The sequence below is a fragment of the Streptomyces sp. P9-2B-2 genome (assembly GCF_030406865.1).
Taxonomy (GTDB): Bacteria; Actinomycetota; Actinomycetes; order Streptomycetales; family Streptomycetaceae; genus Streptomyces; species Streptomyces platensis.
In genome coordinates this window covers 975,827-1,032,387 of record NZ_CP129126.1, presented here as the reverse complement: position 1 = coordinate 1,032,387, position 56,561 = coordinate 975,827, and the positions used below count along the sequence as shown (strand labels likewise).

Here is a 56,561-nt window from a genome sequence, read left to right as displayed (position 1 = left end):
GCGTTGCCGGCGGTCCGGAGCTCGAAGAGTTCACCGGGCTGCGCGCCGGTGATCAGGGACGGTACGACCCGGGAGTCGGAGCAGGTGATGAACAGGGCGAGGGGCGACTGGCCGGCCGCGAGGCGGCCGTACGTCTCTTGTTCGTCGCGGCCCTCGGCGATACGGGCCATCAGGCCCCGGGCATGCTGGATGAAGGTCTCCACGAGGAGGTCTCCTGCTGATGAGGGTTGCCACTGTGGGGTGGTGGCGGGAAAGTACGAGGCGCGGCTGGTGGGGCAGGCCACCACGGCGCCCTCAGCAGCGGAAGACGCAGTGGAGAAGCGGGATTTCGGCTGGTCTGGATGCGGCCTTGGTGGTGCTGCCGGCCGTGGGGTGACCCGATGCCGGGAGGGTGTGCGGCGCCGCGATGCCGCTGAGCGGCGGCAGCGGACGGCCGGTGTGGTGCGGGACGCCGGCGGCGGTCCGGACGGTGCGCCGGGGCTGGCCGCGCTCGGCCGCGCGCTTGGACTTTTCCTCGGTGGTGTCGTAGCTCGGCTTGACGGCCGGCAGGGCGCTCGCGGAATGCGAGGCGGGCGCTCCGGAGAACGTCGCCCGGTCCATGTCGGGATCCGCCGTGCTGCCCAGCAGGAAGGTCAGGATCACCATGAGGGCGAGCAGCGGCGTGCGGAACCGACGCAGCACCGTTGTGCCCTGCATGCAGGTGTCCTTCCGCATCGTTGCCCCCCGTGGCTCGTTCACACGGTCACCCTGCCTCTACAGTGCAGCATTTAGGTTTCCGGCGTGATAACGAGAAATGACGCCAAGTTTCAAGATGTCCCGAATCTCGATTCGGGCACATCTGTGTGACGAACGGACGTTCATTCAGGTTCCCGCTCCGCGGGGGAAGTTGCCGGAACGCAGTCGGTGTGCCCAGGCCGGCGGACCGCCCACGCGACCACGGGCACGACCGCCAGCGCGAGCACCGCACCCGCCAGCGTCAGGGTCGGATAGCCGCCCAGGACGACGACCAGACCCGAGGACATGCCCCCGGCCGCGCCCGCGAGCGCGATACCGACATCCACCAGCCCCTGGGCCGACGCGCGACGGGCGGGCGGCAGCGCGTCGGTGACGATGGCGGTGCCGCTGACCAGCCCGAAGTTCCAGCCGAGGCCGAGCAGTACGAGTGCCGTGGCGAGCGCGGGAACGGAGTGCGGCGAGGCCACGGCGGCCAGGATCCCGGCGGCGGCCAGGGTCAGACCGGAGGCACCGGCGATCCACAGCCGGCCGATGCGGTCGACCAGCAGCCCGGTGAGCGGGGAGGGCAGGAACATCGCCCCGACGTGCAGGGCGATGACCAGCCCGGCCGCCTGGGTGTCATGGCCGTGCGCCTTCATATGGACCGGCGTCATCGTCATGATCGCGATCATCACGAGCTGAGTGAGGATCATGACCGTGGTGCCGATGACCACCTCGCGCCGTCGCGGCTGCGCGTCCGGCTGGTCGCCGGTGTCCTCGGCGGAGCGCTCGCCGGACTCCGCGGCCTGAGCCGCCGCCAACTTCTCGGCCAGCCGCAGCGGATCGGGCCGCAGCAGCGCGGCCAGGGCCACCGACGCCGACCCGAACGCGGCGACGGCCAGCAGGAACGGCCCGGCGAGACGGGGGATGCCCCAGGAGTACGCGACCTCTCCCGTGAAGGTCACCAGGTTGGGGCCGACCACAGCGCCGAGCGTGGTGGCGAACAGCACCATGCTCACCGCCCGGCCGCGCCGCTCGGGCGAGGCCAGATCCGCCCCGGCGTAGCGCGCCATCAGGTTCGTTGCGGTGCCCGCCCCATAGACCAGCAGGGACGCGAACAGCAGCAGGGCACTGCCGACGGTGGCCGCCACGACGACTCCGAGGCTGCCGAGCGCCCCGACGGCGTACCCGAGCGCCAGCCCGGGGCGGCGGCCGTATCGCCGGCAGAGCTGGCCGATGCCGAGGGCACCCAGCGCGGCCCCGGCGGTGAACAGCGCACTGGGCACCCCGGCCAGCCCGGTCGAGCCGAGCATCTCCTCGGCGAGCAGCGCTCCGACGGTGATTCCGGCGGCGAGGCCCGCGCCGCTGAGGATCTGCGAGAACACCAGGACGGACAGAATCCGCCGCTGTTCGGGTATTTCGTGGCCGACCGTGCTGTCGTTCCGGTCCGTCATGATTCCTCTCGGTTCCCGCAGGGTGCGGGAGGCTAGGGGGTCGCTGCCATCGGTTCGAGTGCCGCGATGGCCGCGAGCGACAGGCCCATCTGCTCGTGGAGGAAGCGCACGATCGTCCAGTGCGGCAGTGCACCCTCGTCGAACGGGCCGAACTCCTGGCAGTACAGCGGAATCCAGCGCAGGGCCTCTTCGAGGGCCTGCTCGCGGCCCGGCTCCTGCTGGTAGTCCTCATAGGCGATGCTGCGGTGCTCGATGAAGAACTGCCCCGGCAGCCGTTCCTCACACAGCGCCCGGTATTCGCGGGTCTGCAGGATGAGGTAGTGCCAGATTTCGTCGATGTCCTGCTCGACCGGCAGGAAGAGACCACTGAGCCGGTCGTGGTGGCGGGAGACGAGATAGAGATAGCGCAGACACTCGGTGACCTGGCGCTCCACGAACTCCCGCGGCGCGGCGGTCTTCTCGTCGAAATACGTCAGCACTTCGGCGTGCAGCGCCGCACCGAGCAGTTCCTTGAGGTCATCGGCGGATATCCGCGGCTGGCTGGTCATGCTTCTCCTGTCCGAGGGGCGCGGACGTCCGGGAACGCGGACGTCCGGTGGGTCAGCTGCCGGTGGTGAGCCAGGCGTACTTTCCTGACTTCCCGATGGGGAGGTGCGTGCGGTGGGCGAGCCGGCAGCGCCGCCCGGTCAGTTCGCCGACGCCCTGTTCCAGGGCCGAGGCCTGCGGGAGTTCGACGGGCGCGCCGTGGAAGGTCGTGTACACCAGCTGCGCTTCGGCATCGCCGGTCAGCTGCAACTGGTACAGGAAGATGTCCGGGGACGTCTCACCGATGCACCGGTCGAGGTCGCCCTGGGCGACCGGCCCGTGCGGAGTGCTGAGCAATTCCTTTTCCCGGCCGCAGAATTGGGCGATCTTTCCCGGATCGGGCGAACCGTCCAGGGTCCGTACGCAGTCGCCGGAGCGGTAGCGGATCAGCGGCATATAGGGATTGCGCACGCTCGACACGATGAGCTGGTGGATGGTGCTTCCGGTGGCGACCGGCTGGAGCTCGACGCTCATCTTGTCGAGGTGCGGCCAGTAGGTGCCGCGGCGGTCGCTGTAGTAGAGGTATCCGAGTTCGGTGCTGCCGAAGAGGTCGATGACCGGGCAGTCGAAGTGCTGGTGCAGAAAGCGCCGGACGTTCTCCGGGGTGTATTCGTAGGCGTGGATGATGCTCGCGGGCGGCGGGAAGTCGTCCCACAGCCCCCATTCGCCGACCTTTCGCACCAGATGCGCCAGGTGATAGCCGGAGCAGTCGAGGTGGTACCAGCCGCGCGGATGCGCCTGCCGGGCGGCCTGGATCTCGGCGAGCATCCGCACCACCTCGTCCCGCTCCCACAGCGCCGGGTCCAGCCGCAGATTGACGTAGCAGGTGCGCTCGTCGAGCCGGCGGTCATCGAGGGAGGGGACCGGATCCGGCGTGGTGCCGCGCCGGGTGGCATTGACCCGGGCCACATGTTCCGTCGCCAGCACCGTGGTCAGGGAAACCCGTCGGCAGCCGGCTTCCCAGGTCTCGGCGATATCGGGGTGCTCGCTCCAGAGCTGGTAGTAGGAGCGCAGCAGGAAATACGGGGGCCGGATGATCTGCATCCGGGCGTGGTGGGTGCCGGTGGAGAGGACGAACTCCGCCTCTCCGGACTCCAGCGCCGCGGCCAGCCGGGGCGTCATCCAGTTGTCGGGAAAGCCGCGCGCGATCTCCGGCTTGTCGAGTAGGGGGAAGTAGCCCTTCGCCAGCGACTCACGGTAGATCGGTATGTCGCGGATCTGCTCGATGACCTCGGCGGTCGGCTGACCATCCATGGAAATCCTCGTCGTTGCTCGGGATGCGGTGCACACGGGGAATTCGGGGCCGAGGGACTGTCTTCAAACTCCCGTCTGCCTGGCCCTACGGGCGAACGACGGGACTTTGAAGACAGTCCCTAGGCCCGGGAGCGGGCGGGCGGCGGCAGGGTTGCTCACCGCCGCCGGACCACTCCCGGGCTTCTGGGTGGCGCGAGGGTCAGGAGATACAGCCGGCCTTGGGCGCGGCGCTGATGCAGCCCGCCTTCGGGGCGGCGCTGATGCAGCCGTTCTTCGCCGCCTGCTGAGCGGAGTTGGCGGCGATCCAGTTCTGCCAGACGTTGTCCTGGGCCATCTTCTTGATGAGCTGCTCCATGGGAACCTCCGAGAAAGAGTGCGGAAGGCGGACGACGGGCACACGGCGCTGACCTGCGCCGATGCCACACAATGAAAGTAAAAGTATGACCAAGCGGATGTCAATTAAAGGCAATGTTCTGGGCGGCGGTTGGGTGACTGGTGCGCCAACTTTGGCGGGATCCTGACGAGATGATCACTGACCGAACTAGTTGATGACCTGTCAGCTGACGGCCGTGCCACTGCGCCGGCGCCGCGGTGGTCCCGGCGCCGCATTGCGCCGCACGGCGGCCGTCGATCGGGTGACCCGTAGCGCGGCTCCGGAGCCCGGCGGCCACCGGTGCGGGACGATCCAGCCGTCCGCCCATCGGTCCCAGCTCCAGGGGAGTCTGCTGTGCGCATTCTGCTCATCGCCGGCGCGTTCAACAGTCTGACGCAGCGCGTGTACGCCGAGCTCGGTGACCATGGACACCAGGTGAGCGTGGAGCTGGTGACACGGGACACACCGCTCCCCGAGGTCGTCCGCCGCCATGCGCCGGAGCTGATCGTGGCGCCGATGCTCAAGACGGCCATCCCCCGGGAGGTGTGGTCCACCCACACCTGTCTGATCGTGCACCCCGGGCCGGTCGGTGACCGGGGCCCCTCCTCCGTGGACTGGGCGGTGCATCTGGGCGCGGACCGGTGGGGCGTCACGGTGCTTCAGGCCAACGACGAGATGGACGGCGGCGACATCTGGGCCGCGGCGAGCTGCCCCGTTCCCGGCGTGGGCAAGAGCGACCTCTACCGCAACGAGATCGCCGATGCCGCGGTCGAGGCGGTCCTGGCGGCCGTCGCCCGTGTGGCGTCCGGAACCCACCGCCCGCAACCACAGGCCGCGCTGTCCGACGCCGCGAAACCCGGCCGCCCCCGGCCCCCGTTCCGCCAGGACCAGCGCCGGATCGACTGGCGCTCCGACCCCACCGACACCGTCCTACGCAAGCTGCGCGCCGCCGACTCCCGGCCCGGCGTACGGGACGAACTGCTCGGCGCCACCTGGCATTTGCACGGTGGCCACCCGGAGGACACCCTGACCGGCCCGCCGGGCGAGCTGCTCGCCACCCGATGTGGCGCGATCTGCCGGGCGACGGCCGACGGCGCGGTATGGATTCCGGAGCTGCGGCCGCCCCGTACGCCGGGGGAGCCCGGCACCCTCAAACTGCCCGCCACCCTGGCGCTGGGCGACCGCCTGCCGCCGCTCCCCGAGGTCCCGGCCCCCCTCGAAGACCCCGGCGACGGCCTCCGGACCTGGACCGACATCCGCTACCGCGAGGACGGCCCCACCGGCTTCCTGGAGTTCTCCTTCCCCGGCGGTGCGATGAGCACCGACCACTGCCGGCGGCTGCTCGCCGCCTACCGCCACGCCTGCGCCCGGCCGACCTCCGTGCTGGTCCTCGGCGGCCGCCGGGACTTCTTCTCCAACGGCATCCATCTGCAGGTCATCGAGGCCGCCGCCGACCCCGCCGAGGAGTCCTGGGCCAATATCAACGCCATGGACGATCTGGTGCACGCCGTCCTGACCACCACCGACCGGCTGGTGGTCGCCGCGCTCGGCGGCAATGCCGCGGCCGGCGGGGCGATGCTGGCCCTCGCCGCCGACGAGGTGTGGTGCCGCGCGGCCGTGGTGCTCAACCCCCACTACCGGCTGATGGGGCTCTACGGCTCCGAATACTGGACCTACACCCTGCCGGGCCGGGCGGGTCCCGAGGTGGCCGGGCAGCTCACCGGCCGCGCTCTGCCGATCACCGCCGCGACCGGAGCGCGGCTCGGCCTGGTGGACCGGATCCTCGACTGCCCCGCGCAGGACTTCGCCGCGCAGACCGCGGGGCTCGCCGCCCGGCTGGCCTCGGCGTCGTCGACGCAGGCCCGTATCGCCGCGAAGAAGGCCGACCGGGAACGCGACGAGGCCCACCGTCCGCTCGCCGTCTATCGGGAGCTCGAACTGGCGCAGATGCACCGCATCTTCTTCGATCCGGACCAGCCGTATCACGCCCTGCGCCGGGCCTTCGTCCGCAAGGAACCCGCGGCGGCGGCCCCCTCGCACCTCGGCTCCGCACCTGCCGCGACCTGAGGACGCGCGGCAGCGGGCCGGTGACCGACCGATGTGGGCCGGTCACCGGCCCGCTGCCGGGCGAGCGTCCGTCGCGGTTACCGGCCTACGGGACGGGCTGGTACTTGTATCCGATCCCGAACACCGTGCTGATGGAGTCGCGCAGGCCGGGGCCCAGGCGTCGGCGCAGGCGGGCGATGTGGACATCGACGGTGCGGTTGCTGGACTGGCAGCTGGGCCAGACGGCGGCCATCAGCTGCTCCCGGGTGAAGGCGCGCCGGGGATGCAGCACGAGATGGGCCAGCAGGTCGAATTCCAGGCGTGGCAGATCGAGTTGGCGGCCCCTGACAAAGACGGTCCGGGCCGCGGTGTCGATCCGGACCGGCTCCGGACGCGGCGGGCCGGCCGGTGGTTCCCCGGCCGGTTCCGTGCGCGGGGGCGCCAGGATGATGTGGACCTCGTCCGACGGCAGCCGGTGCACCGATACGGGTTCCAGGTCGTGCAGGGTCAATTGCCACTTGCCGTCAGGAAGCCGGTCGACCGCCAGGGGTGGCCCTTCGCCGGGCCCGGCTGTGGGCGGCCGGCCGAAGTCGGCGTCCGGTCGCAACGCAAGCGGGGTCGTCGAGGAGTTCATTAACATGATCTGGGCCCATTCCTCTTGCAAAGCAGGCGTGTACGGACAGACATGGCGTTGCTCGACGTGCAGGGGCGCTGAGGTGCTGCCGCAGTGTGCACGGCGCGGTCCGGTGTGCGGCGGGTGGCGACCCAGGCACTTGTGGTGCAGGTCCGCCCATCGGGGTCGATCGCTCCGTTCGCGCCGCAAGAACGCTCGCGCCCATGCCCGTAGCCAGCCATGACGTGGTGTGAAGTCACGGCCTCCGGTCCGGATGAACGCTACATGTGATCGCGCGCTTCCGGAAAGTAGCATCCGCTAATTCGGTTGCTCTTGAGCCGAATTTGTGATGCGCGGTCCCAACGCGGTTGACGGCCCGGCGGGTTGGGGTCGGGGGTGCTGCTCCGTTCAACAAGTGGACGGTCCCTGCGGGGGTGTGGGTGGGACCGGCCGAGGGCTCGCCCTCCGGGGCGTCGCGGCCGCCGCCACCCCCTCCGGCTCGCGTGTGCGTGCAGCCATGGAAGTCGGGGATACGGAGGGGTAATCGGCGACGATGCGCACTTGTGGAGGACTTGTAAACCTGTGAATATGCCAAATAAATGGCCTGTGACGAACGGACCGGCAAAGTGGAGGGCTTCTGAAGGGTCGGCCGAGAAGTTGTTTCTTTTTCAATCTCATCGAGACTAAAAGGTGCGGAACCAGATATTCCAGGCGGCTTGTTTTCGCAATGAGTTGAGGATGAGTAGGGTGTGGCCGCTGTCACTTGACCGGTGGCAGGGGCCCAGCTGAATTCGGCGCAGCTGGAATGCCGTGTGGGGGAAGACGCCTTCGTGACCGGGAGGGGACCATGGCGGCCGGCTCTTTCGAGGGGCAGTACGTGTGGAGTCCAGCGGCCGATGACCGGGCCCTGGCGCGCGCGTGTATGGATGTTCGGGCCGGGCGGTACTTGAGCGCACACGAGGTTCTCCGGGAAGCCCGGGAGGATTTCGAGGTGCGGGCCCACCGTTCGCTGGTACTGGCGTCCGTGGCGGCCGATTCGGACCTGGCCGAGCGCTGGCTGGCCGAAGAGCCGGGACCGGATGCGGCGCTGCTCTGGGCCCGGGTGGCGATGCTCCGGGCCCTGCGGATGGCCGACGCCGACGCCGGTGACCGGCGGCAGGGCGCCCTGGCGCGGATAGCGCAGTCGGCGTGCGAGCGGGCCGCCAAGCTGCTCCCCGACGACCCCACTCCATGGGTGGCCCAGCTGGCGCTGACACGCCTCGACCGTCCCCAGGACCCCGCCCCGCAGGGACTGCTGACCGCACCGGCCGGGCCGTGGTACCTCTTCGCGCACATCCTCCGGCTCGACCCCTGGCATCGTGAGGCGCACCACCGCTTTCTGTCGTTCTTCTTCACCCGCTACGGCGGTTCGTCCAGCGCGAGCTGGGACGTGGCCGCGTTCCTGAGCCAGCGGGCCCCGGCCGCCTCACCGCTGCGGCTGCTGCCGCTGGTGGCCCTGGTCGAGGACTACAACCCGTCCGCGCTGCTCGCGGACCACGCATGGGAGCAACCCCAGTGGATCAGCGCGGCGTTGAGCATCTACCACCAGTGGTTCCCACGGGTGGCCGATTACCGCTTCACCCCGGTGCTGGATCTGGCGTATCTGGCACATGCGCTGTTCATGGCGAAACATGAATTCGAGGCGCGGGAAGTCTTCACCGCCATGGGGCCCTATGCCTCACGTATGCCCTGGAGTGCATTCGGTGATCCCGAGGAGCAATTGACGAAAGCCAGGCGCTCGTGCGGGCTCCCCGTTCCGCACGGCGGCTGATTCACCGGTGCGCAGGTTGTGGTGTGAGTTCTTTGCCGTAATGGGCGCCCCGTTCCGCACCACCCGTTCGAACAATTCAGCCCGATCCATTCACACCCCCGTTTCCCCCCAGAAAGGTTTCGGTTGTGTCCGAGCGTATGTCTCCAGCTCGCTCGCAAAACCCCCACACGGCAGACTCCGTCACCCTTGACGACGATGCCACGCTGCATGCCATGGGCTACCCGCGGAAACTCACCCGCAGATTCCGCGCGTTCGACAACTTCGCCATTTCTTTCACCATCATCAACATTATTTCCGGCATCTTCTCCTCCTTCGGGTTCGGGATGAACGCCGGCGGCCCGCGGGTCCTGATCTTCGGCTGGATCGGCGTATCGATCATGGTGCTGTTCGTCGGCGCCGCGATGGGCGAGATCGCCTCCGCCTACCCGACCAGCGGCGCGCTGTACTTCTCGGCCGGCAAGCTGGCCAAGCGCCACCAGGGCGCCTGGTCCTGGTACACGGGCTGGCTGAACTTCGTCGGGCAGGTCGGCGGCACCGCCGCCACCAACTTCGCCGCCGCCACCTTCATCCAGGCGTTCATCACCATGCAGTGGCCGTCCTACGAGGCGACACCGCAGCAGACGGTCGGCATCACCGCGGCCATCCTTCTCCTCCAGGCGCTGGCCAACACGTATACGGTGCGCCTGGTCGCGGTGGTGAACCGGATTTCCGTGTGGTGGCTGCTGATCGGCATGGTGGTGATCGTCGGAGCGCTGACGCTGATACCCGACCACCACCAGTCGCCCTCGTTCGCGCTGCACTTCGTCAACAACACCGGCTTCACGCAAGCGATTTACGGCGGAATGCTGGGTCTGCTCGTCACCAGCTGGACCTTCACCGGTTTCGACGGCAGTTTCCACATGTCCGAAGAAACCGTGAAGGCAACGGTCAACGCGCCCAAGGGCATCATGCGGGCGATCAGCTGCTCCGCGATCACCGGACTGATCCTCATGCTGGCGCTGGTGTATGCGATCCGTGACTACGGGCATGCGGCGAGTGCCGAGGCGCCGCCGGTGCAGATTCTCGTCGACGCGCTCGGCCAAAGCACCGCCAAGTTCCTGCTGTTGATCGTTATCGGCGCCATGCTGTTCTGCGGCCTTGCCAACATGACCAGCAATACCCGGCAGATCTTTGCCTTCTCCCGGGACGGTGCGATGCCCGGCTCCCGTTGGTGGCATTCGGTCTCCGCGCGCACCCGTACCCCCGTCAAGGCCGTCTGGCTCGCCGCGGCCTGTCCCCTGGTGCTGGTGCTGCCCGGCTGGTGGTCGCACACCGCCTTCACCGCGGTGGTGAGCGTCAATGTCGTCGGGCTGTTCCTCGCTTACGCCGTGCCCATCTTCCTGCGGCTGCGGCTCAACGACTTCCAGGCCGGGCCGTGGAACCTCGGGCGCTACGGCAAGCCCGTCGCGGCGATCGCGGTGACCTGGATCCTGATCAGCAATGTGCTGTTCATGCTGCCGCAGGCGTACCCCATCACCCCCGCCTCGTTCAACTACGCGCCGATCGCGCTGGCAGTGGTGCTGATCATCGCCACCGTGTGGTGGTTCGCCACCGCCCGGCAGCGCTTCCAGGGGCCGGTCAGCTACGGCCGCCCCGACGAGGTCGCCGCCATGGACCTGATCTGACGCCGTACGGCCTAGGAGGACGGGTCCGGGCCCTCCGGAGGAGTTGCTCCGGCGGGCCCGCCCCGCCCACCACCCGGTACCGGCGCCACACGCTTCCCGTTCACTCGCCCCCTGACCCCACCAGAAGGGACGACCACCCGGCATGCCCACTCTCGGCAACGCTCCGGATCCCCAGCCCGTCACCGGCGAACTCGCCATCGGCAACGCCTCGTTGGACGACTGGCACGAGGTGGCCCAATGGGCCGCCGACGAGGAGTGGAACCCCGGACGCGGTGACACCGCCTGCTTCCATCCCACCGACCCCGCCGGTTTCTTCCTCGGACGCCGCGCCGGACGGACCGTCTCCGCGGTCTCGGTCGTCAACTACTCGGACGCCTACGCCTTCCTGGGCTACTACCTCGTCCACCCCGACCACCGCGGACAGGGCCTGGGCCTCGCCACCTGGCGGGCCGCCTTCCCGCACGCCGGTGCCCGGACCGTGGGTCTCGACGCGGTCCCCGCCCAGCAGGACACCTACCGGCGCGCCGGATTCGCCCCCGCCTACGAGACCGTCCGCTACGCCGGACGCCCCCTCGGACCCGACACCCCCACGCCGGACGTCGTCCCCGTCACCCGGGCGCATCTCGACGCCGTCGCCGACTACGACCGGCGCTGCTTCCCCGCCGACCGCCGTGCCTTCGTCACCCGCTGGCTGACAGCTCCCGGCCACACCGCCCGCGTCTTTCTGTGCGACGGCGCGATCGCGGGCTACGGCGTGCTCCGCCCGGCCCGTACGGGGTACCGCATCGGCCCGCTCTTCGCCGACACCACCGCGGCCGCCGAAGCGCTCTTCGACGCCCTCGCGGCGTCCGCCGGCCCGGCCGACGAGATCTTCCTCGACGTCCCCGGCCCCCGGCTCGCCGCGCACACCCTGGTCACCTCCCGCGGTCTGACCCCGCGGTCGCACACCGTGCGGATGTACACCGGCACGGTGCCTGCGGCGGAGCAGGAGCGCACCTTCGGCGTCACCAGTCTCGAACTCGGCTGAGGGGCCGCGTCCGGCGGATGCGGCGACGGCCGTCACCGGCTCCCACCCGGCACCGGCCGGGTGGGAGCCGGTGTGGTCGGCTCAGGCGCCGACGGTGCCGTCGATGGCCTCGCGGAGGAAGTCGGCGTGGCCGTTGTGGCGGGCGTACTCATGGATCAGGTGCAGCATCACCAGACGCAGCGAGACATGCTCGTCCCAGCGGGGCTGGTAGCCCGTGACGTCGAGCGAGGCGGCTGCCTGCTCGATGCGGCGGGCGTGCGCCACCTCCGTCTGCCAGGCGTCGAACGCCTCCGCGCCGTCGGCCCCGCTCGCGTCGTACGCCGCCTGGAAATCGCCCTCGGCCGACCAGACGAGCGGGATGTCCTCGCCGTTGATCACCCGGCGGAACCAGGTGCGTTCCACCTCGGCCATGTGCCGCACCAGCCCGAGCAGGGAGAGCGTGGAGGGCGGGCTCGACTGACGCCTGAGGTCCTCGTCGGACAGGCCCTCGGTCTTCATGGCGAGCGTGGCCCGGTGGAAGTCGAGAAAGGAGCGCAGGGTCTCCCGCTCGCCGCCGCGCATGGGCGGGGAGAGGCGTTCGGTGGTCACGGAGGGGTCCTTTCCGCGGCGAGTGCCCGGGCGGGCTCGGCCGGTTTGGGGCGGGGCGCTGAGAGGCGTCATGGTCGTGGGAGCCGCTTCGGGCGCCAGGGCCGGAGGAGAGCCGGCGGCCCGTGGAGGGGGAGAGCCCCCTGAAGCCCTCCGGAGCGTGCCGGGAGGCGGCGGTCGCACGTGATCTTCCCGGGCGCCGCAGCGCGCCGCAAGGGGTTTTACGGCGGTCGCGGGCGGCGGACGGCCGTGGCCGCGCAGGGACCGCCCGGCGTCGCGGCTGTCGGCCCCCTGACGTCAGGTCGTCGCGCACGACCGCACCGGACCCCGACCGCACCGCACGGACCGCCCCGCACCATCCCTCAACTCCGCCCGCCGGGCGGCTCGTTACGGCGCAGACCTCGGCAGCCGTACAGACGCGCAGCCCCGGTCCGCGGCGGGCGCGCCCTCGCACACCGCGCGCGGAACGGGCCGTCCTCCGTGCGCCCCGTTCGCTGCTCAGCCGGCGGTGCTCAGGGCAGATAGCGCTCGATGGCGCCGGGTCCCTCCTCAGCGATCAGACGCCTGGCCCATTCCAGGCTCGCGGGGGTGGGTTCACGCCCGGACGCCTTCACCAGGTCCTCCGGGTCATAGGGCCGCTCGCTACCGGTGTACAGCTGAGTCGGCCGCCGCTCGGCCGCCTGCTCCCTGCCATTGGTCGTCACAGGGTCCTCCTCTGTCCGCGCCCGCCGAGTCGCCGGGACCTCGCTTGGTTCCATCATGGGACCCGCTCCGAACACCCGCACGATGTGCGCCGGGCCGGCCCCGGTCACCGCGCCCGCGGCCGGTCACCGGGCCGCCCGCGGAGCCCCGGAATAGTGCGGCGGAAACACCTGCTCCGTCCAGATCGTCTTGCCGTACGGCGTGTAGCGGGTACCCCAGCGCGGCACCAGCTGCGCGACGATGAAGAGCCCCCGCCCGCCCTCGTCGTCGCTGGCGCTGTGCCGGAGGTGGGGCGAGGTATGGGCGGTGTCGGACACCTCGGTCAGCAGGGTCCGGTCGCGCAGCAGCCGCAGATGCAGCGGCCCCGCGGCATGCCGTACGGCATTGGTGAACAGCTCGCTGACCACGAGCTCGGTCGCGTAGGACAGCTCCGCGAGGCCCCACTCCCGCAGCTGCGCGGTGGCCAGCTCACGGGCCTTGGCCACCGCGGCCGGCTCCGCGGGCAGCTCCCAGGCCGCCACCTGCCGGGTATCCAGCTCGCGGGTGCGCACCAGCAGCAGCGCCGAGTCATCGGCGGCCGGACCGTCCGGCAGCAGCTCGGCCAGCGCGTGGTCACACAGCTCGTCCAGCGGGCGGCGGTGCGCGCCCAGCACCCCGCCGAGGATCCGCAGCCCCTCGTCCACGTCCCGGTCCCGGGCCTCGACCAGCCCGTTCGTGAACAGGGCCAGCAGACTGCCGACCGGCAGTTCCAGCTCCAGGGACTCGAACGGCAGGCCCCCCAGGCCCAGGGGCGGGCCCGCCGGCAGATCCGGGAAGGAGACACCGCCCTCCGGGTCGACGACGGCCGGCGGCAGATGCCCGGCCCGCGCCATGGTGCACCACCGCGACACCGGGTCGTACACCGCGTAGAGGCAGGTCACACCGGTCGCCACATCGTCCGTGCCGAGATCCGTGCCGACCGTGGCCGCCTGCTCCTCGGCGGTCTGTTCCACCAGGTCGTCCAGCCGGCTCAGCAGCTCGTCGGGAGCCAGGTCCAGCCGGGCCAGGGCGCGTACGGTCGTCCGCAGCCGCCCCATGGTCGCCGCCGCTTGGAGGCCGTGGCCCACCACGTCCCCGACGACCAGGCCGACCCGGGTACCCGAGAGACCGATGACATCGAACCAGTCGCCGCCGACCCCGGCCCGGTCATCGCTGGGCAGATAGCGGTAGGCCAGGTCGACCGCCGACGGGGACGTCAGATGCTGGGGGAGCAGATCGCGCTGGAGGGTCAGCGCGGCGGTGTGTTCCCGGGTGAAGCGGCGGGCGTTGTCCAGGCACACCGCCGTCCGGGTGACCAGCTCGTCGGCGAGTTCGATCTCCCCTTTGTCGAAGGGCGTCATCGGGGCGCCGCGCCGGAAGGTGACCAGTCCCATCGGGGTGCCGCCGGCCCGCAGCGGCACGACGATGGTGTTCTCCTCGCGCACCATTCCGCCCGAGGAGAGGCTGCGGTACTGGAGCGAGCCGGGCGGGTACTCGACGCGGTGCGGGCTGTACGGGGCGCTGTCCGGCCCCTCATGGGCGGAGCGGGTGGCGACCCGCACCAGCGTGGGCAGCGCACCGCCGGCCGGTTCCGGCTCGTCGCCGTTGAGGACGGACTGCATCAGATCGACGGTGACCGCGGTCGCGAACTCCGGCACCGCCACCTCGCTGACCTCCCGGGCGGTGACGGTCATATCGAGGGTGGTGCCGATCCGGGCGCCGGCCTCCACCAGCAGGTTCAGCCGGCGCTGCGCCTGGTAGCGGCCGGTGATGTCGAAGGCGTCCTCGCACACCCCGAGCACCTGCCCGTGGGTGTCCTGGAGCCGGTAATAGGAGCAGGACCAGACGTGATCGGGCCCCGGGTCGGAGGGCTGCTGGCCGACGAAGTGCAGATCGAGGAACGGTTCGCCGGTGTCGATGACATGGTGCATCACCGCGTCGAGCGTGCGCGGATACCCCTCGGTCACGAACTTGCCGTCCGGATACAGCTCATCGGCCCGGGCCCCGAGGAACTCCCGCAGCGGCAGCCCGACCTCCCGGATATAGGCGCTGTTCGCCCAGGTCAGCCGGAGGTCGGTGTCGTAGATGCCCAAGCCCACCGGGGACCGGGTGGCCAGCCCGTGCAGCATCGCCTGGCGGGACTCCCACAGCCGGTGGGCCTCCAGTTCGGCCACCACCAGCACCCGGGCCGGCCGGTGGCCGGGGCCTTCGGAGACCTTGGCGAGTGGGCAGAACGCGGCCGCCATCCGTACCAATCGGCCGTTCCGGTGCCGCACCGTGAGCTCCCGGCCGCCGCTCAGCGCGTCCTCGGGTGCGTCTCCGGTCCTGACCGCGGGCGGAACCAGCTGCTCCAGGGGCTGTCCGACGATCTCCTCCGGCAGATAGCCGAGGAGCCGCTGGGCCGCCGGGCTCCAGCCGATGATCAGGTCCTGGGCGTCCAGCACCGCGGTGGCCGCCCTGGCGACGTCGAGGGGACCACGGAAGTCGGCGCTCTCCGCCGCGTTCCATGCGTTCATGGCATCAGCCCAGCCCGGTTCGGTATCTACAGCATCGAGCCTGATCAAGACCGGCACAACTGCGCTGCCGCAGGGGGACGCGCCCTTGGTGCGGCCCCGCTCCGTCGCTGGCAGAGTGGGAAGGGGCGCTGAGCAACAGGAGGCAGATGTCATGTCGGCCCATGGGCCCGTCCCCGCGGTACGCGGCGCTCCGTGCTGGGTCAGTCTGATGGCCCGCGACCTGGACGCCGCGCAGGAGTTCTACACCGCGGTGCTGGGGTGGCGGTTCCGCCGGGCCAGCCTCGGTGAGGAGTTCTGTATCGCGCTGGCCGGCGGCCAGCCGGTCGCCAGCATCGGGGCCCTTGCCCAGAGTTTCCAGGTCGCGGTGGCCTGGACCTCTTATTTCGCGGTGGAGAACGCCGACGAGACCGCCGACCGGATCCGCGAGCGCGGGGCGACCGTCGCCGTCGGCCCGCTCAAGCTCGGCCCCGGACGCGCCGCCCTCGCCGCCGACCCCGACGGCGCCACCTTCGGCTTCTGGGAGGGCCAGACCCTGGCCTGGTCGGTCGGACAGGGCAACGCTCCCGCCAGTCTCGAACTGCGCACCCGTGACGCCTTCGCCGCCGCCATCTTCTACGCCGAGGTCCTCGGCTGGGCCTCCGGGGAGCCGGGCGGCTGCGATGTGACCTACGAACACGACCAAGTGATCGTCAGCGACGGTACGCACGCCGTCGCCAGCCTGCGCGGCGGCGGCGTCGAGTCCGCCCCCGATCCGCGGGTGCGTCCCCGCTGGCACGTCCACTTCCCGGTCCGTGAGATCGAGAAGGTGACGGCCACCGCGGTGGCCGCCGGCGGCACCGTCACCCCCGTCACCCCGACCGCGGACGGCGAGGGCTGCCAGGCCGTCATCCGCGACCCGGACGGCGGGCTGTTCACGGTCACCTCGACCTGAGACGGGGGCACCTCGACCTGACACCGACGGCCGGACTCCGACCCGGCACCGGTCGTCCCGGCCCCTTCGCCGCCTCGCCCCCGTCAGCGGTCCTTCTCCGCCTCCAGCGGCGGACACCACGACGACTGTTTCTGCCCGCCGACCCGGCCGCAGAAGCCCGCCTGGGTGGGCTTGCCCGCACCGTCGATGTGCTGCACGGACAGCAGTTTGTCCAACGGGACCTGACGGTCCACATCGCCGCCGAAGCTGATGATGCCGCTCTCCCCGTCGAGCGCCTCGTCCCCGTGCACCCCGCTGATCGCATGCCAGACGGCGGGCGGTGTCAACGGCATCTGCGCGGCGTCCTCGCGCAGTTGCTTGACCGCGTTGATGTAGAGCTTGACGGCGTCGAAACCGAGCGCCGCATCGCCGTCCAGCGAGGAGCTGGCGACCTGGGCGCACTCCTCGGGGAACAGCCGGCCCAGCTCCGCGTACAGCTCGCTGGTGTCATCGCAGCGTGCCGAACCCAGCGTGAAGTCCAGGAAGTCGTACGGAATCCCGGGGTAGTGCTGCCGGCGTTCCGCGTCGGCCGCCAGCCGGGCCACATCGTCGCCGCCGAGGAGTGTGGGCGGATCCGAGTTACAGGACTCGTTGATGCCGCCGAGCAGCGACTCGAAGTCCTCCGAGCGCCCCGCGAAGAACACCACGCCCGGGTAGGAGCAGCTCCGTTGGCCGACCGTCCCGGGGCCGGGGGCATCGGACGAGGGATCCGCGCCCGGCGGCGGGGGAGGGGTGAAGGAGGTCTTCTCGACCGTGAACCCGCGGGCCCGGAAGCGCTGGGCGACATCGTCGCTGAGGGTTCTGCTGTAGGTGTCGCTGGGATCGGCGGAGCTGATGATCCGTACCTGCCGGGACGGCTTCTTCCCGCCGTGGCCCACGACATGGTCGGCGTAGGCCGCGGCGACGGCCGCCTCCCGGGTGTTCTGCGGCGACACCTGGAAATACATGGGCGACTGCCGCACGAGCGAGTCCGCGGACAGCGTGGTGGCCACCATGGGCAGCCCCACCGCGGTCAGCTTCCGGATCGTCCGGTTGGTGGCCTCCCGGCTCTGGTCGAGTCCGGTGACCCCGACGAGCGACGGATCCTGCTGCTGGAGCCCCGCCAGGATCTCCACCACCCGCGTGCCGAAGCGCATCCCCGACCCGGCGTTGGCCGGGAAGATCCGCAGGATCGGCTCCGCCGCGCCGGTGCTGCGCAGCTGCCGGGACTGGGCGCTCGCCGCGCCCTGGAGCGCCTCGCGCCCGTAGGCGAGCTGCCCGGTGGACTTGCCCGAGACGCTGAGCAGCGCCGACAGATGGACGAGGGTGACGAACGGGCGTTCCGGCGCCGCGCGATGGGCCTCCTCGGCACGGGCGTTCTGGGCGTAGATGGTGCGGAGGGTCTTGTTGAGCAGCGGGTCGGGGGAGTGGAAGGTGAAGCCGTTCCGTGCCACCCCGATGCACTCGCCGGTCTCCGCGGTGCGCAGGGTCTCCGCGTCGCCCTCGAAACGGTGCAGCCCGCAGTGCGCCTCCTGGTAGTTGCTCTCCCGGCTCAGCACCAGCCCGCCCGCTCCCAGCAGGGCGACGAGGACACCGCACGCCGCGACCACCGACACCACTCGGCGGGCCCACAGCGGCGGTTCGGGAATCCGCAGCCGGGCGTCCTGGGCGACCTCCAGTCGCCGCGTCAGCTCATAGCTCTCGTCGGACGGCGGCAGCAGCCGCGGAACGGTGACCGGCAGATACCAGGGCGCGCGGTTACGGGCCCGGCCCTGGTGCAGAAAGGTGTCCCGCCAGCCGCCGTAGAGCCGGTCGGCGAGCTCCCACAGTGAGCTGTGGCCCCAGTCCGCACGGATCCCGGTGCCTTCGGCGGGCGGCTCGGCGCCGCAGCTGATGACCAGCAGCGGATCGAAGGCGCCGGTCTCGTTGCGTACGTCGATGATGGTCTGCAACAGCGGATAGCCGCAGTTGCCGGCGTCCGCCCCGTCGAGCAGCGCCACACAGTACGCGGTGCGCCGGGCCGTACGGGGCCGCCAGATGCGGCGGCGGAACGCGACCCGCAGATCCTCCAGGAAGGCGTTGACCATCAACTTGCGTAATTGTTCCGGGTCTTCGACCTGGTGATGCGGTGCGGTCAGCCGCTCGGCGAACCCGATGAAGGTGCCCGGGTCGCGCGGCGCCAGATAGGGCTGGTTGAGCAGCCAGCGGTACTCCCGGCCCAGCCCGCGGCGGACCCGGAACCAGGCGAGCGGGAAGACATGGACGGCGAACAGCCATACCCACCACGGCACGGTGCCGTCCACCGCGAGTTCGGTCTCCGGGGAACGCAGCAGCCCGAACAGCCGACGGCGCCGGAACTCCCGCTCGCGCAGCCCCTGAAGCAGGGTGTGGTCGTTGCCCTCCATACCGCCCGAGTACGGGGCTGCGCCGGTCGCCCCGGCCTGTGTCAGCCAGTTGACCAGGCCGAACCTGCGGAAGCGGACCCGTCCGTCGCTGCCGTGGACGCTGCGGGCGAAGCCCTGCGCCAGCCGCTCCAGCGTGCGGCGCACCGCCTCGACGGATTCCGGGGGCGGTGCGCCGTCCTGGAGGTCGTGCAGACAGTGCGGGACCCGGCGGGGGTCGGCATGGCTGAGGAAGTAGCTGATGCCCTTGGCGAGTTGGGTGTGGTCCTCCCCGCTCACCAGACAGAGCACCGGCAGGCCCTCACGTCCCTGAGCCACTCCGCGGTGCCGCACCGGCTCCGGACACTCCCGGCGCCGTGGCCTGCGCACCAGATCGGCTATCAGACGCAGCAGATGCCCGGCTCCGCGGAAGACGGGGATATTGGAATCGAGTTCGTTCGACGCCATGACGCCCCTGAGGAAGGGTCGGAGTAGGGCCGGTATTCTGACACCGCTCCGCAGGCGGTCGCTATGGTTCCGCCACACTCCGGGGCCGTGACGCTCACCGGCCCCGCTCCCCTTCGTCGTGGAAGGGGGCGGGGCCGGTCGCGCAGCTGGTTCCCGTCCGTCAGTTCAGGGCGTCACCGCCGCCCGCGCCGGGGTCCTGGGCACCCGCTCCCGGGTCCTGCGCGCCGGTACCGGGGTCCTCGGCGCCCGCACCCGGGTCGCCCGCTCCCGCACCGGCGTTGCCGGCTCCGTTTCCGGCCCCCGCGTTGCCGGCACCGTTTCCCGCACCGGCGTTGCCGCCACCCGCGGCCGCGCCGTTGCCGCCGGCCGCACCGTTGTCGCCGCCGCCCGCACCGGCGTCGCCGCCCCCGGCGCCGATCTCCGCACCCGTGGCCTTGAGGGCGTCGGTGACCGGCTGGAAGAAGGTCTCGCCGCCCGCGGTGCAGTCGCCGCTGCCGCCGGAGGTCAGCCCGACCGCCGAGTCGTCGGAGAACATCGCGCCGCCGCTGTCACCGGGCTCCGCGCAGACGTCCGTCTGTATGAGGCCGTTGACGATGTCGCCGTTGCCGTAGTTCACCGTCGCGTCCAGGCCGGTGACGGTGCCGTCGTGCAGACCGGTGGTGCTGCCGGAGCGCTGCACCTTCATGCCGACGGCGGCCTCCGCGGCCTTGGTGATCTCCTGGGTGCTGCCGTTGCCCAGGTCGACCGCGCTCTGCGGCTTCGCGGCCGTGTCGTCGTAGGTGACCAGCGCGAAGTCGGTCTTCGGGAACTTGGAGTCGGCCACCGTGCCGAGCGGCTGGCCGCCGCCCTGGTCCGCGGTCCAGGTCTTGGAGTCGTTGCCGCAGTGACCGGCCGTCAGGAACGCCGGGGCGCCCTTGACCGTGACGTTGAAGCCCAGCGAGCAGCGTGCGTTGCCGCCGAAGATGGCACTGCCGCCGATCGGCCCGGCGGCCTGTCCACCGTCTCCGGCACCACCACCGCCGTCTCCGGCGCCACCGGCCGCGTCTCCCGCGCCGCCCGCCGCGTCTCCGGCACCCCCTGCGGCGTCTCCCGCGCCGCCCGCCGCGTCTCCGGCACCCCCTGCGGCGTCTCCCGCGCCGCCCGCGGCATCTCCGGCACCCCCCGCGGCGTCTCCGGCGCCACCCGCGCCGCCCGCCGCACTTCCCGCGTCCCCGCCGTCGTACCGCTTGAACTCACCCTGCGACCGCTTGACGGTCACCATGCCATCGCCCATGCCGGTCGTGGCCTTGCTGAGGGTGGCCATCTTTGCGCCGGTGACGGTTCTGTCGGCGGTCACCACGATCTTGTTGGTCTTCGGGTCGATCGCCCAGGCGGTGCCGGGCACCGCCGCGGTCTCGCGCAGCGTCTTCGCACCGGACTTCAGCGCGGTCATGCTGTTGTGCACGACCTTGGCGACGGCACCCTTGGCCTTGACGCTCGCGGCGTCGTCCTCCGACAGGACGTTCATGACCAGGTGGCCGTTGGCGCTGTCCAGGTACCAGCCCGCGCTCTGGTCCCCGAGGTCCGCCTTCAGGGACGTCGCCAGCTGCGTGGCCGAGTGGGCGCTGAGCGTCTTGGGGGCCGCCGGCTGGTCCGTGCTCGCGTTGGCGTTGGGGAGCAGGATCGCTGCGGCCGCGACGGCGGCCACACCGGCGGTGGCGATGGCGCCGGTCCGCAGGCGCTTGTTCACATGTCGGTGGCTCAATTCACTGACCTCCAGGGACGCACAGGAACGGGGCACACGGGAGGCCGCGGTGCGTCGCGCCGGCCGCCGTGTGTGGTGCTCACCCAGTCCTACGTAGCCCCGGGCACCCCGGTCTCACGGCCACTCAAGCTGTGATGAATTCCAACGCTTGCGGGGGCGAACCTTTACACTCGCGGGCCCGCTGGAGCCGCGGGGCGGTCCGGGAGACCGTCGGCACCCGCCCTGAGCTGCGCGTCCGGCGGTCGGCCGGACGGGTGTCCTTGCGCGGTATGACCCGTCTCACGTCCCGGGGGAGAGGGGCCCAGAGCCCGGTGCCGACGGGGCGTAAAGGGCAGCTGTGACCGCGCTTAAGAAAACCTCGATGGACCGCGCGGCCCAGGTACGGAAGATTCTTTGACGAAGATCGGGTGGCCGGGGCGGGCCACCCGGCAGGTCACGTACGTACGGGAGCCGCTGCGGTGAAGGCACTGGTCAAGGAGAAGACGGAGCCGGGTCTCTGGCTCATGGACGTGCCGGAGCCGGCCATCGGCCCGGGGGATGTACTGATCAAGGTGCTGCGCACCGGCATCTGCGGCACGGATCTGCACATCCGGGCCTGGGACGGCTGGGCCCAGAAGGCCGTGACCGCCCCGCTGACCCTCGGCCATGAATTCGTCGGCGAGGTCGTGGAGACCGGCCGCGATGTGGCCGACATCAAGGCCGGTGACCTGGTCAGCGGCGAGGGCCACCTGGTCTGCGGCAAGTGCCGCAACTGTCTGGCCGGCCGCCGTCATCTGTGCCGCGCCACGGTCGGCCTCGGCGTCGGCCGGGACGGTGCCTTCGCCGAGTACGTGGCGCTGCCCGCCTCCAATGTCTGGGTGCACCGGGTCCCCGTGGACCTCGATATCGCCGCGGTCTTCGACCCGTTCGGCAACGCCGTGCACACCGCGCTGTCGTTCCCGCTGGTCGGCGAGGACGTGCTGATCACCGGCGCGGGGCCGATCGGCATCATGGCCGCGGCCGTCGCCCGGCACGCCGGCGCCCGCAATGTCATGATCACGGACGTCAGCGAGGAGCGCCTCGCGCTGGCCCGCAAGGTCGGCGTCAGCCTCGCCCTCAATGTCGCCGACGCGACCATCGCCGACGGCCAGCGCGAACTGGGCCTGCGCGAGGGCTTCGACATCGGACTGGAGATGTCCGGCCGGCCCGAGGCGATGCGCGACATGATCACCAACATGACGCACGGCGGCCGGATCGCGATGCTCGGCCTGCCCGCCGAGCAGTTCCCCGTCGACTGGTCCCGGATCGTCACCTCCATGATCACGATCAAGGGCATCTACGGCCGGGAGATGTTCGAGACCTGGTACGCGATGTCCGTGCTGCTCGAAGGCGGTCTCGACCTCTCGCCCGTGATCACCGGGCGCTACTCCTACCAGGACTTCGACGCCGCCTTCGACGACGCCGCCAGCGGCCGCAGCGGCAAGATCATCCTCGACTGGACTGTTTGATTTTTTGGCTCGGTTCGCGTCCCAGGCACGACAGCCTCACTCGCCCACCGCACCCTTAAGGAGACCACCTATGCTCGACTCCGTCCGCAACGAACTGCGCGGCACCCTGGAAGAGATCCGCGCCGCCGGTCTGCACAAGCCCGAGCGCGTCATCGGCACCCCGCAGTCCGCGACGGTCGCGGTCACCGCCGGGGGCAACCCCGGTGAGGTCCTCAACTTCTGCGCCAACAACTACCTCGGTCTCGCCGACCACCCCGAGGTCGTCGCGGCCGCCCACGAAGCGCTCGACCGCTGGGGCTACGGCCTGGCCTCGGTCCGCTTCATCTGCGGCACCCAGGAGGTCCACAAGGAGCTGGAGCAGCGCATCTCCGGCTTCCTGGGCCAGGAGGACACCATCCTCTACTCCTCGTGCTTCGACGCCAACGGCGGTGTCTTCGAGACTCTGCTCGGCCCGGACGACGCGGTGATCTCCGACGCCCTCAACCACGCGTCCATCATCGACGGCATCCGCCTGTGCAAGGCCCGCCGCTACCGCTACGCCAACCGCGATCTGGCCGATCTGGAACGCCAGTTGAAGGAGGCGACCACGGGTGGCGCCGGCCGCACCCTGGTCGTCACCGACGGCGTCTTCTCCATGGACGGCTATGTGGCGCCGCTGCGCGAGATCTGCGACCTGGCCGACCAGTACGGCGCCATGGTGATGGTCGACGACTCGCACGCGGTCGGCTTCGTCGGCCCCGGCGGCCGTGGCACCCCCGAGCTGCACGGCGTCATGGACCGGGTCGACATCATCACCGGCACCCTCGGCAAGGCCCTCGGCGGTGCCTCCGGCGGCTATGTCGCGGCCCGCGCCGAGATCGTCGCCCTGCTGCGCCAGCGCTCGCGCCCGTATCTCTTCTCCAACTCGCTCGCCCCGGTGATCGCGGCCGCCTCGCTGAAGGTGCTCGACCTGCTGGAGTCGGCCGGTGACCTGCGCGAGCGGCTGCGGGCCAACACCGCGCTGTTCCGCTCGCGGATGGCCGAGGAGGGCTTCGACATCCTCCCCGGCGACCACGCCATCGCCCCCGTCATGATCGGTGACGCGGCCGAGGCGGCCCGGATGGCGGAGCTGCTCCTGGAGCGCGGCGTCTACGTCATCGGCTTCTCCTACCCCGTGGTCCCGCAGGGCCAGGCGCGGATCCGCGTCCAGCTCTCCGCCGCCCACTCCACCGAGGACGTCAACCGCGCGGTCGACGCCTTCATCGGCGCGAGGGCCGCGCTCGGGGGCTGACACCGCCCGCGGGCGGCTCCTGCGAGACTGGAAGCATGATCGAAGCACGACGGCTGCACATCCTCCGTGCGGTGGCCGACCACCGTACGGTCACAGCCGCGGCCGCCGCGCTCTATCTCACGCCCTCGGCGGTCTCCCAGCAGCTGGCCGCCCTGGAGCAGGAGACCGGCCACCGTCTGGTGGAGCGCAGCGCCCGCGGCGTCCGGCTGACCGCCGCGGGCGACATCCTGCTCACCCACGCCAACGCCGTCCTGGCACAGCTGGAGCGCGCCGAGTCCGAGCTCGCCGCCTACGGCTCGGGCGAGGCGGGCACGGTGACCGTCGCGGCCTTCGCCACCGGCATCGGCCTGGTCGTCGCGCCCGCGCTCACCGCCCTCGCCCGCACCGCCCCCGGCATCCGGGTCCACGTCCAGGACGCCGAGGGCGACGCCAGCCTGCTGATGGTCCTCGACCGGCAGGTCGATGTGGCGGTGGCCGTCGAATACCGGGGCGCACCGGGCGCCGACGACCCGCGGCTGACCCGGGTCCCGCTCTACGCCGAGCCGTTCGACGCGGTCCTGCCGCCCGGCCACCGCCTCGCCGACACGGACCGGCTGGCGGTCGCCGATCTCGCCGGCGACCCCTGGATCGGCCCCTATCCCGGCAACCCCTGCCACGACGTGGTGGTCCTGGCCTGCGAATACGCCGGTTTCCAGCCGCGCCTGGAGCACACCTCCGACGACTTCCGCGCCGTCGTCGCGCTCGCCTCGGCCGCGGCGGGCGTGGCCCTCGTCCCCCGCTCGGCGCTGCGCGACATGGACCTCACGGGGGTGGTGGTCCGCCCCGTCGACGATGTGGCCCCCACCCGCCGGGTCTTCGCCGCGGTACGCCGCGGAGCCGAGGAGCACCCGCTGTTCCGCCCGGTGCTCGCCGCCCTCCGGGAGGCGGCGGCCTCGCAGGGGTGAGGGCCGTCCCGTCATCAACTGCCGCCACGGAGGGCCGGACCCGCCGTGTGCGCGCCGTGCCCCGCCCGGCCGCGCCCGAGGTGCCGGCCCGGACCGGCCGTGACAGGCTCGTCACCGCGGCGACCCGGGCGGGCGCCGGGGCAGCCCCGGTTCCGAGGAGGCGAGGCGCATGTCGGTCGGCCCGGCCGGCCCGGTGGGCGGAACACCGACCACCGCGCCGCAGGACCCCTACGCGCTGGTGCGCACCCGCGGCTATCTCAAGCTGCTGCTGGTGGCGGGCGCGATCGGCTTCCCGGTCTGCGCCGTCGCGTTCGGCTTTCTCGCGCTGGTCCACGAGCTGGAACCGCTGATCTACCACGACCTGCCGCGGGCCCTCGGCTTCACCGGCACCCCCATCTGGTGGCCGGTCCCGATGCTGCTGATCGCCGGTCTCCTCGTCGGGCTGACCGTCCGTTACCTCCCCGGCGGCGGGGGCCATGAGCCGGCCGACGGGCTGGCGCTCAAGGGCGCGCCCCCGCTCTCCGCGCTCCCCGGTGTGTTCCTCGCGGCCCTGACCTCCCTCAGCTTCGGCGTGGTGCTCGGCCCCGAGGCACCGCTCATCGCCCTCGGCGGCGGGCTGGCCGCGGGCGCCGTACGGCTGCTGAACCGCAACATGCCTGCCCAGGCCGCCGCCGCGGTGGGCGCGGCCGGCAGCTTCGCGGCGATCAGCGCCCTGCTCGGCTCCCCGCTCCTGGGCGCGTTCCTGCTGATGGAAGTGTCGGGGCTGGGCGGCCCGATGCTGGGCATCGTGCTGGTGCCGGGTCTGCTGGCCTCCGGCCTCGGGGCGCTGATCTTCACCGGGCTGGGGGACTGGACCGGGCTCGGCACCTACTCGCTCGCGCTGCACGACATCCCCAGGGCCGCCGGGCCGACGATCCCGGAGTTCGGCTGGGCGCTGGTCATCGGGCTGGCCGCCGGGTTCGCCGCGTCCGGCGTACGGCGCCTGGCGCTGTACCTCAAGGGGCATGTCGTCCGGCACCGGGTACCGGCCACGGTCGTGATGGGCCTCGTGGTGGGCGTACTGGCGATGGCGTTCGCCGCGGCCACCGGCAAGCCCGCCTCCGAGATGCTCTATTCGGGCCAGTCGGCGCTGGGGTCGCTGTTCCGCGACAGCGCGGGCTACACGGTGGGCGCGCTGCTGCTCCTCATCCTGTGCAAGGGCCTGGCGTACTGCGCGTCGCTGAGCGCCTTCCGGGGCGGCCCCATCTTCCCCGCGCTGTTCCTCGGTGCGGCGGGCGGTGTCGTGCTGTCCCACCTGCCCGGTCTGTCGCTCACCGCGGGCTTCGCGATGGGTGTCGGCGCGATGTGTGTGGCCATGCTCCGGCTGCCGATGACCTCGGTGCTGCTGGCCACACTGCTGCTGGGGAAGAGCGGTCTGACGGTGATGCCGCTGGTGATCGTCGCGGTGGTCGTCGCGTACGTGGTGGCGCTGCGCCTCACTCCGGCCACCGCACCTGACCTGCCGTCCACCGCGCCCCACCCCGCCTGACGGCGAGGCCGGAGCCCCGCCCGTCAGAGGGAACGCGCGATACGGAAGCCCACGTCATCGATCCGGAAGGTCGGGTGGCTGCGGCGCCGTACAGACGCCCGGCAGCTCCAGCGCTCGTCGAACCATCCGCCGCCGCGCAGCACCCGGTAGCTGCCGTAGACCTCGGCGTCGTAGACGTCCCAGCACCACTCCCACACATTGCCCAGCATGTCGGACAGGCCCCAGGCGTTGGGCTGCCGGCCGCCGACCTCGTGGATCCGCTCGTGCGAGTTGCCGCGGTGCCAGGCGATGTCGTCGAGCCGCCCGTACCGTGCCGCCGTCGTGCCGGCCCGGCAGGCGTGCTCCCACTCGGCCTCGGTCGGCAGGCGGTAGCCGTCGGCGGCGGTGTCCCACTCGATCCGCTCGGTGTCGGTGTCCAGGCGGTACGCGGGCGCCAACCCCTCCTGCGCGGACAGGGCATTGCAGAACCGGACCGCGTCCCACCACGAGACGCCCTCGACGGGCAGCCGGTCGCCCCGCGCGCTGCTCGGGCGCTCGCCGGTGACCTGTGCGTAGCGTTCCTGGGTGACCGGACACGGCGCGAGCCGGTAGGGCGTCAGCTCGACCGGCCAACTGCGCCGCGTCCGCCGGTCCGACAGCGTCACCCGCCCCGGTGGGACGGCGACCATCTCGTGCTCCGTGCGCGTGTCCATGAGGAGGCGAGCGTACCGCCCCTGCGGGGTGGGAGAGCGGTCAGCGGTGCGGGGTCCGGCCGGTCCGGGTCCAGGTGGCCAACTGGCGCTCCGTCCAGGTGTTGATGACCCGCTCGGGCGGGACGCCGCACTCCTCGGCGCGGGCGCAGCCGTAGATCTGCCAGTCCAGTTGGCCCGGTGCGTGGGCGTCGCTGTCGATGGAGAACAGGGTGCCGGTCTCCAGCGCCAGGCGGAGCAGCCGGCGCGGGGGATCGAAGCGGTCGGGCCGGCAGTTGATCTCCACCGCGGTGTGGTGCTCTGCGCAGGCCGCGAACACCTCTCCGGCGTCGAACTGCGACTCGGGGCGCAGCTTGCCGGTGATCTGCCGCCCGGTGCAGTGACCGAGCACGTCCACCAGCGGATTGCGGACCGCGGCCAGCAGCCGCCGGGTCATCGGGCGCTTGTCCATCCGCAGTTTGGAGTGCACCGAGGCGACCACCACATCGAGCTGCTCCAGCAGCTCCGGCTCCTGGTCGAGTGAGCCGTCGTCGAGGATGTCGCACTCGATCCCGGTCAGCAGCCGGAACGGCGCCAGCCGCTCGTTCACCTCCGCCACCAGCGTCAACTGCTGCCGCAGCCGTTCGGCGGTCAGTCCGCGGGCGACGGTGAGCCGGGGGGAGTGGTCGGTCAGCACACACCAGGTGTGGCCGAGGTCGCGGGCGGCCCGCGCCATCGTCTCGACCGGACTGCCGCCGTCCGACCAGTCCGAGTGCAGATGGCAGTCGCCACGCAGTGCCTGACGGAGCCGCTGCCCCTGGTCCCCCTCGACCAGCGGGCCGCCCGCCTCCTCCTCAAGGTGCGTCAGATACTCCGGCCGCGCGCCCGTGAGGGCCTCCTCGATCACCCGGGTGGTCTTGGGCCCCAGTCCTTTGAGCCGCGCCAGCGAGCCGCTGCGGGCACGGGTGCGCAGCTCGTCGGCGGACAGCGCGCCGATCACCGTCGCGGCCGTACGGAACGCCTGGACGCGGTAGGTCACGGCCCCCTGCCGCTCCAGCAGAAAGGCGATCCGCTCCAGCGCCTCCACGGGCTCCACGTACGGCTCCTTCCCGGGGCGCGGCCCCGCAGCGTCGTTTCTCACGGTGCCCCACCCGGTGGGCGGCTGCCACCGGGCTGCCGGTGCGGTGGTGCCAATCGCCCATTACCGACGGGTCCGACGGTGCTCCGTTATGCGGTTATGTCCGTTGTCCGGTCACTCGATCCGTTCCTGATCCGTTTCCGCAGAAATGGCATACGGATAGCGTCGATGAGTCCATTCCATACGTTCAGCACCGCCAATAAGGCCCATGAACTCCGGGCGAATCGGGCGCACTTAATGCCCCTGCAGCATTCGGCGTGGCTGCGTCACAAGCATGTGCCGGAGTTGTCCGTCCGTATCGCGCCGAGGTGCCGTAAAAATTGGTGGTCTTCAAAGAATCTGCACACCGAATGTGCAGTCGGCACACGCTCTGCCGTGTCACATTCCCACGCTGACCTGCGGCTCAGCGGTTTGGTGACGGAATGTCCAGTTCGCCGAACGGACGCTTGCCGAGGCCCCGGAAAAGAAACCGGAGGAGATGTGAAGAAGCTGCCACCAAGTCATGGACGGGCGTGCACGTCAGGTATTTCGACAGGGTGATATCGCCCGGATCGGCGGCTACCCGATTAGCAGCGCAACGCGCCTGCATGCTTTGATCCTTCGCACTGCGGGAGTCACCCCCCGGTTCCCGATTTCGGGAACCCGACTGCCGCTGCTGCGGCCGGGCCCCCCACCGGACGGTTCGGGCGCAGCTTTTTCGAGATATTCATCCGAAGGGAATCATCATGAACTCCACCCCCCAGGTTCAGACGCAGGAAATCTCCGACAGCGACCTGGACAACGTGTCCGGTGGCCTCGTCGGCGGCGTGGTCGGCACCGCCACCAACACCGTTGACTCCATCGCCCCGGTCTCGGGCGCCGTGGGCACCGCCACCGGCCTGGTCGACGGTGTCGCCGGCACCGACACCGCGGGCGTCGTCGGCACCGCCACGGGCCTGGTCGCCGGTCTCTGAGCCCCTTCTGTGCCGCTGAGCGGCACAGCCGGCTTTGAACGGTGACAACGGCAGGTCGGCGCCCCCTCCTTGCCGACATGCCGGGCCGGCTGCCCAGGTGCCCCGGACTCCATCCGGGCCCCTGGGCGCCGGCCACCACCCGTCCGCACCAGATCGTTGCAGTTGAGGGAAGAGTGTCGTGCAGTTCCGCCAACAGGCCCTTTCCAAACTGCAATCGCCCGAAGAGATCGATCTTCCGGTGCGGTTCGCCCGCCCCCAGGGCTGGCTCGCGCTGACCGTCACGGTCCTCTTCGTGATCGCCGGCTCCGTATGGGCGGTGACCGGCACCGTGTCGTCCACCCTGAACGCACCCGGCATCCTCACCCACGGCCAGGGCAGCTACGTCCTCCAGAGCCCGGTCGCGGGCCAGGTCACCGCCGTCCTCGCGGAAGAGGGCAAGCGAGTGGCCGCCCACACCCCCGTCCTGAGGGTCCGTACCGCCCAGGGCACCACCGTCGTCCGCACGCTCGCCGCCGGCCGGCTGACCACGATGGTCGCCACCATCGGCTCCGTCGTCACGACCGGAGCGGATGTGGCCTCCGTGGAACGCATCGCCCGGACCGACGACCCCCTGATGGCGACGCTGTACGTACCGGCCGGAAGTGGCGCCACCGTCCCCGTCGGCGCGTCCGTCGACCTCACCGTCCAGTCCGTGCCGACCCAGCAGTACGGCGTGCTGCGCGGCCGGGTCAAAGCGGTCGGCAGGACCGCCCAGTCCCGCCAGCGGATCAGCACCTTCCTGGGCAGCAGCCAGCTCGGTGAGGAGTTCTCGCAGCACGGCCAGCCCGTCGCGGTCCTCGTCCAGCTCGACGCCGTCCCGCACAGCAAATCCGGCTACGCCTGGTCGACCTCCGACGGCCCGCCGTACGCCGTCGACTCCATGACGCCGGCCAGTGGCGCCGTCCACCTGGCCGCGCAGCACCCGATCGATTGGCTGCTGCCGTGACCGCCCCGCACGACTCCGCCGCCCCGCAGCAGCAGTTGCCGCCGCCGGTCCGCGGCCGCCGCCGCGCGGAACCCGCGCCCGGCGCCCGCCGCACCCGCCGGGCCGCGCCCGCCCCGAAGCCCAAGAAGACGAAGACCGTCCGCACCCCCACCGTCCTCCAGATGGAGGCCGTGGAGTGCGGCGCCGCCTCGCTGGCCATGGTGCTGGCCCACTACGGACGGCATGTGCCGCTCGAAGAGCTGCGGATCGCCTGCGGTGTCTCCCGCGACGGCTCGCGCGCCAGCAATCTGCTCAAGGCCGCCCGCAGCTACGGACTCCAGGCCAAGGGCATGCAGATGGAGCCGGCCGCGCTCGCCGAGGTGCAGGCGCCCGCCATCCTGTTCTGGGAGTTCAACCACTACGTCGTCTACGACGGCACGGGCCGCCGCATGGGCCGCCGCGGCGTCCACATCAACGACCCCGACAAGGGCCGCCGCTTCGTGGCGACGGAGGACTTCGACACCAGCTTCACCGGTGTCGCCCTGGTCCTCGAACCCGGCGAGTCCTTCCGCAAGGGCGGCCGCAAGCCCGGCGTCCTCGGCGCCGTACCCGCCCGGATGCGCGGTACCACCGGCACCCTGCTGGCCGCGCTGCTCGCCAGCCTGCTGCTGGTCGCGGTCGGCGCGGCGGTGCCCGCGCTCAGCCGGACGTACATCGACATGTTCCTGATCGGCAACCAGACCTCGCTGCTGGGGCCGCTCTTCGCGTCGATGGCCGCCATGGTCGCGCTGACCGCCGTACTGACCGGCCTGCAACAGGCCAACCTGCTGCGCGGCCGCATCATCTCCTCCACCCTCACCAGCGCCCGCTTCCTGCGCCATCTGCTCAGACTCCCGGTCACCTTCTTCGCCCAGCGGAGTCCGGCCGACCTGGTCCAGCGGCTCCAGTCCAACGACGCGGTGGCCGAGACGCTGGCCCGGGACCTCGCCGCCGCGGGCGTGGACGGCATCGTCGTCATCCTCTACGCCTTCCTGCTGTGGACCTACGACCCCCAGCTGACCGTCATCGGCGTGGGCATCGCGCTGCTCAATGTCGTCGCCATGCGGATCGTGATCCGGCTGCGGGCCACCCACACCCAGAAGCTGCGCGCCGACTCCGCGCGGCTGACCAACACCTCCTACACGGGCCTCCAGCTCATCGAGACGATGAAGGCGACCGGCGGCGAGAACGGCTACTTCCGCCGCTGGGCCGGCCAGCACGCCACCACCCTGGAGGAACAGCAGCGGCTGGGCGTGCCGAGCGCCGCGCTGGCCGTGGTCGCCCCCACCCTCGCCACGCTCAACAGCGCGCTGATCCTTTGGATCGGCGGACTGCGGGCGGTCGAGGGCCATATCTCCATCGGTCTGCTCGTCGCCTTCCAGGCGCTGGTCACCCGCTTCACCGCGCCCATCACCCGGCTCAACGGAGTGGCGGGCCGGATCCAGGACTTCGCCGCCGACGTGGCCCGCCTCAAGGACGTCGAGAGCTTCCCCGTCGACACCCTCTACTCGCGCCCCGAGCCGGAGGCCGACAACCGCCGGCTCAAGGGCCATGTGACGCTGGAGGACATCACCTTCGGCTACAGCCCGCTGGACAAACCGCTGCTCACCGGCTTCTCCCTGGCCGTCGGCCCCGGCCGGCAGGTCGCCCTCGTCGGCGGCTCCGGCAGCGGCAAGTCCACCGTCTCCCGGCTGATCTCCGGCCTCTACAGCCCCTGGGAAGGCACCATCCGCATCGACGGACAGCGGCTGGAGGACCTCTCCCGCAGTGCGCTGGCCGCCTCCGTCTCCTTCGTCGACCAGGACATCTTCCTCTTCGAGGGCACGGTCCGCGACAACGTGGCGCTGTGGGACCCGTCCATCCCGGACGACGCGGTGATCGCCGCCCTCCAGGACGCCGCGCTCTACGACGAGGTGATCGCCCCCCGCCCCGACGGCATCCACAGCCGGGTCGAGCAGGACGGCCGTAACTTCTCCGGCGGGCAGCGGCAGCGGCTGGAGATCGCCCGCGCCCTGGTCCGGCGCCCCAGCATCCTGGTCCTCGACGAGGTCACCAGCGCACTGGACGCCCGGACCGAACAGATCATCATGGACAACCTGCGGCGGCGCGGCTGCGCCTGCGTCATCATCGCCCACCGGCTGAGCACGGTCCGCGACAGCGACGAGATCGTCGTCCTCGACCACGGGGTGGTCGTCGAACGCGGCCGGCACGAGGACCTGGTCGCCGCCGGGGGCCCGTACGCCGAGCTGGTCAAGGAGCACTGACGTGTCCGTACCCCCGTCCACGGTCGTGGGACCGGGCGACACCGATGCCGTCACCTATGCGCTGGGCGGCCTCGGCACACCGGTCGACTGCACCGGGCTGCGCAGCGTCCCCCTGGAGGGCCCGCATGTGCTGTGGCTCGTCACGGGCGGCTCGCTCGATCTCTTCGCGGTCGACGCCGCCCAGGAAGGGCACTGGCACTTCCTCGGCCGCCTCGAAGCGGGCACCCTGCTGCTCGGCCCGGTCGCGGGCCCGCAGCACACCCTGCTCGGCCGGCCCTCCCAGGACTGCCTGCTGCGCCGTATCCCGCTGCGCGAACTCCCCCGCTACGAGTACGGGGAGTACGACACCGGGGCGTTTCCGCAATACGGCGCGCAGGGCTACGGCAACGACCCCGCGTACGGCGGCCAGGGCGAGGCGCCCTCCGCGCTGGAGCACGCCTTCGCGCTGGGCACCGCCCGCAGCCTGGGCGTGCTCTTCGAGGCACCGCTCGACGGCCGCCCCGGCGACGAGGCGGTGGCCGACGACGACATCCTGTGGATGCCGGTCCCGCCCGGCACGGTGCAGTACGGCGCGTCCTACAACGCGGAAGCGGCCGGCGATCTGCTGGTGGACCCCGAGCTGTGGCAGCAGATGGTCAATCAGCAGTACCGGCTGCTGAGCGCCGTCGACCGCTGGATCGAGCAGCTGGAGCGCGCCCACGAGGACCGTACGGCGGCCGGAATCAAGGCGGGCGAAACCGTCCGCGAGCGCGCCGACCAGGCGCTGGTGGCATCCATCGGCCGGGCCGGGCGGGGCAGTAGCACGACGGACCGGACCAGCGACGACACCACCTTCGCGGTCTGCCGCACGGTCGCCGAGGCGGCGGGTATCACGCTCACCGAGCCGCCCAAGGGCGGTGCCGTCAACGACCGGATCACCCCGGTCGAACGGATCGCGGTCAGCTCGCGGATCCGGACCCGGGCGGTCCGGCTCCAGGGGCCCTGGTGGCGGACCAACACCGGCCCCCTGGTGGGCCATCGCGCCAAGTCCGGCGCGCCGGTGGCGCTGCTGTGGCGCCGCGGCCGCTACGAGGCGGTCAACCCGGTCTCCGGGCTGCGGATGCGCCTCGGCAAGGACAACGCCGACGAACTCGAACCGCGCGCCGTCATGTTCTACCGCCCGCTGCCGGAACGGCCCATGAGCCTGTGGCGGCTGATGCTCTTCAGCCTGCGCGGGACCCGGATGGACGTCCGCAATCTGGCCCTCAGCGGACTGGTGACCGTCGGCCTCGGCTCCCTCGTCCCGATCGCGACCGGCAAGGTGCTCGGGGAGTACGTACCGAGCGCCGACAAGAGCCTGATCGTGCAGGCCTCCCTGGCCATCATGATCACCAGCGTGGTCTCCGCCGCCTTCATGCTCCTGCAGAACCTCACCGTCCTGCGGATGGAGGGCCGGATCGAGAGCACGCTCCAGCCGGCCGTTTGGGACCGGCTGCTGCGACTGCCGACGAAGTTCTTCACCGAACGCTCCACCGGCGAGCTGGCCAGCGCCGCGATGGGCATCAGCGCCATCCGCCGGGTGCTGTCCGGTCTCGGCCCGGTGGCCGTGCAGTCCACCACTATCGGCGCGATGAACCTGGTGCTGCTGCTCGTCTACAGCGTGCCGCTGGCGCTGGCGGCGGTCGCCATGCTGATCGTGATCGGTGCGGTGTTCCTCGCCATGGGCCTGTGGGAGCTGCGCTGGCAGCGACGGCTGGTCAAGCTCGGTAACAAGCTCAACAACCAGGCGTTCCAGACCCTGCGCGGGCTGCCCAAACTGCGGGTCGCGGCGGCCGAGAGCTTCGCGTACGCGGCCTGGGCCCGCGAGTTCGCCCGTTCCCGGGAACTCCAGCAGAAGGCCGGCCGGATCAAGAATCTGACCACCGTCCTCAACGCGGTCTATCTGCCGGTCTGCTCACTCACCCTCTTCATGTTGCTGGCCGGCCCGGCCCGCGGCACCATGTCGGCCGCCTCGTTCCTCACCTTCAACACCTCGGTGACCATGCTGCTGACGGCGGTCACCCAGATCACCGGCGCGTTCATCTCGGCCGCCGCCGCGATGCCGATGTTCGAGCAGATCAAGCCGGTGCTGGACGAGAAGCCGGAGGTCCGCGGGGCCAGCGCCCAGCCCGGCACCCTGTCCGGCGGCATCGAGGCCAAGAAGCTCTCGTTCCGCTACACCGACGACGGCCCGCTCGTCCTCGATGATGTCTCGCTGCGGGTCCAGCCGGGTGAGTTCGTGGCCGTCGTCGGCCCGAGCGGCTGCGGCAAGTCGACCCTGCTGCGGCTCCTCATCGGCTTCGACAAGCCGTCCTCGGGCAGTGTGCTCTACGACGGCCAGGACCTGGCCGCCCTGGACCAGGCGGCGGTGCGCCGGCAGTGCGGGGTCGTGCTCCAGAACGCCCAGCCGCTCACCGGATCGATCCTGGACTGCATCTGCGGCGCCGAGGCCTTCACCCAGGAAGAGGCCTGGGCGGCCGCCGAGATGGCGGGTCTGGCCGAGGACATCAAGCGGATGCCGATGGGCCTGCACACCATGATCTCCGGCGGTGGCGCGATCTCCGGCGGTCAGCGGCAGCGCCTGATGATCGCCCAGGCGCTGGTCCGCCGCCCGCGGATCCTGTTCTTCGACGAGGCCACCAGCGCCCTGGACAACGAGACCCAGCGCATCGTCAGCGACAGCACCCGCAAGCTGAGCGCCAGCCGGCTGGTGATCGCCCACCGGCTGTCCACGGTCATGGACGCCGACCGTGTGATCGTGATGGCGGAGGGCCGGATCGTCGAGCAGGGGGCCCCGGCCGAACTGCTCGCCGACACCGGTGGCCGGCTGCACGATCTGGTACGGCGTCAGCTGACCTGACCGGGACCCGGTTGCGGCCCGCCGATGCCCGGCGGGCCGAGCCATTCCCCCGATCCCCGCAAAGCTCCGCATATCGTGCAGGCAGCGAGCGGAGGACGCATGACCATGATCGAAAATATGCTCGACGAGTTGCCGCCCGACCGGCGACGGCAGCTGACCGATATGGCCGTCGAGGTGTCGCTGCCGCGCGCCACCCGGCTCTTCGAGGAGGGCCGGCGGGCGGACCGGTTCTGGATCATCCGCAGTGGACAGGTGGTGCTCGACCAGCACGTCCCCGGGCGCCGGGCGGCGGTCGTGGAAACCCTCGGCCGTGGCGAACTGCTCGGCTGGTCCTGGATGTTCCCGCCCTTTCTGTGGCACCTGGGAGCGGAGACCGTCGGCCCGGTGGACGCCGTGGAGTTCGACGCCCGGGCGATCCGCGAGCTGTGCGAAACGGACCCCGTCCTCGGCCGGGCGATGTACCGCTATGTGGCCAAGACGGTGGCCGACCGGCTGCACGGCACCCGCACCCGGCTGCTCGATCTGTACGGCCCCCAGGGCAGCGGCGGCCTCGACCCGTAAGGGCCGGTCCCCAGCGCCCGCATCGGCCGTGCGGGCATCCCCTAGGGGCCGTGGTCTCACTTTCGCCAGAACAGGTGGTGGGTGACACTGCCGCTCGGGCTGGGCACGACCTCCAGGTGGAAGCGGTCGAGCAGCTCGTCGGGCGAATCCCAGAGCCGAAGTCCGGATCCCAGCGTCACCGGCGCGACCGCCACATGCAGGGTGTCGACGAGATCGGCGTCGAGGAACTGCCGGATGGTGCTGACCCCGCCGCCGAGTCGCACGTCCTTGCCCTGCGCGGCCTCCCGTGCCTGCTCCAGGACGGTGGCCGGGTCGCCGCCGACGAAGTGGAACGTGGTGTCGGAGAGCGTGAACGAAGGACGCGCGTGGTGGGTCAGCACGAACACCGGGGTGTGGAACGGGGGCTCGTCCCCCCACCAGCCGCGCCACTCAGGGTCGTGCCAGGGCCCGCGCTGCGGCCCGAACTTGTTGCGGCCCATGATCTCGGCGCCGATGTGGTGTGTGTAGTCCCGGGTGAAGTAGTCGTCGAGGCCGCGGCTGCCCCCGGGGTCGGTGCGCATGGGCCAGCTCGCCGTGGCGCCGGCCCAGGCGAACAGCCGCTCGGGAGCGACATGGCCGAACGGTCGCTCCAGGCTCTGGTCCGCACCGGCACCGATTCCGTCACTCGAGATGGTGAAGTTCTGGACTCTCAAGAGCTGAGCCACGGGTTCCTCCTGTGCTGTCGACAGCAGTGGGCAAAAGCGGTGGGGAGACTCTCCGGGCCACGAAAGCTCATCACTGTGTCCATCGCGGTCACCGCACCGGGGCGTGTCGCTCCCGGCCCCTCCGCGCAAGGGCGCTCCGCAGCACCGGGTAACTTTTGGCTTGCGCAGGGCTTCCTCCGCCCTCGTCCCGGGAGGAAGGTTCCGTGCGGCCCTGGCGCACCGGCAATCCCCTACCCACCGGGCTCGTAGTCGTCCCGGGTCGCGTACCCTTCCGTCCTCACCCCGAGCGCAGCAACAGCTGTAGGAGTATCCGTTCATGTGGTGGCCCCGTCGTCATGGTCCCGCGCGGCAGGCGAAAGCGCCGCAGCCCACCCGCCACCGGCCGCCCAGCTCCCCGTGGACCTCGCTCCGGGAGCAGTTGGCGGTCTTCTTCGCGACCTGGTCCGTCACCCGGCTCGTCCACCGCGACCTCGGGCTGTCCGGCGTACGGGACATGCAGGGACTGGTCGACGCGGTGGCCGTCCGGCGCAACAAGCCGATCACGATCACCGAAGTGCCGCTTCCGCAGCAGGTGTCCGGGTTCTGCGCCCGGGGCAAGGACCGTGACTTCATCGTGGTGGATGCCACCGCGAACGAACTGACCCGCCTGCACGTCAGCCTGCACGAGCTGTTCCACCTGTGGGAGGAGCACCCGGCCGAGGACGGCTCCGCCGGCCAGCTCATGACCGAGGAGACCGTGCGGCAGCTCCTTCCCGGACTCAAGACGGGCCCGGTGCTGAAGGTCCTCAACCGCTCGCACTACGACAGCGCTCATGAGCGGCGGGCAGAGGCCTTCGCCACCGTGATGCTCCAGCGCCACCTGGAACTGCGGCGCGATCAGCGCACCAACGGGTTCCTCTCCTCGGCGCTCTCTCATAGGAGGTCCGGTGTCTGAGAGTGTCTCGAACGTCGTCTACCTGATCATCGCGGTCATCGACTTCGTGATCGCCGGGTGGAAGTGCCTGGCGCTGCTGCGCGATCCCACCCCGACGCTGTCCTTGATCACGGTGAACTTCGTGGCGTCCGGCCTGGTGTTCGCGATGGCCGCACCCGCGGGCTACCGGATGCTGGGGGACCTCACCGGCGTCCCCAGCTTCGCCACCCTCCCCGTCTACATCGGCATCCTGAGCTGCTTCTCCCTCCTCCACCTGCTCACGATGCTGTGGGATCCCCGATTGCGGCAGATCCCGGCGGTGCTGCGCCGTCGGGTCACGGTGTGGTCGGCGGTGTATCTCGCGGCACCGGCCGTCATGGTCGTCGCGTTCTGCTCCGCCGATCTGTCCGGGCCGATGGACCCGCTCAAGTTCAACACCAACTTCGCGGGTGACCCGCTGATCCAGGTCTTCCTGGCGGTCTTCCTCGCCACCTTGGCCTGCGGAACCCTCAACACCTACCGGCGGTGCCGCAAGCTGAACCCGGCGAACCCCCGGTTCCAGCGCGCGCTGCGTTCGTTCGGCACCGCCATGCTGTTCGTCTTCGGCTATGTGGTCTGCTCCGTCCCGGCCATCGCGCTGGCCGCCCTCGGCAACCACGCCCTGGACACCGTGGGGGTGCTCGGCTCCACCTTCGGCTCGATCGGCGCCCTGATCACCAGCTACGGCCTCTCCGGCGCCGCGGTGGGCGCGTGGCTGCGCGAACGCCGGGACATCAAGGCCCTCCAGCCGTTGTGGGACCTCGTCGTCGAAGGGGTCGACGAGGACCTCGCCTTCAGCGTGGACAGCGCACGGAGTCATCGCCTGGCATGGAACGTGGGGTTCAACCTGCACCGCCGGGTGATCGAGATCCTCGACGGGATGCGCGCGTTGCGTCCCTGGGTGTCGCCCCTGCCCGCGGCCGCCGTCCACGCCGCGCAGGAGGCGTCCCGGGGCACCGCCGACGCCCGGCCGCTCCCGGAGCAGGAGCTCCAGGCGGCGGCCACCGCCGCCGCCCTGCGGGACGCGGTACAGCGCCTCCAGGCCGCCCGGCTGGAGGCGGCGGCACAGGGGCATTCCGGCCAACCGCAGCCGCCTGAGGGGCCGCAGGTGGCGCTGCCCGGCGAGGACACCCCGGCCTCCGACGAACGCCAGCGGCTGCTGCGCGTCGCCCAGGCGCTCACCGCCCCGCTGGTCACCACGGCGCTCCAGGTCGTGCGCGTACAGCGGTCCGCCGCCGAGGTGTCCGAAGGGCAGTAGTCCGCTACGGCGGAACTGGCCCGCTCCCGTACCGGCCTGGGCGTGCCGGGACGGATCGGTCCCCTCGGCCGCGATCACCTAAGGTGAATCCGCACTCGAGGAAAGGGGCGCTGACGATGGCCACATGGCCGAAGACGCTCGACCAGGCAGGGATCACCGATCCCGCGCTGCGTCGTGACTACAGCGAACAGCGTCAGCTGGTGGCGCACTACGCCCGCGCCGAGTACACCGCCGTGCGCCTGCTCCTTCCCGCGCCGCTGGTGCCCGACGTCATCGCCGCGACCGCGTTCATGCACCACAGCGACAACCTCATCGACCAGGGACCGGCCGAGGAGCGCATCGCCGCGCTCGCCGACTGGGAGAGCCGGGTGCAGGCCGCCCTCAAGAGCGGCGAGGCCGACCAGCCCGTGCTGCGGACGCTCCTCGACACCCTCACCAGGCAGCCGCAACTCCGGCAGTACGTCGAGGACTTCCTCGCCGGGGCGCCACTGGAGGTGAAGACGGCGGGGTTCGCCACGGAAGGCGACTTCCAGCACTACATCGACGGCTATTCGCTGCCCGCCTTCCTGCTCATCGCCTGCCTGCTGGGCGACGGAGCGCCCACCGCCGCGTACGTCGCCGGCTGCCGGACCTTCATCGAGGCGAGCCAGCGGCTGGACTTCCTCAACGACCTCGCCGAAGACCTGGCCGACGGACGCCTCGGCATCCCCGAAGAGCTCCTCACCCACCACGGCCTGACCCGCGACGGACTGACCGGTACCGGCCCGACCGGCAAGGACGGCGCCGCAGTTGACGGGTTGCGCCCGCTGCTCGCTGACCAGGTCCGGCAGATCCGCTCGGGCTTTTCGGCGTCGTACGGGCTGGTGGATCTGGTGCCCGCCCGCAACCGGCCGTTCGTCCGCGCTCTCGTCAGCATCCAGGGCCTCACGCTGCGCGCCGCGGCACGGAAGGGGACCGCGCTGCTCGACGGTTCCGCCCGACCGCCGGTGGCGGCGGCCCTGCGGATTCTCGCCCGGGAGTACGCGGCGGCCCGTCGTGGCCGTGACACGAAGCCGGCCGTCAGTGGTAGCGAGCCGACGGCAGGCAAGACGGCCTGATCCTGGAGGCGGACCGGGCGGACCAGCGGCGTCCGGTCCCGTTCAGCCGCCGGGCCGGCCGGGGGACGGACGCTCCTCGTTCTCGGGCCGGGCCAGGCCCAACAGCCCCTGGATCAGGGGAAAGACGCGCCTTCTGCTCTTGGAGGGCAGCGAGCGCATCCGGTCCGTGAGCTCCCGTACCTCGGGATCCTCGCCGTCGGGCCGGCTCAGGACCTCGGACAGCGCGTCCCGGAGTTCCCGGTCGATCCGGCTGTCGCCGCTGGTGCCGCTGCGCATCGCCAGCCGGTTGATGCCCTTCCCCCTGAGCAGCGCGAGATGGGTCAGCTGCTCATGCGTCGACTGGAGTGCCCGGTACAGCGCCTGACGTTCGGTGGCGGTGAAGAAGCCCGGCTCGACCTCGAAGAACTTCTCCAGTTTCCGGGTGACATCCAGCCCGGGGCTCTTCCGCTTCCCGTTCAGGAGATAGCCGACCTGGCCGTGGGAGATACCGGCTCCGGCACCGATCTCGTCGAGGGTGTACATCTTCCCGTCGGGCTTGCGGCGGGTCTCCCGCAGGAAGACGAGGCGGTCCTGGAAGGAGTCCTGCACCTGCTCGGATTCCTCGCCGGTGTCATCGAGCAACGCCTGTACGCGGGGGACCGGGAGGCCGGTCCGGTGCGAGAGGTGATCGATGTCGATGACGTCGCGCCCGAGGTCCAGATCCCGGAGAAGCTCGTCGATCGCTGCGACGACGGCTCGAAGACCATCCGCCGGGTGCAAGTCTGAGGCATCCATGGCGATGGGCGGTCTCCTGGTCGGTGGACAGACGGGACGGCGGCACGCTCGCAGCCGCTTCGAGGTTAACGGTAGCCAGCACCGTACGCCATGAACGGCACCACAATTGTGTCAAGGAGCAAATTCCGATGGCCCGTGAAGTCGTCACCAGCACTCTTGGGTTAAACGATTGTTGACAACGTGGGTTTGGTTGAAGGATCCTCACCAAGGCGATGCCGCTGAACGACCGGCGGGCATGTTGCGCAGGGGGCCGCTCACAGATTTTCCGCACCTCGCAACTGCCGCCCTTCCCGGCGGTGGTGCCGGGCTCCACAGGGGAGAGCCCGGCACCACACCGCCTGTTGGCCGCAGATGACGCCCCAGAGGGCGACCGGGCCGTTTCAGAGGTGACTCGCGGCCACTTCCGGCTCGTGTCGCGGCGCGTGCGCGTGCCGGGGGAGCAGGAGCGGGGTCACGAGCAGGAGGAGACCGGCGGCCGCGATCGCGGTGCGGGGGCCGGTGAGGGCGGCCAGCAGGCCCCATAGCCCGGTCAGGGCCGCGGTGGTGGTCTTGCTGGTGACCGACCACGCGGACAGGGTGCGGGTGATCCGGTCCGGCGCCGTCCGGTCGAGCCGGTAGGTCGCGAACACCGGGTTGAAGACGCCCATGCAGGTGATGAGCCCCAGCTCGACGACCATGACGAGCACCAGCCCGGCGGTGCCGGGGCGGACGAGGACCAGCCCGAGCGACCAGCACGCCCGTAGCGTCCCCGCCGTGTACAGGACCTTGTGCTGTCCGAACCGCGCGACGAGCCGCTGGGCCAGTCGTGCGCCGATCAGCCCGCCGACGCAGGGCACCGCGAAGGCGAGACCGTACTGCCAGGGGGCGAACCCGAGCCGCCCGAGCAGAAGGACGGCCAGCAGCGGCGACGTCGCCATGATCAGGCCGTTGACCAGAACCGTGTTGAAGAACAACGGGCGCAGCGCCGGGTGGGTCAGCAGGTACCGCCACCCTTCGAGCAGGTCCCCGGCCCGGAGCCGTGGTGCACCGGTGCGTACGGGCCGCTCCTCCTTGCCCCCGATCGCGCGGATTCCCACCGCCGAGAGCAGATAGCTGACCGCATCGGCCAGCACGGTCAGCACCGGACCGAACAGCCCGATCGCGGCCCCGCCGAGCGGCGGGCCGAGCACGGTGGCGGTCCAGTTCGTGGACTCGAACCGGGAGTTCGCGACGAGCAGGTCCGCCGGCCGCACCAGCGCCTTCAGACAGGCGCCGCCGGCCGCGTTGAAGGTGATGTCCGCCGCGGCGACGACGACCGACACGACCAGGAGCTGGACGAAGCCGAGCAGACCGAGGGCGTACGCGGCGGGGACGGTCAGCAGCGCCGCGCACCGCGCCAGATCCATCGCGATCATCACGGGCTGTTTGCGGCGGAACTCCACCCACGGGCCGAGCGGCACCGCCACCGCCGCCCCCACCGCCAGCCCCGCGGCGGCCAGCAGTGACACCGCCGCCGGCCCGGTGTGCAGCACCAGAACCGCGATCAACGGAAACGCGTCGAACGCGAGCCGGGTCCCGAACGCACTGACCCCGTACGCCGCCCACAGCCACCCGAACTGCCGCCCCAGCGACCGTCCGCCCTGCATGCCCACCACGCCCCTCGATGCCCCGCCCACGACAACTCCACGTTGACCGGGTCCATCCAAGCCAGCAGCAAGCCCCCGATCAAACAACCAATCCACCCGGCAGGCCACAACCATCCGTTGTGTGACTACACTGCCGGGCGTGGATCTCACCGCCGTACGCACCGTCGTCGCCGTCGCCGACGCGGGGCAATTCCAGGACGCCGCCACCACCCTCTCGATCACCCAGCAGGCCGTCTCCAAGCGCATCGCCGCGCTGGAGAAGGACCTCGGTGTGCGGCTGTTCACCCGCACTGCGCGCGGCGCCCGGCTCACCATCGACGGGCAGGCGTTCCTGCCCCACGCCCGCGAGCTGATCCGGGCCGCGGAGCGGGCAGCCGCCTCGGTCCGGCCCGGCAGCCGCGCGCTGCGCGTCGATGTGATCGGCCGGCGGCTCTGCCCGGCGGGTCTGCTGCGCGACTTCCACCGCGCGCACCCCGACACCGAACTCGACGTGGTGACGCTCTTCGACGCCGACGCGGCCATCGCCGCGGTCCGCTCGGGCACCATCGACGCGTCCTTCCGCGCGGTCACCCTGCCCGCCCGCCAACTCCCCGACGGCGTCGAGGCCGCCTGGGTCTTCGACGAGCCCATCCAGCTGCTCACCGGACCGGCCCATCCGTTGGCCACCACCCGCACGGTCACCCCCGCGCAGCTCGCCGGACACCGGATCTGGATGCCCGGCATCGTCGCCGGTACGGAATGGGCCGCCTACTACGAGGACCTCGCCACCGAGTTCGGCCTCACCATCGAGGTGACCGGCCCCGACTTCGGCACCGAACCACTCCTCGACACGATCGCCGACTCCGCCTCACTGGCCACCTTCGTCGGCGCCGACACCCGCCTCGTCTGGCCCGCCGACCAGGACTTGCGCCGCGTCCCCGTACACGACCCGACACCGGTCTACCCCCACTCCCTGATCCGGCGCACCGACAACCCCCACCCCGCCCTCACCACCCTGCGCAGCTACCTCGCCGCCACACGGCCCGCCGACCGCGCGGACGGGACATGGACACCGCGCTGGGCGCGGTGAGGGATGGCGGGGGGCTGCCGCAGTTGGTACCGCGCTTTGTCCCGTCGAAAAGGACACCCCCTCCCGGAACCGCCCCCGCTACCCGGCCGACTACCTGTGCCGGGTCGCGTGTGCGGTCCGTCGGGCGCCGTGGGCGGTCGGTGATGCGGCCGGGGTGCCGGCTGGTGAGGGATAGGGGAGAAGCACGATGCGTCCTTGGAAGTTGTGCGGTGTCGCGGTAGTTGTCGCGGTGGCCGTCACCGGGTGCGGCGGCGGAGCGGGGGGCGGGCCGGGCGCGGACCAGGGGGCGTCGGGGCACGGTGGGGCGGGTTTTCCCGTACGGGTCGCCGACTGCCAGGGGGTCACGACCACGTTCTCCGCCGCGCCGCGCAAGATCGTCACGAGCAATGCCGCCGCGCTGGAGATGCTGCTGCGGCTGGGCGCCGGTGACCGGGTCATCGGGACCGGATTCCCGCCCGGCAAGGGCACGTTGCCCGGTGGGCTGGATGCCGGGGCCAGGAAGGTGCCGGTGCTGTCGAAGTCCGTGATCCCCAAGGAGAAGCTGCTCGGTTCGGGTGCCGATCTGTATATCGACTCCTTCGCGGCGATGAAGATCATGGGCAAGGCGGGGGACGCGCCGACCGCGGAGGAGTTCAAGGCGGCGGGCATCAAGCACCTCTACCTGGCGTCCACCGCGTGTGCGCCGATGGCCGACAAGCCGCAGCGCGATCTGTCCGGTGTGGAGGGGGACATCAAGCGGCTGGGCGCGGTGACCGGCACCGCCGAGCGGGCGGACGCCCTCGTCGCGGGGATGCGGGCGAAGGTCGGCAAGGTACGCCGGGCGGTGGGCGACATCCCGGCCGGCAAGCGGCCGACGTACTTCTTCTTCGACTACGACGCCGGTACCAAGCAGCCGGTCGCGGTCTGCCGCAAGCAGGTGGCCAACGCGGTGATCGGCCAGGCCGGGGCGCGCAATGTCTTCGAGGGCTGTGACGGCGACTTCAAGCCGGTGTCCTGGGAGGACGTGGTCGCCAAGAACCCGGACTGGATCCAGCTCGGGGTCCGCAACCGGGGCGACGCGAAGGCCAACGCCAAGGCGTTCGACGAGGCCGCGGCGTTCCTGAAGAGCTTCCCCGCCACCAAGGGGCTCGCGGCGGTGCGCAACGAGAAGTTTCTGCGGATCGGCTCGGAGCGGACGACGGTCGCCGGGGTCGGCACCGCGGACGCCGTCGAGGAGATCGCGCACACCATCCACCCCGCGCGCTTCAAGGCGGCGCGGTAGTGGCCGCGGCGGTCATCGATCCGCACATAGGTGAGGAAGGGGCCGAGCAGTCCGGGCGGTGGACGCCGCGTGCCGGGCTGCTCGCCCTGGGGCTCGGGGTCGCGCTGGTGGCGGCCCTGACCGCGGCGGTCTCGCTGGGCGCCACCGATATCGCGCCCGGACATGTCTGGTCGGTGGTGTTCCGGCGGCTCGGCGGCGCGCCGCCCCGGCCCGGGACCGACGACCTGATCGTGTGGCAACTGCGCGTACCGCGCGCCCTGTTGGCGGCGCTGGTGGGGGCGGGACTCGGCCTGGTGGGGACCGCGACCCAGGCGCTGGTACGCAACCCGCTGGCGGACCCGTATCTGCTGGGGATCTCCAACGGCGCGTCGCTGGGCGCGGTCACCGCCATCGTGCTGGGCGTCACGGCCGGCGGGAGCCTGGGGCTGGGGCTCTCGGGGGCCGCGTTCGCCGGGGCGCTCGGCTCGTTCGCGCTGGTGTGGTGGATGGCCCGGCGCGGCGGGGGATTCTCCCCGCTGCGGCTGGTGCTGGCCGGTGTGGGCGTCGGGCAGTTCCTGTCCGGCTTCACCAGCTACCTCGTCCTACAGGCCGGGGATGAACAGCAGACCCGCAGCGTGCTGTTCTGGCTGATGGGCAGCCTGAGCGGGGCCACCTGGCAGATGCTGTGGCTGCCGGCCCTCGCGGTCGCCGCCGGGCTGCTGGCCCTTCAGGCGCGGGCCCGTGCCATGAACGCGCTGATCATGGGCGATGAGACCGCGGCCGGGGTGGGCGTGGACGTCACCCGGCTGCGCCGCGAGCTGTTCGTGGTGGCCGGACTGCTGACCGGCGTCCTGGTCGCGGTCTCCGGTGCCATCGGCTTCGTGGGCCTGATGGTGCCGCATCTGTGCCGGCTGCTCCTCGGCGGCGACCACCGCCGGCTGCTGCCGTTGTCCGCGCTGACCGGTTCGCTGCTGCTGGTGGTGGTGGACCTCGTATGCCGTACGGCCATGGACACCCAGGAACTGCCGATCGGTGTGGTCACCGCGATGATCGGGGCGCCCGCCCTGCTGTTCATCCTGGACCGGCGGCTGGAGGAGGGGCGATGAACGTCGAGATCGAGGGGCTGCACGTCGGCTACGCGGGACGGGATGTCGTCGCCGGGGTGCAGCTGATGGCGGCGGCCGGTGAGATCGCCGGACTGGTCGGGCCCAACGGCAGCGGCAAGTCCACCGTGCTGCGCACCGTCTACCGGCATCTGCGGCCCACCGCCGGACGGGTACTGCTCGCCGGGACCGACCTCCGCACGCTCTCCCCGGGCCGGACCGCCCGGCAGGTCGCCGCGCTGCCCCAGGAGCGCGGCAGCGACTTCGAGCTGACCGTCCGCGAAGTGGTGACCATGGGCCGTACGCCCTACAAGCGGGCCTTCGCGGGCGACGACCGGGCCGACCGGGAGACCGTGGCCCGCGCGCTGGCCGCCGTCGGCATGGCCGGACAGGGCGCCCGCCGCTTCTCCACCCTGTCGGGCGGGGAACGTCAACGGGCGCTCCTGGCACGGGCGTTCGCCCAGGACCCGGAGGTGCTAGTGCTGGACGAGCCCACCAATCACCTCGATGTACGCCACCAGGTGGAGCTGCTCGCGCTGCTGCGCGCCCAGCGCCGTACCACGCTCATCTCGCTGCACGATCTGAACGCGGCGGCGTCCCTGTGCGACCGGCTGCATGTGCTGCACGCCGGACGGGTGGTGGCCTCCGGAACGCCCCGTGCGGTGCTGACGCCGCAGCTGCTGGCCGAGGTCTTCGGGGTGCGCGCCGCGGTGACCGAGCATCCGCTCACCGGGGATCCGCTGATCGCCTTCGACCACCGGGAGCCGCTGCCCGCCGACGGCGGCTGACGCCCACCCCGCCCCTCACCCGGCCACGAAGTGGCTCGGCCGTCCCTGGCGATACACCAGCCGGCCGAGCCGCTCGGCTTCCGCCCGGTGCAGCAACTCCCGCCGCCCGTCGGCATGTTCGAGCACGCACGAGTGCCAGGGCGTCAGCCACGCGTCGGGCGCTTCGAGCAGCCGGATGCCGAACTTGGCGGAGCCGCGCGGCTGCGGATGGATGGAGAGCCGGAACGCCTCCGGATGGTGGGCGGCGATCAGCTCGCCCCAGGCGCGGCTGCGCTGCATCACCCCGTACGCGCGCCGCCGGCAGCTGCGCTGAAGTGCCGAACGGGTCCCCGCGAAGGCGACGGAGTCCTCGAAGAGGAACCGGGTGATGCCCTGGTACAGCCGCCGGGTCGGCTCGTCGGTGCGGGTCAGGGACCGCAGGGTCTCCAGGTCAGGCGCGTAGCGCTCATGGACCAGGGACCGCTTGGCGTCGTGGGACAGCCGCTGCCCGTAGACATCCCGCAGATCGAAGACATCGAGCCGGGTCAGACCCTCGTCGTGGATCAGTGCGCGCAGCGCGTCGGCATAGGCGTCGATGTCGCGGTCCGGCACCTGGATGAGATCGCTGAAGACATGCCCGTCCGAGCAGATGACCACCCGCGCCCCGGGCGGGTGGTGCGCCGCGATCCGGGCGCAGAGCGCGTCCAGGAAGCGCAGGGCCAGCCGTTCGCCCTCGTCGGGGAGGTGCCCTAACACCTTGGCCGGGTTGGGGGACTTGCAGGGGAAGCCCGGCAGGGTGAAGACGATCGGCTCACCCGCGGCCACCGGGACGGCGAGCTGCCGCAGGTGGGCGGGGAAGGCGTCGGGGGTGTCCGCGTGGCCGGTGTCCAGGGTGCGCCGGTAGGGCAGGAGCGCGGCGAGCACCTCGGCGCAGCGGGCCCGGACGTCGGAGGGCGCCTCCGGGAGCGGGGGCGCCGGGTGGGTCAGCGGCGGCGGGCTGGTCAGCACGCGGCATCGGGCCCGTTCGCACCGGAGCCCGCGTACGGGCAGCCGCCGTAGGTCACCGGCAACCGGTCGACGCCGCGCGCCAGTACTGCCGGGGTCCATGACAGCTCGTCCTCCTGGACGGCGAGCCGCAGCTCCGGCAGCCGTCTCAGCAAGGTGCCCAGGGCGACCTGGAGTTCGATACGGGCGAGCGCGGCGCCGGGGCAGAAGTGGATGCCGTGGCCGAAGGCGAGATGCGCATTGGGGGTGCGGTCGAAGTGCAGGGCGTCCGCATCGGGGAACTGCCGGTCGTCGCGGTTGGCCGCACTCAGCGACACGATGACGGAGTCGCCCGCCGGGATCCGGGTGCCGTACAGCTCGGTGTCCTCGGCGAAGAACCGCCAGGTCGTCAGCTCGAAGGCGCTGTCATGACGCAGAAGTTCCTCGACGGCGTGCGGCAGCAGTTCGGGGCGGCCCGCCAGCGTCGTGAGCTGCGCGGGGTGGCGCAGCAGGGTGACCAGCATCGTGGTGATCTGGTTCGTGACCGGTTCCTGGCCCGCCACCAGTAGTTGGAAGACCATCGAATCGAGCTCCTCCTGGCCGAGTTGGCCCGCATCGCGGGCGGCCACCAGCCGGGAGAGCAGATCCTCGCCGCTCTCGGCGCGCTTGTGGCGGACCAGATCGGCGATGTACTGCTGAAGCCCGCGCAGCCGCGCCTCGTACGCCGGGCGGCCCGGGTCCTCGGGCCCCACGGGCTGGACGACCTTGCCCCAGTCCCGGTCGAAGCGGTCCGCGAACTCCGTCGGCAGCCCGATGACTTCGGCGAGCACCTGGAAGGGGAAGCGGGCGGCGAAGACCTCGACCAGGTCGGCGGCGCCGCTGTCCGGCAGCCCGTCGAGCAGGGCGTCGGCCATCGCCTGGAAGCGCGGGCGCAGCGCCTCGACCCGCTGCGGGGCGAAGGCATCGGTGATCAGCCGGCGCAGCGCGGTGTGCCGCGGCGGGTCCTGGTGGAGCAGATGCACCTGGAGCTGGGAGTGCTGGGGCTCGGGCATGATCGAGGCGCGGGCCCGCCAGGCCGCGTTGCCCCGCGAGTGGTGCTTGCCCAGCCGGGGGTCGGTGAGGGCCCGGTGCGCGGCTTCGTAGCCGGTGACGAGCCAGGCGCACACCCCGCTGGGGAAGCGCACCCGGTGGACCGGGCCGCGCTCGCGCAGCTCGGCGTACAGGGGATAGGGGTCGCGTTTGTACTCCGGTCCGTACAGCTCGACGGGTTCGGACGATGGGGACACGGTGGCTCCTCAACGGTGGGGGTCCGGCGCCCGGTTGGCGCGGCGTTGGAGAGGTCGGGCAACGGGAGCGCCGAGTTCCCGCCGGGGGAGGTGATTTCGGCCGGGGCGGGCGAAGAGGGGCGTGGGGACACCGTCCAAACCCAGGTAGTCGGGCGCGGCGGCCGGTGAGTTCCGGCGGCGGAACAGGACAAACCTCACGTGCGCACAACCCCCGGATCGGCCGCCGGGCCCCACCGTCAGCTGCCACGATGACGCGATGTCCAGCTCTTCGGCCGACCGCAGTCGGCCCCCTCTTCGCCAGGCCGTCACACGGCTGCTGCCCGCCCGGTCGGTCATCGGTTTCCTCGCGCTGCTGGTGGTGCTCGGCATGCTGTCGTACGCGGCCGGGACCGCCGTCGGGCCGGTTGCCCCGGGGCTGCACCCGGCGGGCGGCACCCGTACGGGAGGGTCCACGCCCGGCGATGGCGGTGACATGGGCGGCATGCACGGGATGGGTGCCGCGGCCCCCGGCCCGGTGCCGGTGGGAGCACCCCGATGACGCCGGAGCCCGGTCCCGTTACCCCGTCGCCGGACCTCGCCCCCACCCCGGCCCGCAGCACCACCCTCACCATCGGCGGGATGACCTGTGCCGCCTGTGTGGGCCGGGTCGAGAAGAAGCTCGGCCGGCTGGACGGCGTCGCCGCCTCGGTGAATCTCGCCACCGGCCGGGCCACGGTCAGCCACCCCGCGGCGGTCTCCGTCGACGACCTCATCAGCACCGTCGAGGCGGCCGGGTTCACCGCACAGCTCCGTGCACCCGCCCCCGAGTCGGCCCCGGAGAACGGGCTGCCGCCCACCGGCCATCAGGACGGCCAGGACCCCGGCGACGCACCGGAAACCGCCGCCCCCCAGGACCCTCCGGACGACGGCGCCCGCGCCGAGCGGCACCGGCTGCTGGCGGTCGCCCTGCTTTCGCTCCCCGTCCTGGTCCTGTCGATGGTGCCGGGCTGGCAGTTCCGCAACTGGCAGTGGCTGTGCTTCGTGCTTGCCGCCCCCGTCGCGGTCTGGGGCGCCGCCCCCTTCCACACCCGTGCGCTGCGCGGGCTGCGGCACGGCGCGGCGACCATGGACACCCTGGTCTCCCTCGGCGTCGCCGCCTCCTTCCTCTGGTCCACCTATGCGCTGTTCCTCGGCGGGGCCGGTGCGCCGGGGATGACGATGCCGTTCAGCCTGCTGCCCACCGCGGGCGACGGCACGGCCCACGTCTACCTTGAAGCCGCCGTCGGCGTACCGCTGTTCGTGCTGGCCGGACGGCGGATGGAGGCCAGGGCCCGGCGCGGCACCGGCGCCGCACTCCGCGCGCTGGCCGAACTCGCCGCCAAGGAAGTCGCCATACGCACCCCGGATGGTGAACGGCGCATCCCGGTGAGTCGGCTGCGGGTCGGCGACCACTTCCTGGTCCGGCCCGGCGAACGGATCGCCACCGACGGCACCGTCGTCGAGGGCAGCTCCGCCCTGGACCTGTCCCTGATCAGCGGCGAGAGCCGCCCCGTCGAGGTCGGCCCGGGAGCGGCGGCGGTCGGCGGCGCGGTCAACTCCGGTGGCCTGCTGGAGGTACGGGCCGACGCGGTGGGCGCCGACACCCAACTCGCCCGCATCACCAAGCTCGTCGAGGACGCCCAGACCGGCAAGACCAAGGTCCAGCGGCTCGCCGACGCGGTGGCGGCCGTCTTCGTGCCCGCCGTCCTGACCGTCTCGGTCAGCGTGCTGGGCTTCTGGCTCGGCGCCGGAGCCGACCCGCAGGCCGCGATCACCGCCGCGGTGGCCGTCCTCGTCGTCGCCTGCCCCTGCGCCCTCGGGCTGGCCACCCCGACCGCACTGCTGGCCGCCACCGGCCGGGGCGCCCAACTGGGCATCCTGGTCCGGGGACCGGAGGCGCTGGAACGGCTGCGCCGCATCGACACCGTCGTCCTCGACAAGACCGGCACCCTCACCACGGGCCGGATGAGCGTCGCCGCCCTCACCGCGCGCACCGGCGGCCTCGACGCCGCGGCGGCGCTGCGGCTGGCCGCCACCGTCGAGCGGGGCTCCGAGCATCCGCTGGCCCGCGCGGTCACCGCCTACGCGGACGAGCAGCAGCCGGGCCAACCACTGCCGCCCGTCACGGACTTCAGCGCCACACCGGGGCACGGCGTCCGCGGCACCGCGGACGGCCGCCGGGTGGAGGTCATCCGGCCCGGCGACCTCACCGGTCTGCCGACGCCGCTGCCGGACGCGGTACACACCGCGGAGACGGCCGGCCACACCGCCGTCCTGATCACCGTCGACGGCACCCCGGAGGCCGTGCTCGCGATCGGCGACACCCTCCGCCCCGACAGCTATCGAGCCGTCGACCGGCTGCGCCGCCTGGGACTGCGGCCGGTGCTGGCCACCGGCGACCGGGCCGCGACCGCCCGCGCGGTGGCCGACCACCTCGCCATCACCGAGATCCACGCCGAGGCCCGCCCCGAGGACAAGGCCGCCCTCGTCACCACCCTCAAGGAACAGGGCGGCCGGGTCGCCGTCGTCGGCGACGGGGTCAATGACGCGGCCGCCCTCGCGCTCGCCGACCTCGGCATCGCCATGGGCAGCGGCACCGACGCCGCGATCGGCGCGGCCGATGTGACCCTGGTACGCGAGGACCTCCAGGCCATCGCCGACGCCGTGCACCTGGCCAGGCGCACCCTGGGCACCATTCGCGGCAACCTCGTCTGGGCCTTCGGCTACAACCTCGTCACCCTGCCGCTCGCCGCCGTCGGCCTGCTCAGTCCGATGCCGGCCGCGGCCGCCATGTCCGCCAGCTCACTGCTCGTCGTGGGCAACAGCCTCCGGCTGCGCGCCTGGCGGCCGGGCGGCACGTCCGCCCGCCGCCCGCACAGTCCCCGGGCGCAAGCAGATTGGGAGACCCGATGAAACGGCTGCCCCTCTCGGCCGTCGCCGTACCGCTGGTCACCTGTCTGGTGACGCTCAACGTCCTCGCCCTCTGGACCGCCACCGGCAACGCGGGGACCCCCGCGAAGCTGAGCGTCGCCGAGGGCCGGGTGCTGATCGCCGGCGGATCCGAGGCCACCGCCGCGTTCTTCACCCTCCGCAACACCGGTGGCGCGGACGACGTCCTGACCGGTGTCACCGGCCCGGCCGGCCATCGCACGATGCTCAGCCGCACCGTCGACATCGGGAACAACGCCCGGCGTATGGCGATGGTCGGCACCGTCACCGTCCCGGCCGGTGCCGCCCTGAGGATGACGCCGACCGGCCTGGACGTCATGGTCAGCCCGCCGCCCCGGCTCGCGCCCGGCGACCGGCTCACCTTCACCCTGCATTTCCGCCACAGCCCCTCGCAGACCGTACGGGCCCGCGCGGTACGCCCCGGTGACGGGTGAAGCGGCCGGAAACACGGCGGGGCTCACGGAACGGGCCCGCGCCCGTCCCTGAGCCCCGCCGCCCGCGGGTGAGCGGCCCGTCAGGCCACGGCATCCGCGTAGACCCGCGGCCCCTCGGCCGTTTCGGGCCGCTCCGCGTCCGTCAGCAGCGCGACCAGCGTCTCCCGGGCGCGCGCGACCCGGGACCGTACGGTGCCGATGGGACAGCCCATCACCCCGGCCGCGGCCGCGTACGGCAGCCCCAGCAGCTGGGTGAGGACGAACGCCTCCCGCCGCTCCGGCGCCAGCGCCGCCAGCAGTTCGGCCAGCGCGACGCCCTCGTCGAACCCGGGCACGCCACGCGGCTGCACCCGTTCCGCGGCCGACTGCCAGTCGTCCGTCGCGGCCAGCCGGGGCCGGACCGCCTGGGACCGGATCCGGTCCGCCACGACCCGACGGGCGATCGTCAGCAGCCAGGTCCGCGCCGAGGACCGGCCCTCGAACCGCGGCAGACTGCGCAGCGCCCGGACATAGGTGTCCTGCACCAGGTCGTCGGCCGCCTGCGGATCACCGCTCAGATGCGTCACATAGCGCCGCACATCGAGCTGCGTGGCCCGCACGAACTGCTCCACGGCCCGCTCGTCACCGGTACGGGCGGCCAGCGCCCAGCCCGTCACCGCCTCGTCATCCCGCATCCCGCGACCGCCCCTCGCCGCCCGGTGCGGCTTCGGGGAGGATGGACACATGCTCTGCTCGCGCATCCGTACGGCACTCTCCGCCCGCCTCGACGGCGAGGAACTGCCCCCCGGACTCACCGCCCACCGGCTCGACGACCATCTCGCCGGCTGCCCGGACTGCCGGCGGTGGCACGCGCAGGCACAGGCTCTGACGGCGGGCCTCGACCGCGCCACCGCGCACCCCGAAGACGACGGGGCGGCCGCCGATGAGCTGCTCGCCCGGCTGCGGTCGGCTGCCGTACTGCCGGGCCCGGTCTCTCCCGGCACGGCGGACACCGGCGGCAAACGGGCCGGTTGACCCGGCGGCCCGCGGGCGCCCGCCCCCGCTCACCGGTGCGGATGCGGATGCGGGCGGCGGTGCCACCGGCATCCGGACAGGATTCATCATCTGGAGTCCTTCGCATGATCCGGCCCACCGCGCTCCGGCGGGGACCGGTGAAGTCGGAGCCGGGACCCCGGGCGCGTGCGTCTGCGCCCGTCCGTCCTACCGGCTCGGGAATTCGTCCGCGCTGTCAGACGACAGCCGGTTCCCGCGGCGGACCCCGCAACGACCTCGTATGCGCCAGCAGCAATGGCCGCACCGCGTGCCGCGGCTCCTGCCGGGCGGTGCGTACGGCGGGCCGCGCCTCGGGCAGCACGATCCGCAGGACCAGCACCAGGGGCGCGAACAGCCAGGTGGACACGGTCCGTACGAGCTGGAACGCGGCCCGCTCGCCGCCCCACAGCCATCCGGCGCTGATCAGGGCGACCAGCAGGTGGGCTGCGAGCATGCCGGTCGCGCTGCCGTGCATCCCCGGCATCTGCTGCGCGGGGTCGGCCATCCCGGCCATGTGGCCGCCTGCCATGTGCTCCATGCCGGGCATCCGGCCCCCGTGCCCCGTCGAGGGCATGGCCGCCATCTGCTGACGCATCATCCGCATCAGCTCGGCGTGGTCAGCTCCGGAGGACGGCATCCCTTGGGCGCCGCACAGCCAGCTGTCCGCCCACTGGCGCATGAGCGAGCGCTCGCCGCCACCGGAACCGGTGACCGCCTGGCCGAAGGAGAAGGCGGTGTGCAGGGCGGCCTGGGTGCCGACGGTCAGCAATCCCACCAGCAGCGGGCCGCGTTCCCGGCCCGCACAGCACCAGGCACCGGCCGCGGTGCCCACCCAGGCGGTGAGCAGCAGCCAACCGGGTATCACGGCATCCGACATCACCGCGTGGCCCAGCGCAGCGAGCAGTACGCAGACCGCCGCGAACACCGCGGCCCGCAGCCCTCTGAGAACCTGCCCCGCATCCATGACAGGGCCATCGTCGCACCCCGGCTTCACAGCGGAACGAGAGGGGCCCCGACCTGCCGTTTCCCCGGGCGCCGGGCGGCGTTTGACGGTCCGGGGGCGGGGCGGCCGTCCGCCGGTCGCCCCGTACACAACGGCGTCGCCCGCCCCGATGGCTTCGGGGCGGGCGACGCGACTGCGCTGACGTGTGGTCAGGACATGTTCTCTTCGGCGTCGAGGTACGCCTGGATCCGCTCGTCCAGCGCGTTGGCTTCCGCACGGGCACGCTGGGCGGCCTCGTGCTCGCCCTCATTGTCCAGCCGCGCGGCCTTGGCCTTCAGGTCGGCGGACTGCTGGCGCAGCTCGTCGATGTTGACGCTGATGGAGCCCCCGGCTGCCACGCTCTGCCGGGCGACGGCCGTGGTGGCGGCCTGCGCGGGCAGCGCCGCGAACAGCACACCGCCGGCCACGGCCGCGGTCACGGCGAGAGCGGAAATACGTCGATGCATGAGATCCCCCTGGTCGAAAAATGGGTCGTTACCAGTCAGTAAGCCTACATGAAATGATCTTGCGTTCCGACCACGGAGGGTGAGGGGGCGGGGCGGTCGCGGGCGTTGGCCGCGCTCAGTTCCCAACTGGACTGCCGACACCGGGAGTTCGAGCTGACCAGCGGCGATCACACAAACAGGGCGTGGCCGGCGCCACGCCCCGTCGGTATGCGTCGCCCTACGGCCGGGGTCCGACGACCTCCGCACCGTCCCGGACAGTGATGGCGGCGGCCGGACAGACATCGGCAGCGTCCAGGGCGCGCTCGTCCTCCTCGATCCGGTCCTTCAACGGCCGGGCATACGCGCCGTCCACGACGAAGAGGTCCGCGGCGATGGCGGCGCAGGAGCCCGAGGCGATGCACTGCTGTGGGTCGATCTCCACCTGCCAGGTCATCCGTTCACCACCCCACCGGCATGACCCTCGGCCCGCGCACCAGCATCTCGCTCTTCCACACCACGTCACCGGCCGGCCGCAGGTCCGGAAAGCGGGTGATCAGAGCGCCGATCGCCTCCTGGAGTTCCAGGCGGGCCAGCGGCGCACCGAGGCAGTGATGGACACCGTGTCCGAATCCGAGGTGCTGCATTCCGGTCCGGGAGATGTCCAGCGTCCCGGGTGCATCGAAGCGCAGCGCGTCCCGGTTGGCGGCGCCCACCGCCACCAGCACCGGGGTTCCGGCCCGCACCAGCGTCCCGCCGACCTCGACATCCTCCGTGGCGTAACGGGCCTGGCTCGCGCCGCTGCCCAGCGGTACGAAACGCAGCAACTCCTCCACCGCGCCGCCGATCAGCTCCGGCCGCTCGCGCAGCAGGGTCAGCTGGCCGGGGTGGTCCAGCAGCGCGAGCACGAAGTTGGGGATCTGGGTGGCGGTGGTCTCGTGCCCGGCGACCAGAATGCCGACGCAGAGGTCCACGAGCTCGACTTCGGACAGCCGGTCGTTGACATCCCGGGCGTCGATCAGCGCCGTCATCAGATCGTCCCGCGGAGCGCGCCGGTGCTCCTCGATCAACTGCCGCATATAGGCGCGCAGTTCTTCCATATTGGCGTCGAATTCCGCCGCGGTCAGGGAACTTGTCGACAGGGCGGCATCGCTCCACACCCGGAACCGTGGCCGGTCCTCGGCCGGCACCCCGAGCATCCGGCAGATCACGGCCACGGGAATGGGCAGGGCGTAACGGTCCACCAGGTCGGCCGGCGGCCCGGCCGCCTCCAGCTCGTCGAGCAGCTCGTGCGCCAGCTGCTTGACCTGCGGCCGGAGCTTCTCGACCTGGCGCACGGTGAAGGCCTTGGCCACCAGCGTCCGCAGCCGGGTGTGATCGGGCGGGTCCATCCCCAGGATGCCGCTGTCGGTGCGTCCTTCGGACTGCCGGGGCTCGTCGTGCCGGGCGCCCTCGGCGCGGCTGAAACGCTGATCGCCGAGGACGAACCGGGCCTCGGCGTACCGGGTCACGAGCCAGGCCGGCTCGCCGTACGTCATCCGGACCTTCAGCAGTCCCGGCCGGTTGCGGGCCTGTTCGTACTCTTCGGAAAGCTCAAGGCTCTCGGGAACATTGAAGGGGTAGGAGAGGGGTGCTGTGTCGGCTGTGGTCAAGGCGACCTCCCTTGTGTAAGCACCTGCTTACATCACGGTAAGCCGCCCCCCGGAGGCGGTCAACGACGCATTGTGGCCGTCTTCGTGACGGTCCGACGAAGAGGAGCGTGGCGATGGCGAAGACCCCGCAGGACGGCACGGCGAACGCATCCCGGCGGGACGCGCAGGGAACCCGGCTGCGGTTGCTCGATGCCGCATCGGAGCTGTTCGCCGAGCGCGGCTACGAACGGGCGACGGTGCGCGACATCGCCTCCCGGGCCGGGGCCAACCAGGCCCTGCTGTTCCGCTACTTCGGATCGAAGAAGGCCCTGTTCGGAGAGGTGATGGCACGCGGCGGGCACGAGCAGCTGCGCAGCACGCCCGCCGAGCGGCTGTTCGAGGTCGCGCTGCGCGGAATGCTGGCCGGCGGCGGAGCGGGGGCCGACCGCTCGCTGGAGGTGTGCCTGCGCTCCATCGGCGGCAGCGACGAGATCGGGGAGGCGCTGCGCGGGCTGGGGGAGGAGTACGCGGAGGTCCTCGGCACGCTCTCGGAGTCCGATACCGGCAGTCTGCGGGCGGATCTGGCGCTGTCGTGGCTGCTGGGAATTGGCTTGAT

General features: G+C 71.6%; 51 protein-coding genes (2 of these 51 running past the window's edge). 26 read left to right on the top strand and 25 right to left on the bottom strand.

The window, feature by feature from the left end:
- From QT196_RS04605 to QT196_RS04580, 6 genes are all read right to left on the bottom strand, one after another.
- Positions 1 to 203, bottom strand: the 5' end (the start) of a protein-coding gene (locus QT196_RS04605) for a carbonic anhydrase (RefSeq protein WP_168477750.1). Its footprint begins 400 nt before the window's first position; the window shows 203 of its 603 coding nt (coding positions 1–203); its start codon is at positions 201 to 203; its stop codon lies off the left edge, out of view.
- A gap of 91 nt (positions 204 to 294) precedes the next feature.
- Positions 295 to 696 carry a hypothetical protein gene (locus tag QT196_RS04600; protein WP_168477749.1) on the bottom strand — a complete coding sequence of 134 codons (402 nt, stop codon included), beginning with the start codon at positions 694 to 696 and terminating at the stop codon, positions 295 to 297.
- A gap of 161 nt (positions 697 to 857) precedes the next feature.
- A complete protein-coding gene (locus tag QT196_RS04595) occupies positions 858 to 2,168 on the bottom strand; it encodes an MFS transporter (protein ID WP_290354384.1) in 1,311 nt (436 codons plus the stop codon).
- A gap of 32 nt (positions 2,169 to 2,200) precedes the next feature.
- Complete coding sequence (locus tag QT196_RS04590) at positions 2,201 to 2,716, bottom strand: hypothetical protein (protein ID WP_168477746.1); 516 nt, start codon at positions 2,714 to 2,716, stop codon at positions 2,201 to 2,203.
- 52 nt (positions 2,717 to 2,768) lie between these two features.
- The gene (locus QT196_RS04585; RefSeq protein WP_168477744.1) at positions 2,769 to 4,007 is read right to left on the bottom strand and encodes a hypothetical protein; all 1,239 of its coding nucleotides are present in this window, start codon (positions 4,005 to 4,007) and stop codon (positions 2,769 to 2,771) included.
- A 199-nt stretch (positions 4,008 to 4,206) separates the two neighbouring features.
- Positions 4,207 to 4,362 carry a hypothetical protein gene (locus QT196_RS04580; protein WP_167536049.1) on the bottom strand — a complete coding sequence of 52 codons (156 nt, stop codon included), beginning with the start codon at positions 4,360 to 4,362 and terminating at the stop codon, positions 4,207 to 4,209.
- A gap of 372 nt (positions 4,363 to 4,734) precedes the next feature.
- Between QT196_RS04580 and QT196_RS04575 the strand changes: the two genes are divergently transcribed.
- A complete protein-coding gene (locus tag QT196_RS04575; protein ID WP_168477742.1) occupies positions 4,735 to 6,447 on the top strand; it encodes a hydrogenase maturation protein in 1,713 nt (570 codons plus the stop codon).
- Between the two features lie 85 nt (positions 6,448 to 6,532).
- Here the strand turns inward: QT196_RS04575 and QT196_RS04570 are convergent, their stop codons facing one another.
- The gene (locus tag QT196_RS04570; protein WP_248001023.1) at positions 6,533 to 7,060 is read right to left on the bottom strand and encodes a winged helix-turn-helix domain-containing protein; all 528 of its coding nucleotides are present in this window, start codon (positions 7,058 to 7,060) and stop codon (positions 6,533 to 6,535) included.
- Between the two features lie 826 nt (positions 7,061 to 7,886).
- Between QT196_RS04570 and QT196_RS04565 the strand changes: the two genes are divergently transcribed.
- From QT196_RS04565 to QT196_RS04555, 3 genes are all read left to right on the top strand, one after another.
- Positions 7,887 to 8,849 carry a hypothetical protein gene (locus QT196_RS04565; protein WP_266734775.1) on the top strand — a complete coding sequence of 321 codons (963 nt, stop codon included), beginning with the start codon at positions 7,887 to 7,889 and terminating at the stop codon, positions 8,847 to 8,849.
- Positions 8,850 to 9,061: 212 nt separating this feature from the next.
- Positions 9,062 to 10,513: an amino acid permease gene (locus tag QT196_RS04560; RefSeq protein ID WP_168477740.1), complete on the top strand. Its 1,452-nt coding sequence runs from the start codon at positions 9,062 to 9,064 to the stop codon at positions 10,511 to 10,513.
- Between the two features lie 142 nt (positions 10,514 to 10,655).
- Complete coding sequence (locus QT196_RS04555) at positions 10,656 to 11,540, top strand: GNAT family N-acetyltransferase (protein WP_248001022.1); 885 nt, start codon at positions 10,656 to 10,658, stop codon at positions 11,538 to 11,540.
- Between the two features lie 81 nt (positions 11,541 to 11,621).
- On the opposite strand, the gene QT196_RS04550 is transcribed toward QT196_RS04555, so the two are convergent.
- The 3 genes from QT196_RS04550 to QT196_RS04540 form a co-directional block, all read right to left on the bottom strand.
- Positions 11,622 to 12,128 (bottom strand): DinB family protein, encoded by a 507-nt coding sequence (locus QT196_RS04550; RefSeq protein WP_168477739.1) that lies wholly within the window; start codon positions 12,126 to 12,128, stop codon positions 11,622 to 11,624.
- A 509-nt stretch (positions 12,129 to 12,637) separates the two neighbouring features.
- Complete coding sequence (locus QT196_RS04545) at positions 12,638 to 12,829, bottom strand: hypothetical protein (protein ID WP_085923640.1); 192 nt, start codon at positions 12,827 to 12,829, stop codon at positions 12,638 to 12,640.
- A gap of 123 nt (positions 12,830 to 12,952) precedes the next feature.
- On the bottom strand, positions 12,953 to 15,361 hold the full coding sequence (locus QT196_RS04540; RefSeq protein WP_290354383.1) for a SpoIIE family protein phosphatase: 2,409 nt from the start codon (positions 15,359 to 15,361) through the stop codon (positions 12,953 to 12,955).
- 151 nt (positions 15,362 to 15,512) lie between these two features.
- On the opposite strand from QT196_RS04540, the gene QT196_RS04535 reads away from it, so the two are divergent.
- Positions 15,513 to 16,292 carry a VOC family protein gene (locus QT196_RS04535; RefSeq protein ID WP_168477737.1) on the top strand — a complete coding sequence of 260 codons (780 nt, stop codon included), beginning with the start codon at positions 15,513 to 15,515 and terminating at the stop codon, positions 16,290 to 16,292.
- Positions 16,293 to 16,375: 83 nt separating this feature from the next.
- Here the strand turns inward: QT196_RS04535 and QT196_RS04530 are convergent, their stop codons facing one another.
- Positions 16,376 to 19,159 carry a hypothetical protein gene (locus QT196_RS04530; RefSeq protein ID WP_290354382.1) on the bottom strand — a complete coding sequence of 928 codons (2,784 nt, stop codon included), beginning with the start codon at positions 19,157 to 19,159 and terminating at the stop codon, positions 16,376 to 16,378.
- 160 nt (positions 19,160 to 19,319) lie between these two features.
- Positions 19,320 to 20,888 carry a S1 family peptidase gene (locus tag QT196_RS04525; protein ID WP_290354381.1) on the bottom strand — a complete coding sequence of 523 codons (1,569 nt, stop codon included), beginning with the start codon at positions 20,886 to 20,888 and terminating at the stop codon, positions 19,320 to 19,322.
- A 473-nt stretch (positions 20,889 to 21,361) separates the two neighbouring features.
- Between QT196_RS04525 and tdh the strand changes: the two genes are divergently transcribed.
- The 4 genes from tdh to QT196_RS04505 all read left to right on the top strand — a co-directional run bounded on the left by tdh (position 21,362) and on the right by QT196_RS04505 (position 26,132).
- Positions 21,362 to 22,390, top strand: a complete 1,029-nt coding sequence (gene tdh / locus QT196_RS04520; protein ID WP_266734784.1) for an L-threonine 3-dehydrogenase — start codon at positions 21,362 to 21,364, stop codon at positions 22,388 to 22,390.
- 70 nt (positions 22,391 to 22,460) lie between these two features.
- Positions 22,461 to 23,660, top strand: coding sequence for a glycine C-acetyltransferase (locus QT196_RS04515; protein WP_168477733.1), 1,200 nt, complete (start codon positions 22,461 to 22,463; stop codon positions 23,658 to 23,660).
- Positions 23,661 to 23,695: 35 nt separating this feature from the next.
- Positions 23,696 to 24,604 (top strand): LysR family transcriptional regulator, encoded by a 909-nt coding sequence (locus tag QT196_RS04510; RefSeq protein WP_042152478.1) that lies wholly within the window; start codon positions 23,696 to 23,698, stop codon positions 24,602 to 24,604.
- A gap of 169 nt (positions 24,605 to 24,773) precedes the next feature.
- Entirely contained in the window at positions 24,774 to 26,132 is a 1,359-nt protein-coding gene (locus tag QT196_RS04505) for a chloride channel protein (protein WP_168477731.1), read from the top strand.
- A gap of 23 nt (positions 26,133 to 26,155) precedes the next feature.
- On the opposite strand, the gene QT196_RS04500 is transcribed toward QT196_RS04505, so the two are convergent.
- The 3 genes from QT196_RS04500 to QT196_RS04490 all read right to left on the bottom strand — a co-directional run bounded on the left by QT196_RS04500 (position 26,156) and on the right by QT196_RS04490 (position 28,527).
- Positions 26,156 to 26,824 (bottom strand): SUMF1/EgtB/PvdO family nonheme iron enzyme, encoded by a 669-nt coding sequence (locus QT196_RS04500; protein ID WP_168477729.1) that lies wholly within the window; start codon positions 26,822 to 26,824, stop codon positions 26,156 to 26,158.
- A 40-nt stretch (positions 26,825 to 26,864) separates the two neighbouring features.
- Positions 26,865 to 27,896, bottom strand: a complete 1,032-nt coding sequence (locus tag QT196_RS04495) for a PHP domain-containing protein (RefSeq protein WP_168477727.1) — start codon at positions 27,894 to 27,896, stop codon at positions 26,865 to 26,867.
- Between the two features lie 445 nt (positions 27,897 to 28,341).
- Positions 28,342 to 28,527 carry a hypothetical protein gene (locus QT196_RS04490; protein WP_168477725.1) on the bottom strand — a complete coding sequence of 62 codons (186 nt, stop codon included), beginning with the start codon at positions 28,525 to 28,527 and terminating at the stop codon, positions 28,342 to 28,344.
- 136 nt (positions 28,528 to 28,663) lie between these two features.
- Between QT196_RS04490 and QT196_RS04485 the strand changes: the two genes are divergently transcribed.
- The 5 genes from QT196_RS04485 (at position 28,664) to QT196_RS04465 (ending at position 35,597) form a co-directional block, all read left to right on the top strand.
- On the top strand, positions 28,664 to 28,891 hold the full coding sequence (locus tag QT196_RS04485) for a type A2 lantipeptide (RefSeq protein WP_168477723.1): 228 nt from the start codon (positions 28,664 to 28,666) through the stop codon (positions 28,889 to 28,891).
- Positions 28,892 to 29,069: 178 nt separating this feature from the next.
- Positions 29,070 to 29,876, top strand: a complete 807-nt coding sequence (locus QT196_RS04480; protein ID WP_168477721.1) for an HlyD family efflux transporter periplasmic adaptor subunit — start codon at positions 29,070 to 29,072, stop codon at positions 29,874 to 29,876.
- Positions 29,873 to 32,158, top strand: a complete 2,286-nt coding sequence (locus tag QT196_RS04475) for an NHLP family bacteriocin export ABC transporter peptidase/permease/ATPase subunit (protein WP_168477719.1) — start codon at positions 29,873 to 29,875, stop codon at positions 32,156 to 32,158. Before QT196_RS04480 ends, QT196_RS04475 begins: the two co-directional genes overlap by 4 nt.
- Before the next feature lies 1 nt (position 32,159).
- A complete protein-coding gene (locus QT196_RS04470; RefSeq protein WP_168477717.1) occupies positions 32,160 to 35,036 on the top strand; it encodes an NHLP bacteriocin export ABC transporter permease/ATPase subunit in 2,877 nt (958 codons plus the stop codon).
- 99 nt (positions 35,037 to 35,135) lie between these two features.
- Positions 35,136 to 35,597 (top strand): cyclic nucleotide-binding domain-containing protein, encoded by a 462-nt coding sequence (locus tag QT196_RS04465; protein WP_168477715.1) that lies wholly within the window; start codon positions 35,136 to 35,138, stop codon positions 35,595 to 35,597.
- Positions 35,598 to 35,653: 56 nt separating this feature from the next.
- Here the strand turns inward: QT196_RS04465 and QT196_RS04460 are convergent, their stop codons facing one another.
- The gene (locus QT196_RS04460) at positions 35,654 to 36,301 is read right to left on the bottom strand and encodes a dihydrofolate reductase family protein (protein ID WP_290354380.1); all 648 of its coding nucleotides are present in this window, start codon (positions 36,299 to 36,301) and stop codon (positions 35,654 to 35,656) included.
- Between the two features lie 316 nt (positions 36,302 to 36,617).
- On the opposite strand from QT196_RS04460, the gene QT196_RS04455 reads away from it, so the two are divergent.
- From QT196_RS04455 to QT196_RS04445, 3 genes are all read left to right on the top strand, one after another.
- A complete protein-coding gene (locus QT196_RS04455; protein WP_168477711.1) occupies positions 36,618 to 37,235 on the top strand; it encodes a hypothetical protein in 618 nt (205 codons plus the stop codon).
- Entirely contained in the window at positions 37,228 to 38,511 is a 1,284-nt protein-coding gene (locus QT196_RS04450; RefSeq protein ID WP_168477709.1) for an MAB_1171c family putative transporter, read from the top strand. The genes QT196_RS04455 and QT196_RS04450 overlap by 8 nt, the downstream gene beginning before the upstream one ends.
- 116 nt (positions 38,512 to 38,627) lie before the next feature.
- Positions 38,628 to 39,608, top strand: coding sequence for a squalene/phytoene synthase family protein (locus tag QT196_RS04445; RefSeq protein ID WP_290354379.1), 981 nt, complete (start codon positions 38,628 to 38,630; stop codon positions 39,606 to 39,608).
- A gap of 42 nt (positions 39,609 to 39,650) precedes the next feature.
- On the opposite strand, the gene QT196_RS04440 is transcribed toward QT196_RS04445, so the two are convergent.
- Both QT196_RS04440 and QT196_RS04435 read right to left on the bottom strand, forming a co-directional pair.
- A complete protein-coding gene (locus QT196_RS04440; protein ID WP_168477705.1) occupies positions 39,651 to 40,382 on the bottom strand; it encodes a helix-turn-helix transcriptional regulator in 732 nt (243 codons plus the stop codon).
- 380 nt (positions 40,383 to 40,762) lie between these two features.
- Positions 40,763 to 42,007 (bottom strand): MFS transporter, encoded by a 1,245-nt coding sequence (locus QT196_RS04435; RefSeq protein WP_290356608.1) that lies wholly within the window; start codon positions 42,005 to 42,007, stop codon positions 40,763 to 40,765.
- Between the two features lie 139 nt (positions 42,008 to 42,146).
- Between QT196_RS04435 and QT196_RS04430 the strand changes: the two genes are divergently transcribed.
- The 4 genes from QT196_RS04430 (at position 42,147) to QT196_RS04415 (ending at position 46,207) form a co-directional block, all read left to right on the top strand.
- Entirely contained in the window at positions 42,147 to 43,076 is a 930-nt protein-coding gene (locus QT196_RS04430; RefSeq protein WP_290356606.1) for a LysR family transcriptional regulator, read from the top strand.
- Between the two features lie 187 nt (positions 43,077 to 43,263).
- Positions 43,264 to 44,337, top strand: a complete 1,074-nt coding sequence (locus QT196_RS04425) for an ABC transporter substrate-binding protein (protein WP_168477702.1) — start codon at positions 43,264 to 43,266, stop codon at positions 44,335 to 44,337.
- 26 nt (positions 44,338 to 44,363) lie between these two features.
- Positions 44,364 to 45,422 carry an iron ABC transporter permease gene (locus tag QT196_RS04420; RefSeq protein ID WP_248001573.1) on the top strand — a complete coding sequence of 353 codons (1,059 nt, stop codon included), beginning with the start codon at positions 44,364 to 44,366 and terminating at the stop codon, positions 45,420 to 45,422.
- Complete coding sequence (locus tag QT196_RS04415; protein WP_168477698.1) at positions 45,419 to 46,207, top strand: ABC transporter ATP-binding protein; 789 nt, start codon at positions 45,419 to 45,421, stop codon at positions 46,205 to 46,207. Before QT196_RS04420 ends, QT196_RS04415 begins: the two co-directional genes overlap by 4 nt.
- A 15-nt stretch (positions 46,208 to 46,222) precedes the next feature.
- Here the strand turns inward: QT196_RS04415 and QT196_RS04410 are convergent, their stop codons facing one another.
- On the bottom strand, positions 46,223 to 47,110 hold the full coding sequence (locus QT196_RS04410; protein ID WP_248001572.1) for an isocyanide synthase family protein: 888 nt from the start codon (positions 47,108 to 47,110) through the stop codon (positions 46,223 to 46,225).
- 77 nt (positions 47,111 to 47,187) lie between these two features.
- Positions 47,188 to 48,456, bottom strand: coding sequence for a cytochrome P450 (locus tag QT196_RS04405; protein ID WP_168477696.1), 1,269 nt, complete (start codon positions 48,454 to 48,456; stop codon positions 47,188 to 47,190).
- 256 nt (positions 48,457 to 48,712) lie between these two features.
- Between QT196_RS04405 and QT196_RS04400 the strand changes: the two genes are divergently transcribed.
- The 3 genes from QT196_RS04400 to QT196_RS04390 are packed head-to-tail and all read left to right on the top strand — an operon-like array spanning position 48,713 to position 51,857.
- Positions 48,713 to 48,994, top strand: coding sequence for a hypothetical protein (locus QT196_RS04400; protein WP_168477694.1), 282 nt, complete (start codon positions 48,713 to 48,715; stop codon positions 48,992 to 48,994).
- Positions 48,991 to 51,387, top strand: coding sequence for a heavy metal translocating P-type ATPase (locus QT196_RS04395; protein ID WP_290354378.1), 2,397 nt, complete (start codon positions 48,991 to 48,993; stop codon positions 51,385 to 51,387). The genes QT196_RS04400 and QT196_RS04395 overlap by 4 nt, the downstream gene beginning before the upstream one ends.
- Complete coding sequence (locus QT196_RS04390; protein WP_168477690.1) at positions 51,384 to 51,857, top strand: copper chaperone PCu(A)C; 474 nt, start codon at positions 51,384 to 51,386, stop codon at positions 51,855 to 51,857. Before QT196_RS04395 ends, QT196_RS04390 begins: the two co-directional genes overlap by 4 nt.
- A gap of 80 nt (positions 51,858 to 51,937) precedes the next feature.
- Here the strand turns inward: QT196_RS04390 and QT196_RS04385 are convergent, their stop codons facing one another.
- Positions 51,938 to 52,531, bottom strand: coding sequence for a sigma-70 family RNA polymerase sigma factor (locus QT196_RS04385; RefSeq protein WP_085923611.1), 594 nt, complete (start codon positions 52,529 to 52,531; stop codon positions 51,938 to 51,940).
- Between the two features lie 49 nt (positions 52,532 to 52,580).
- Here QT196_RS04385 and QT196_RS04380 point away from each other — a divergent pair, with 49 nt between their 5' ends.
- On the top strand, positions 52,581 to 52,871 hold the full coding sequence (locus QT196_RS04380; protein ID WP_168477688.1) for a zf-HC2 domain-containing protein: 291 nt from the start codon (positions 52,581 to 52,583) through the stop codon (positions 52,869 to 52,871).
- 214 nt (positions 52,872 to 53,085) lie between these two features.
- Here the strand turns inward: QT196_RS04380 and QT196_RS04375 are convergent, their stop codons facing one another.
- The 4 genes from QT196_RS04375 to QT196_RS04360 form a co-directional block, all read right to left on the bottom strand.
- The gene (locus tag QT196_RS04375; RefSeq protein WP_266734811.1) at positions 53,086 to 53,853 is read right to left on the bottom strand and encodes a PE-PGRS family protein; all 768 of its coding nucleotides are present in this window, start codon (positions 53,851 to 53,853) and stop codon (positions 53,086 to 53,088) included.
- Between the two features lie 188 nt (positions 53,854 to 54,041).
- Positions 54,042 to 54,338: a hypothetical protein gene (locus tag QT196_RS04370; RefSeq protein ID WP_168477684.1), complete on the bottom strand. Its 297-nt coding sequence runs from the start codon at positions 54,336 to 54,338 to the stop codon at positions 54,042 to 54,044.
- Between the two features lie 217 nt (positions 54,339 to 54,555).
- Positions 54,556 to 54,771 carry a ferredoxin gene (locus QT196_RS04365; RefSeq protein ID WP_168477682.1) on the bottom strand — a complete coding sequence of 72 codons (216 nt, stop codon included), beginning with the start codon at positions 54,769 to 54,771 and terminating at the stop codon, positions 54,556 to 54,558.
- A gap of 4 nt (positions 54,772 to 54,775) precedes the next feature.
- Positions 54,776 to 55,966 (bottom strand): cytochrome P450, encoded by a 1,191-nt coding sequence (locus QT196_RS04360; RefSeq protein ID WP_168477680.1) that lies wholly within the window; start codon positions 55,964 to 55,966, stop codon positions 54,776 to 54,778.
- 113 nt (positions 55,967 to 56,079) lie between these two features.
- On the opposite strand from QT196_RS04360, the gene QT196_RS04355 reads away from it, so the two are divergent.
- Positions 56,080 to 56,561 carry the 5' portion of a TetR/AcrR family transcriptional regulator gene (locus QT196_RS04355; RefSeq protein ID WP_290354377.1) on the top strand. It continues 145 nt past the right edge of the window, so only the first 482 of its 627 coding nucleotides appear in the window; the start codon lies at positions 56,080 to 56,082; the stop codon falls past the right edge of the window.

Bases quoted from the DNA above. Each gene is read 5' to 3' on its own strand.
- QT196_RS04580 (WP_167536049.1), bottom strand. From the start codon at position 4,362: ATGGAGCAGCTCATCAAGAAGATGGCCCAGGACAACGTCTGGCAGAAC.
- QT196_RS04445 (WP_290354379.1), top strand. From the start codon at position 38,628: ATGGCCACATGGCCGAAGACGCTCGACCAGGCAGGGATCACCGATCCC.
- QT196_RS04385 (WP_085923611.1), bottom strand. From the start codon at position 52,531: ATGCGGGATGACGAGGCGGTGACGGGCTGGGCGCTGGCCGCCCGTACC.
- QT196_RS04570 (WP_248001023.1), bottom strand. From the start codon at position 7,060: ATGAACTCCTCGACGACCCCGCTTGCGTTGCGACCGGACGCCGACTTC.
- QT196_RS04380 (WP_168477688.1), top strand. From the start codon at position 52,581: ATGCTCTGCTCGCGCATCCGTACGGCACTCTCCGCCCGCCTCGACGGC.
- QT196_RS04595 (WP_290354384.1), bottom strand. From the start codon at position 2,168: ATGACGGACCGGAACGACAGCACGGTCGGCCACGAAATACCCGAACAG.
- QT196_RS04395 (WP_290354378.1), top strand. From the start codon at position 48,991: ATGACGCCGGAGCCCGGTCCCGTTACCCCGTCGCCGGACCTCGCCCCC.
- QT196_RS04415 (WP_168477698.1), top strand. From the start codon at position 45,419: ATGAACGTCGAGATCGAGGGGCTGCACGTCGGCTACGCGGGACGGGAT.
- QT196_RS04535 (WP_168477737.1), top strand. From the start codon at position 15,513: ATGTCGGCCCATGGGCCCGTCCCCGCGGTACGCGGCGCTCCGTGCTGG.
- QT196_RS04370 (WP_168477684.1), bottom strand. From the start codon at position 54,338: ATGCATCGACGTATTTCCGCTCTCGCCGTGACCGCGGCCGTGGCCGGC.
- QT196_RS04435 (WP_290356608.1), bottom strand. From the start codon at position 42,007: ATGCAGGGCGGACGGTCGCTGGGGCGGCAGTTCGGGTGGCTGTGGGCG.
- QT196_RS04440 (WP_168477705.1), bottom strand. From the start codon at position 40,382: ATGGATGCCTCAGACTTGCACCCGGCGGATGGTCTTCGAGCCGTCGTC.
- QT196_RS04555 (WP_248001022.1), top strand. From the start codon at position 10,656: ATGCCCACTCTCGGCAACGCTCCGGATCCCCAGCCCGTCACCGGCGAA.
- QT196_RS04375 (WP_266734811.1), bottom strand. From the start codon at position 53,853: ATGGATGCGGGGCAGGTTCTCAGAGGGCTGCGGGCCGCGGTGTTCGCG.
- QT196_RS04600 (WP_168477749.1), bottom strand. From the start codon at position 696: ATGCAGGGCACAACGGTGCTGCGTCGGTTCCGCACGCCGCTGCTCGCC.
- QT196_RS04425 (WP_168477702.1), top strand. From the start codon at position 43,264: ATGCGTCCTTGGAAGTTGTGCGGTGTCGCGGTAGTTGTCGCGGTGGCC.
- QT196_RS04490 (WP_168477725.1), bottom strand. From the start codon at position 28,527: ATGCAGGCGCGTTGCGCTGCTAATCGGGTAGCCGCCGATCCGGGCGAT.
- QT196_RS04465 (WP_168477715.1), top strand. From the start codon at position 35,136: ATGACCATGATCGAAAATATGCTCGACGAGTTGCCGCCCGACCGGCGA.
- QT196_RS04560 (WP_168477740.1), top strand. From the start codon at position 9,062: ATGGGCTACCCGCGGAAACTCACCCGCAGATTCCGCGCGTTCGACAAC.
- QT196_RS04365 (WP_168477682.1), bottom strand. From the start codon at position 54,771: ATGACCTGGCAGGTGGAGATCGACCCACAGCAGTGCATCGCCTCGGGC.
- QT196_RS04540 (WP_290354383.1), bottom strand. From the start codon at position 15,361: ATGAACGCATGGAACGCGGCGGAGAGCGCCGACTTCCGTGGTCCCCTC.
- QT196_RS04530 (WP_290354382.1), bottom strand. From the start codon at position 19,159: ATGGCGTCGAACGAACTCGATTCCAATATCCCCGTCTTCCGCGGAGCC.
- QT196_RS04505 (WP_168477731.1), top strand. From the start codon at position 24,774: ATGTCGGTCGGCCCGGCCGGCCCGGTGGGCGGAACACCGACCACCGCG.
- QT196_RS04500 (WP_168477729.1), bottom strand. From the start codon at position 26,824: ATGGACACGCGCACGGAGCACGAGATGGTCGCCGTCCCACCGGGGCGG.
- QT196_RS04390 (WP_168477690.1), top strand. From the start codon at position 51,384: ATGAAACGGCTGCCCCTCTCGGCCGTCGCCGTACCGCTGGTCACCTGT.
- QT196_RS04565 (WP_266734775.1), top strand. From the start codon at position 7,887: ATGGCGGCCGGCTCTTTCGAGGGGCAGTACGTGTGGAGTCCAGCGGCC.
- QT196_RS04510 (WP_042152478.1), top strand. From the start codon at position 23,696: ATGATCGAAGCACGACGGCTGCACATCCTCCGTGCGGTGGCCGACCAC.
- QT196_RS04485 (WP_168477723.1), top strand. From the start codon at position 28,664: ATGAACTCCACCCCCCAGGTTCAGACGCAGGAAATCTCCGACAGCGAC.
- QT196_RS04590 (WP_168477746.1), bottom strand. From the start codon at position 2,716: ATGACCAGCCAGCCGCGGATATCCGCCGATGACCTCAAGGAACTGCTC.
- QT196_RS04400 (WP_168477694.1), top strand. From the start codon at position 48,713: ATGTCCAGCTCTTCGGCCGACCGCAGTCGGCCCCCTCTTCGCCAGGCC.
- QT196_RS04455 (WP_168477711.1), top strand. From the start codon at position 36,618: ATGTGGTGGCCCCGTCGTCATGGTCCCGCGCGGCAGGCGAAAGCGCCG.
- QT196_RS04515 (WP_168477733.1), top strand. From the start codon at position 22,461: ATGCTCGACTCCGTCCGCAACGAACTGCGCGGCACCCTGGAAGAGATC.
- QT196_RS04585 (WP_168477744.1), bottom strand. From the start codon at position 4,007: ATGGATGGTCAGCCGACCGCCGAGGTCATCGAGCAGATCCGCGACATA.